A 56,920-nucleotide genomic window follows, 5' to 3' on the forward strand; every position below is an offset into this window, starting at 1 on the left:
TCCAGCCGAACCCGGAACCGACCAGCGCGCCCACGAGCCAGCCGAGCGGCGAGCCGAGTACCGAACCCAGTGGCGAGCCGACCACGAACGTCGACGAGGGCATCGAGGTCGCCGAGGGCGTCTGGGTGAAGCCCCAGCCGGGGTACCTGCGCAAGAGCCTGGACAAGTTCACCGGCGTCTACCTGCTCAAGCAGAGCGAGGCGTACTTCATGGTGAACGCGTTCAAGGCGAACCCGGACGAGACGACCACCACGGTGCTGCCGAAGCTGCTGGAGATCGAGAAGAAGGCCGTCACCTCGAGCACCTTCAAGGCGAACGAGCCGAAGGAGCTCAAGCCGGGTCCGGACGACAAGACCGACGTCAAGATCGTCACCACCCAGAGCTACGAGGCGCTGTCGACCAGCCAGAACGGCAGTATCCCGGTGATCGGGTTCGTCGGCGTGGTCGAGCGCAACGACGGCGTGATGACGATCATCCGGGTGTACGGGCGCAAGGACAAGGCAGCCAGCATCCAGAAGGACTCGACCGCGATGCTGCAGTCGGTCGTCAAGAGCCAGTGAGCGGCAAGCGCGACAAGGGCCCGGGCAATCCCTGGGTCCGCAAGACGGAGTCCGACGACGCGGAGGCGGCGGCAGCGGCTGCTGCCGCCGAGCCCAAGATACCACCGTCCCCGTGGTCCCTCGAGGTTCCGCCCAAGCCCGCCTCACCGTGGTCCGACCCCGGTACTGCGAGCGCGGGTGCTGCCGGTACGACGGGACTTGGGCCGGGTGGTCCGGAAGTAGGTGGCGCGGCCCCTGGCGTTGCTGGGCTGGCCGCGGCGCCGGGAGGAACACCTGCGCCGGGCGATACCGGAGTACAGGTTGGTTCGGGGCCTGCGCGGGAGACCAGTTCGCCGTGGGGCGAGAAGGTGGGGTCGCCGTCGTTGCGCCGGCCCGAACCGGTGAAGAAGAAGCCGGCCGTCCCGCCGCTGCTCATCCCGATCGTGGCGGGGATCGCCGTGGTGGCGCTGGTGGCGGTGGCGCTGGTGCTGCTGACCGGGGGAGACGACTCGGCGGATCCCACGCCGACGCCGACCGCCTCGGTCACCACGCCGCCGGCCTCGACGTACACGCCGCCGCCGAACGCGATCGCGGTCCAGTTCGGGGTGTCCGTGGTACCGGCCGACGGCTGGAGCGTGGTCGCGAAGGAGACCGTGGGCAAGCAGTTGGCGACGTACGCGCCGAACAGCGAGGCCCGGGCGTTCCTCTGGGTCCGGCAGAAGCAGAACGTCACCGCGAACGCCTATGTGCTCGGCATCATCGAGGGCGAGACCCAGAAGGACATCACCGCGCTGGGCGCCGTGCGGAACCTGCCGTGCCCGAAGGACGTCTTGGTGGAGTGCGTCGCGCTCTCCTACACCTCCACGGACAAGGGCATCAAGATCCAGGGCTGGGCGGAGGCCTACCGGCGCAAGGACGGCCTCGTCACCGCGCTGGACTTCCGGACCCGCTCCGACTACGCCCAGAAGGCCGAGGCCGACGTCGTCCCGATGAAGCAGTCGGTCATCGACAGCCTGTGAAGTTGGTTCCACCCCGCCTACATCCCATGACACACCGCGAGGGGCGCTCATGAGTCAGCAGTACGGACCTCCGCAGCAACCGCCTGCCCAGGGTGGTTGGGGTCCTGGCCCGATGGGGCCGCCGCAGTTCCGTCCGGCGAAGTCCAGCCGTACGCAGTGGATCGTGATGGGCGGCGCCGTGATGGCCGTACTGCTGATCGCGGTCGGTGTGGTCCTGCTCGTCACGGGCGGTGGCGACGAGAAGCAGGATCCGCCCGTAGCCGGTGACAGCGTGACGCCGGACCCGATCGGCACGCTCTACACCCCGCCGACGCCGACCAAGCCGGAGATCACCAAGGGCCGGTACGACACCGGGGTCGAGGTGGGCGGCGGCGTCTGGTTCACCCCTGCGAAGGGCTGGCAGCCTGGTACCGACAAGACCATGTCGGGCAAGTACTACCTGCTGCCGGACCCAGGCCGGCGCGGGTTCATCGATGGTTACTACTGGGTCCGCCAGACGCAGATGTACGACTCCGCCAAGTCGTTCGCCGAGCACCTGGTCGACATCGAGTCCAACTCGTTCCAGGACGTCCGGATCAGCAAGGGCAACCCGGTGAAGTGCATCAACCCGGTGCTCAAGTCCTGCTACTGGCTCAGCTACTCCGCGAACGTGAAGTCCACGAGCGGCAAGCTGGTGCCGTTCCGGGGGTTCGTGTCGGCGTACCAGGACGGGTCCGGCACGATCACCGCGTCGGACGCCGGCCTGGAGGTCAGCGTCTACAACCGTCGGGTGACGGAGCTGGTCTACATGAACCGGACCCTGGAAAAGAGCTTCTGACCAGCCCGTTCACCGTTGGCGGAAGGGCCGGGACGGGAAACTGTCGACGGCGGGCCGTACGGTGGAGGGCATGAGACAGGTCACCGATCTCCAGCGTATGGTCGCCCCCCTCGAGGTGGTGTCCGACTTCGACCCGGCCGGCGACCAGCCGGCCGCCATCGCCGAGCTCGAGCGCCGGATCAACGCGGGCGAGCAGGACGTGGTGCTGCTGGGCGCGACCGGTACCGGTAAGACGGCGACGATCGCGTGGCTCGCCGAGAAGATCCAGCGGCCGATGCTGATCCTGCAGCCGAACAAGACGCTCGCCGCCCAGTTCGCGAACGAGCTGCGGCACTTCTTCCCCGAGAACGCGGTCGAGTACTTCGTGTCGTACTACGACTACTACCAGCCCGAGGCGTACGTCCCGCAGACGGACACCTACATCGAGAAGGACTCCTCGATCAACGAGGAGGTGGAGCGGCTCCGGCACTCCGCGACCTGGTCCCTGCTGACCCGGCGCGACGTGGTCGTGGTCGCGACCGTGTCCTGCATCTACGGCCTGGGCTCCGCCGACGAGTACCTGAACCGGATGATCCACGTGAAGGTCGGCGACGAGACCGACCGCGACGGCCTGCTCCGCAAGCTGGTCGGCGTGCAGTACGCGCGGAACGACCTGGCCGGCACCCGCGGCACGTTCCGGGTCCGCGGCGACACGCTTGAGGTCTTCCCGGTGTACCAGGAGCTGGCCGTCCGGGTGGAGTTCTTCGGCGACGAGATCGAGCGGCTGATGACGCTGCACCCGCTGACCGGCGAGGTGCTGAGCGAGGAGACCGAGCTCTACATCGGCGCCGCGACGCATTACGTGACCGCGCCCGAGAAGATGGAGCGCGCGATCAACAGCATCGAGGCCGAGCTGGCCGAGCGGCTGGCCGAGCTGGAGCGCGGCGGACAGCTGCTGGAGGCACAGCGGCTGCGGATGCGGACGACGTACGACATCGAGATGATGCGCCAGATCGGCACCTGCTCCGGGATCGAGAACTACTCCCGGCACACCGACGGCCGCGAGGCCGGTACTGCGCCGCACTGTCTGCTCGACTATTTCCCCGAAGACTTCCTGCTGGTGATCGACGAGTCGCACGTCACCGTGCCGCAGATCGGCGGGATGTACGAGGGCGACATGTCCCGCAAGCGGACCCTGGTGGAGCACGGCTTCCGGCTGCCGTCGGCGATGGACAACCGGCCGCTGCGCTGGGAGGAGTTCCTGGAGCGGATCGGCCAGACGGTCTACCTGTCCGCCACCCCGGGGCAGTACGAGCAGGACAAGTCGGACGGCTTCGTCGAGCAGCTCATCCGGCCGACGGGTCTGATCGACCCCGAGGTGATCGTGAAGCCGACCAAGGGGCAGATCGACGACCTGATCCACGAGATCCGGCTCCGGGTCGAGAAGGATGAGCGGGTGCTCGTCACGACGCTGACCAAGAAGATGTCCGAGGACCTGACCGACTACCTGCTCGAGATGGGCATCCGGACCAGGTACCTGCACAGCGAGGTGGACACCCTGCGCCGGGTCGAGCTGCTCCGCGAGCTGCGGATGGGCGAGTACGACGTGCTGGTCGGCATCAACCTGCTGCGAGAAGGTCTCGACCTGCCCGAGGTGTCGCTGGTCGCGATCCTCGACGCGGACAAGGAGGGCTTCCTGCGGTCCGGGCGGTCGCTGATCCAGACGATCGGCCGTGCGGCGCGAAACGTCTCGGGTGCCGTGTTCATGTATGCGGACAAGATCACGCCGTCGATGGAGATGGCGATCGACGAGACTAACCGCCGCCGGGCGAAGCAGGTCGCCTACAACACCGAGCACGGAGTGGACCCGCAGCCGCTGCGGAAGCGGATCGCGGACATCACCGACATGCTCGCCCGCGAGGACGCCGACACGGCCGAACTGCTGGGCAGCGGGCGGACCCAGAGCCGCGGCAAGGCTCCGGTGCCGGGTGGTGGCAAGGCGAGGGCGGGGGAGAAGGCGAAGGAACTGGCCGGCGGTCTGCCGTCGTCCGACCTGGCCGATCTGATCCAGCAACTCACCGACCAGATGCACAACGCGGCCGCCGAGCTCCAGTTCGAGGTCGCCGCCCGCTACCGCGACGAGATCTCCGAACTGAAGAAGGAACTCCGCCAGATGGTCAACGCCGGCGCCAAGTAGCACCGGCTCCGATCAGCTCGGCGCCGGAGTAGCCCGGCGCCGAGCGACAACCGGCACCCGAGCCCTCACCGACCCGTCGTCGGTGGGGGCTCGCCATTTACCGCGAAGCTCAGCCGGTTGTCCGTGGTCCGTGATAGGGATCGGGGGACGGAAGGGGAGGCTGATGCTGGATCACGTGTCGGTGCAGTGTGACGACCTGGCGGCGAGCAGGGCGTTCTACGAGCGGTTGCTGGCGCCGCTGGGAGTCACGGTGGCGATGGACTTCGGGGATGTGCTCGGGCTGGCCGGGCCGGACGGGATGCCGAGGTTCTGGCTCGGGAAGGCGCAGGGCGGGGTGCAGCGAGAGATCCACATCGCCTTCTCCGCTCCCGACCGCGCAACCGTGGACCAGGTCTACGCCGTGGCGCGAGAGCTGGACGCCGAGATCCTGCACGAGCCACGCGTGTGGCCCGAGTACCACGAGACCTACTACGGCGTCTTCGTCCGCGACCCCGACGGCAACAATGTCGAAGCCGTGAACCACAGGGACGCACGGAGGGAATAGCGCATGAGGCTGACGGCGGACGAGTTGCTGGAGCACTGCCTCGGGAAACCCGGGGCGTGGCAGGACGAGCCGTGGGAGGGGGACACGGTGGCGAAGGTCGGGGACAAGATCTTCGCGTTCCTCGGCGGGGGTGAGTCCGTCGGGATCAAGTGCGGCAACAACCGCGAGGAGGCCGACGAGCTCGTCAGGAGCTATCCCGAGGACGTCACGAAGAGCGCCTACATCGGGCGCTCGGGGTGGAACAGCGTGCGCCTCGGCGGTGCGGTGCCCGACGACGAGATCCTCGAGCTGGTGGACACGTCATACGAGACGATCGTGGCGAAACTGCCGAAGTCCAGACGTCCACCGATCCCAACCTGACTACGCAGACAGGTTATTCCCGTCGCTGGACGTGATCATCCCGACAGGCGGAATCGCCGTCCCCGATTTGGAAACTCGGACACCAACCAGCCAGAATGGGTCCAGTTGAAGGGGAGTATTCCTTTCGCGGCGGTATCGTCATCACGGTCAGGGGTTCTTTCCCTCGCGCCCGGTGCCGCCGGCCAGGTTCGACTGATCGAGCCAGGCGGAAGAGACCTTCGGAGTCCACTGTCGTCTGAGCTCCGGAGGTTCCTGTGCACGTTGCCGACTATGTCTGGTACATCACCGTCGGGGTGCTGCTCGCCCTGCTGGCCTTCGATGTGTTCATCATCGGACGCCGACCGCACGAGCCCAGCACCAAGGAGTCCGCCACAGCGATCGTCTTCTACGTCTCGCTGGCGGTCATCTTCGGCCTCGGCGTGTGGGTGTTCTCCGGTGGGCAGTACGCGGGCGAGTTCTTCGCCGGCTGGCTGACGGAGTACAGCCTGAGTGTCGACAACCTCTTCATCTTCCTGATCATCATGGCCAGGTTCCAGGTGCCGAGGAAGTACCAGCAGACGGCTCTGCTGGTCGGCATCATCCTGGCGCTGTTCTTCCGCGGCATCTTCATCGCCGTCGGCGCGGCCGCGATCAACGAGTTCTCCTGGGTCTTCTACCTGTTCGGCGCGTTCCTGGTCTACACCGCCGTCCACCTGGCCCGGCAGGGTGAGAACGACGACGAGGACTACAAGGAGAACGCGGTCATCCGGTTCGCCAAGCGTCGGCTGAAGGCCACCGACGAGTACAACGGCGTCAAGCTGACCGTCGTGCAGAACGGCAAGCGACTCGTCACCCCGATGGCGATCGTGATCATCGCGCTCGGCACCACCGACCTGCTGTTCGCGCTCGACTCGATCCCGGCGATCTACGGTCTGACCCAGGAGCCCTTCCTGGTCTTCACCGCGAACGTGTTCGCCCTGATGGGTCTGCGCCAGCTGTACTTCCTGCTCGGCGACCTGCTGCGCCGGCTGGTCTACCTGTCGCTCGGCCTGTCGGTCGTGCTCGCCTTCATCGGCGTGAAGCTGGTGCTGCACGCGATGCACGAGAACGAGTTGCCGTTCATCAACGGTGGCGAGCACATCAGCTGGGCGCCGGAGATCCCGATCTGGGTCTCGCTCGGCTTCATCATCATCACGCTCGGCATCACCACGGTCCTGAGCCTGCGCAAGTCCCGCAACATGCCGCCCCGGCCCGCCGACGACGAGTCGGACGAGGGTTCTGCGGACCCGAGCCCGGCGACCGAGCAGGTCACCGACTCCCACAGGCTGGCCGCGCAGGCCGGAGGCGGCGAACTCGACGAAGCCACCCGCGCCGAGATCGAAGGCATCCAGGAACCCGAGCAATCAGACTCCAAGAAGTCCTGACCACCTGAACACCAAGCGCCCGGCCTCTCGTGGGGACCGGGCGCTTGCCTTGTCAGAGGCCGTACGCCGGGGTCAGAAGCGGGCGGCGGTTACCAGGGTTTCTCGGCGCTCGGGGGGCAGGGGTTCGTTCTCCAGGCGTTTGCCGGTTTCGGAGGCGTGCAGCATGCCTTCGGCGGAGACGAAGCCGACGTGGTGGATCTTCTTGCCCGGGCGGCCGAAGAAGTACAGGTCTCCCGGCTTGGCCTCGTCGACCGGGATCTGCTCCAGCGCGGCAGCCTGGTCGTGCGCGTCCCGCGGGATCCGCTGACCGAGCACCCGGCTCACCGCGTGGATCAGCCCTGAACAGTCCAGCCCGTGCGTCGAGGTCCCGCCCCACAGGTACTCGAGCCCGAGGAAAAACGAGCCCAACCGGATCCGGTCCTCGGCCGCCGCCGGCGACTCGACAGCACGCAGCGCCGAATCCGCCAGCCACCCCAGCCCACCGTCCGGCAGCGCCACCCGGGTGAACCCGTCGGCCTGCTCGACCGACGCGAGCACGGTCGCGAACGACAGTTCGGCCAGATGCCCCGATCCGGGCTCGGCGAACAACTCGGCGGACGGCACGGTGACGGCCACCGGCGAGGTGGCGCTGCTCGGCAGCTCACCCAGGTGACTTGACGGCACCCAGCCGGGATACCCGAGGTCGTCGGCGGAGGACGGCTGCCACGGCGCGAGGATCTCGGACCAGCCGTTCCGCTCGGAGCGGACCAGCACCGGCTCGGCGTACAGGAGTTGGGTCAGGGTTCGGCCGTGCAGGCCGAGGCGGGTTTCGGTGTCCATGGACTTGGCCCAGGCAGCCACATCGGGCTGGGCGGCGGTCGCAGGGGCATCGATGTCACGCGGCGCATCGGGTGAGGTCCACACGGTGCTGACCGGGACTTTGGCAGCAACTAGCTTCATGCGGTCAAGCCTGTCACGCCCATTCCAGCGCCCGTCGGCAGGTGGATCGTCGAGCCCTCGTAGCGGATCCCGCCCACCACCGGAGCCTCCTTCAGCCACCACGCCGCGTCCAGGTCGTTGACCGTCGTTGTCGGGTACGCCGCGACCAGGGCGGCGGCCGCTCCGACGCCGACGTGGCTCTCCATCATCGAGCCGACGATCGACCCGAGCCCGTGCTCGCGGGCCAGTTCCAGCAGGGTCCGGGCCGGGCCGAGTCCGCCGCACTTGGCGAGCTTGACGTTCACCAGATCCGCCGCGCCATGCCGGATCACCGCCACCAGGTCCCGGACGCCGTACACAGACTCGTCGGCGAGGATCGGCGTACTGACCCGGTCGGTGACCCAGGCCATGCCCTCCAGATCGGGGGCCGGCAGCGGTTGTTCGACGAGTTCGATGTCGCAGCCGGCGTCTTCGAGCGCTCGGATCGCAGCGACGGCGTCGCGGCGGTTCCAGCCCTGGTTCGCGTCCAGGCGCAGCCGCGGGCCGGGCCCGATCGCCTCGCGGATCCGGCGGACGCGCTCGAAGTCGGCCGCGGCGTTGCCCGTGCCGACCTTGACCTTGAGGACGTCGAACCCGTCGGCGACCCGAGCCACCCCGGCGGCCGCGAGGGCCTCGGGGTCCCCGGCGGACAGCGTCACGTCCGTCCGGACCACGCTGACCGTGGATCCGAGGAAGCCGTGCAGGGTCTGACCTCGACGGCGGGCGGCCAGGTCGTGCAGGGCGATGTCCACCGCGGCCTTGGCGCCGAAGTTCGCCTGGACCGCGCCCTGGACCCGGCGCAGCGCCTCGGTGAGGTCGTCCGGTCCGAGGTCGCCCAGCGCTGTCGTGAGCGGACCTTCGACGCAGGCCTGGGCTCCGGCGAGCGACTCGCCGGTCACCTTCCAGACCTGCGGGCACTCACCCCAGCCGCTGACAGAGCCGTCGCTGATCTCGACCAGCAGCGAGTCGGCATGCGTGGCCGTCCGCAAGGCGGTGACGAAGGGCGTGTGCAGCGGCGCCGAGACCAGGTGCGTGGTGATCCTCACTGGACAGCCTCCAGGTCGTGCCGGTTGTCCCAGGCTTGTGTCGCGATGGCGGCGATCAACTTCTGCGCTTCCTGGTCGGGCAGCTCCGAGGTCGTGCACACAACGAGCACGAAGGGCTCCGCGTCCGCCGGCCGGACGATGCCGCCGTCGTGCCGGATCCGCAGATCCCACCCGTTCTTGTGCTCGACCCGAGTGCCCTCCGGCACTCCGGCCGGGATCTCGCCGTTCCAGTTGTTGCCGGCCAGCAGGTCGCGCACATACTCACCCGAGGCGCCCTTGTCATTGCCCACCGCAACCAGTACCGCGGCCAGGTCCGCCGGGCTCATCAGGTTGCTGATCCTCGCCGCCTGGGCACCCGCGTCGTCGATGCCGCGGCGGATCACGCTCGCGCCCGACCCGTACTCCGCCAGTACCGCGTTCGCCGCGTCCACCCCGGTGAGCTCGAGCACCAGATCGGTCGCGAGATTGCTGGACTTGGTGATCATCTCGGTGGCGAGCCAGCCGAGTGGCACTTGCTCGCCCAGTTTCGTCCAGGTCGCGGGCGCCTCGTCCTCGGCCGGGTTCACCCCGAACCGCCCTTCGGCCGCGGACGCGAAGTCGTTGTGCACCGTCACCGGCTGGTCGAGCGCGAGCTCACCCGCCTCGACCTTGCGCATCATCGCCATCGCCACCGGCAACTTCATCGTGCTCGCCGAGTAGTGCGTCCGGTCGGCGTCATGCGTGAACGCCGCCTGGCCGTCGAGCCCGCCCAGCCAGACGCCGAAATCGCCCTGCCCGGTGACGCCGGCGAGGAGGTCTGCAATTCCCATGATCGTTACTTTTCCACACCACCCACCCGAGTGCCGCAACGCCTTCACACCTGTGGACAGTGCGCGCGGATCTTGCCGGGCCTGGCAGACTGCCGGGCGTGTCCAGAACACTCGGTCTCCTCCTCGGCTTCGCTGCCGACCGGCTGCTGGGCGACCCGCGCCGGTTCCACCCGGTGGCCGGGTTCGGCCAGGTCGCCGCACGCGCCGAGACCCGCCTGTACGACGACACCCGCGCGGCCGGTACGGCGTACACGGTGCTGCTGGTGGGGTCGGCGACAGCGGCCGGAGTGGTCGCCGAGCGGTTGACGCAGGGCAGGCCCGTCGCGCGGACGCTGCTCACGGCGGTTGCCACCTGGGCGGTGCTCGGCGGACGCAGCCTGGAGCGCGAGGCCGAGGTGATGGCCGGGTTCCTGGAGGAGAAGGACCTCCCTCAGGCGCGGGCGAGACTTGGGCACCTCTGCAGCCGCGACGCCACCGACCTGGAAGCGGACGAGCTCGCCCGGGCGACGGTGGAGTCGGTGGCCGAGAACACCTCCGACGCGACCGTGGCTCCGCTGCTGTGGGGCGGCCTGCTCGGCATCCCCGGGCTGATCGGTTACCGCGCGGCGAACACGCTGGACGCGATGGTCGGGTACAAGTCGGCGAAGTACCGGAACTTCGGCTGGGCCTCGGCTCGTTTCGACGACCTGGTCAACCTGCTGCCGGCTCGCGCGTGCGCGGTTCTCACCGGCGCGGTCTCGGGACGGCCGCAGGAGGTCTGGCGAATCTGGCAGCGCGACGCCCTGAAGCACCCGAGCCCGAACGCCGGACCGGTCGAGTCCGCCTTCGCGGGGGCGCTCGGCCTGCGCCTCGGCGGCACGAACACCTACGGCGACGAGGTGGAGGACCGCGGCACCCTGGGCGACGGAATCCCGCCGGCCGTGGCGGACATCCGCCGTACAGCCGCACTGGCTCGGCGCGTCTCGTACGCCGCCGCCGCGACCGCCGCGATCCTGGCGTTGCGTCCGAAGAAGTGGCGACACGTCTCTGCAGTTCCTCGGACGCAAGGAGAGGAACGGGTGTGCACCTGAATCAGCGGCCGTTGCGGATCGTGTTGATCCGGCATGGCGAGTCCGAGGCGAACCTGGACAAGTCGATCTTCGAGCGGGTGCCGGACCACGCGATCCCGCTCACCGAGCACGGCCGCAAGCAGTCGGCCGAAGCCGGGAAGGGACTCCGCGCGCTGTTCGCGAACGAGCCCGTCCGGGTCTACGTCTCGCCGTACAAGCGGGCCCTGCAGACGCTCGACGCGCTCGGCCTGGACGACCTGACCAGCCAGGTCCGGGAGGAACCGCGGCTGCGCGAGCAGGACTGGGCGAACTTCCAGGACACCAAGGACATCGAGGCGCAGAAAGCGCTGCGGGACCACTTCGGGCACTTCTTCTACCGGTTCACCATGGGGGAGTCCGGCGCGGATGTGTACGACCGGGTGTCGAGCTTTCTCGAGACGATGCACCGCGACTTCGAGGCCCCTGACTCGCCGCGCAACGTGCTGCTGGTGTCGCACGGGCTGACCATGCGCCTGTTCTGCATGCGCTGGTTCCACTGGTCGGTGAAGTTCTTCGAGACCCTGCGCAACCCGGGCAACGCCGAGACCCGGGTGCTGCTGCGCCAACCCGACTACCGTTACAAGCTGGACCGGCCGTTCGAGCACTGGACCGAGTACGAACCGACCCAACGGGAGCGATCCGCATGGTTGTAGAGCAGTCGCGCGAGGCGGCGCTGGAACTGCTGGCAAGCCTCGACCCGGCGCAGCGGTCGAAGATCACCGCGCCTTTTGACACCCCTGACCACCAAGCCTGGACCTACCTGCCGGGCGACCGGCCGGGACTCCAATTGGCAGAGTTGTCGGCGGTGCAGGAGGCGCTCGCGATGCGTCTGCTCGAGCTCGCGTACAGCGAGCGTGCGCTGGTCGACGCGCGCGGTGTGATGGCGGCCGAGATCATCCTGCGCGAGCTCGACGACCCGCTGTCGGTCGCGGAGATCGGCGGCTGGGCCGGCACCACGATGGGGGAGCGCTTCTTCCTCCGGATCCTCGGTGACCCGGCCGGGATGGAGCCGTGGGCCTGGCGGCTCAACGGTCATCACATCGCGCTGCACCTGACGTTCGTGGACGGCGCGATCTCCTTCACCCCGCAGTTCTTCGGCTCGAACCCTGCAATGGTGCTGTCCGGACCCCAGACCGGCCGGCGGTTCCTCGCCGCCGAACAGGACCTTGGCTTCCAGTTGCTGCACGCGCTGGAGCCCGGCCAACTGGAGCTCGCCCTCGTCTCGGCGGAGGCACCCCACGACATGCTCACCCGCCACGACCCGGTCGCCGACCCGGCGCTGCTGCACCGCGGCCTCCCGTACGGCGAGCTGAACGCCGAGCATCGGCAGATCTTCAGCCTGCTGATCGGCCAGTACATCGGACGAGCGGCCGGGCCGATCGGCCTGCAGACCTGGCAGGACATCACCCAGCAGGGCATCGAGCGCCTCACCTTCGCCTGGGCCGGCGCAACCGAACCAGGAGCCGGCCACTACTACTCGATCGCCGGCCCCACCTTCTTGGCGGAGTACGACAACACCCAGGACGACGCCAACCACATCCACTCCGTCTGGCGAGACTTCCGCAACGACTGGGGAACCGACCTCCTAGCAGCCCACTACGCAATAGGCCGCCACTAGCCCGCCGACCCACGCGGCCGCCTACGCTCGCTCCTCCGTCGCTCGCTCGATGAAGGCGAGGTGACTCGGCGGACGGGAGTCCTGTGGCTGGTTCCGTGCGGGTGGCCCGGGGTCGCGCCCCCGGTCGCTCGCTTGATGATGGCGGGCTGGCTCGGCGTACGGGCAGCCGGAGGGCAGCCTTGACGAACGTGCTGCTCGAGGGCAGCACCCGGTATGCCCTGGGAGACTGGCTCACCTGCGGATGGGTTGTGGGTTGAGGTCATCCGATGGTCTTTGGCTGATCCGTCGGACCGTGCAGACGCCTGATCGCTCATCGTGTACCGAGGGACAGGAAGTCCTCGCCGCCAGGCCGATCGAGCACGCGGCACACCCGCTCAGATCTGCGCGAACAACCCAGCACTACCTGTCGCTCCGTACACCATTCCGGAACTCTCCCCACCCGGCCACATCTTGCCGCGGGAGGCGCGCCCCGGGCACGTGATGCCGAGTTGGGTGATCCAGCGGACGGGCACCACTCAGCAACCACGCCGGTAGGGCGGGGTGCCGGGCGTTGCCAGGCGGCGCGTCAGGGGTTCGGGCGTGGTTGGTGAGTGCTGGCGGTCCGGACCACCCACCCACGAGCCATCGTGCCCGTCCAGGTGTCCGCCGGGCCGAGCACCTGTGGTGGGTCCGAACACCATCCCGGGACCTCGGACAACAACTGGGGATCTCGGACAACAAGCGGGGACTCGGACGACAGGCGGGAACCTCGGACAACAAGCGGGGACCTCGGGCAACAAGCGGACTCGGACGACAGGCGGGACCTCGGACAACAATCGGGACCTCGGACAACAGGCGGGAACCTCGGACAACAAGGGGGAACCTCGGACAAGGCAGAGCCTGTCGAGGTCCCGGTTTGGTGTCCTCACCCTCGACAGGCGGCGAATCAGGGGAGGGTCAGCGGACTCCTGATGGTTCAGGCCGTGGGGGCTCACTAGCGTTGGTTGCGGGTCGCCGAGCGGCTGACGTGGACCGAGGGGGAAGCGATCATGACCAGTGTCATCAGCTACGGCGATTCCAACCGGATCGATACGAGGTTGCGGATCTCGGCGCTGTGGATCGCGATGCTGTTCGTCTTCGCGTACGTCGATCTGTTTTCGCTCTACCGGCCGGACGTCCGGAGTGACCTCGAGGCGGAGAAGCTCGGCGGGTTCGACATCGACCAGAGGTTCCTCTTCCTCACCACGCTCTACATCGTCATCCCCAGCCTCATGGTCTACCTGACGTTGATCATGCGCCCGCGGACGAATCGCGTTGTGAACATCCTTGTTGCCGCGGTCTACGGTCTGACCGTCGTCGGCGGCGCCGTCGGCGAGTGGAACTACTACCTCCTCGGCAGCGCCGTCGAGGTGATCCTGCTGGCGCTCGTGATCCACCACGCTTGGACCTGGCCCAAGGCGACCGCCCGGCCCTGACGAAGCGATCACCCGGCCCTGCGGGCCGAGTGATCACCCCGTGCACACCGCTTGCAGAGTCAGCGGCGCTGCAGTTCGTGGTTGATCATCCACTTGGCCGTGGCGTGGCCGAGGCCGTTGCCGTCGGTCATTGCATGGCGGAAGTGCAGGCCGAGCCAGATCCTGGCGTTCATGGTTTCGGCGTCGAGTGCCCTGAGGCTGTTGTAGTGCCGGGTCGTGCCGGTCACTGACGACGTCACGACGAGATCCAGTGACCGCGCACCGAACAAGTACCCGAAGGTCTGGGTGGTCGCACCAGTGCCGCATGCGTGCCCGCTGACGTAGTCGGGGTACGCCGGAGTCTGGATCAACGGCGTCCAGGTCCGATCAGGCTTGGTGGCTCGGTTGCCATCAGTGTCGGCCAGCCGGATCGCGGTGATCGGCCGCCAGAAGGCGTAGTCGTACTTCGCGCGCCAGCAGCCGATCAGCGCATCCGCCGTAGCGCCACCGAGCAGGGCGAAGGCCCGGGCGCTCCGGACGATTCCCCAGCCGCGCTTGGTGACCTGATCCTGCATCGCCTGCTCGTACTGCAGGACTGCATTGGCACTCCAGAACAAGGCAGTCTCGGTCTGCGCGGGCGTCCGGGTGGAGCCGGTCATCGCGCCTGTCGCCTTGACCTCGGCGAAGTCCCGCGCATACGCCTTCGACTTGAGCCTGTCAGGGCCGGGAAGCCGGATCTGGTTGGGAGAGCGGAGCGCGAGTGGCCGGACGAACCCGAGCCACGGCACGACCATCGGAGCGAACGCGTCCGGTGTCGGTCGCCACACTCCCGGCGCGGGAATCGTGGTCAGGGTGATATTGGCGTTCCGGCCGTCACCCTGCCGTGCCCGGATCATCGCGGCGGCCGCGCGCTCGCCGACCTTCTTGCCGCGCTCCTTCGCGCTGCCGCCGGGGATCGCGGCGAGCGACTTCTGGTAGTCGGTCGCGAGGTTCGTCGCGGAGGTCGGGAAGTAGTACTTCAGCACCCGGTACGCCGCTGTCGCGGCCGCCGCCTCGGAGGAGGCCTTGCCGCGGACCTTGGGTTGGCGCAGATAGGGCTGGTAGCCGCCCTCGATCGCGTTCACCGCGTCGAAGACGGCGAGCGAGGTGAACCCGAAGTACAGGGCCGAGGACGGGATGGGGGTGGCGTTCTCGGTGAAGATCGTCCGTGCGGCGATCGTGTTCCAGTGCGTGATGACCGCCGGGTCGGATCGGGCGGCGCCGAGCGACTGGCTCGAGGTGGCCGTCGCGGAGGTGGTGAGTGCAGGGGTGGCGAGGCCGGCTGTGACCAGGATGACCAGGAGTTTCCAGGCCTTGGAACGCATGGCTGTCTCCTTCAGTAGTAAGCCGGTGGCTTGCCTGAAGAGACTTGTTTGCGAAGCCGGAGGGCGTCAGCAGTACAAACCTTGTCCTCCCGCCCTACACCCACCTCCCAACCAGGTCAACGCCACAACCCGCTTGAAACGCCTGCGGTGGTAGGAGGCCGCCAGGGTCCGCAGTACAGCCGGAACTGGTCAGCTAGAGTCGCCTCTGTCATCGACGGCTGTGTAGGAACCCGGTGTGAGTCCGGGACGGTCCCGCCACTGTGACCGCGCTTGCGTGGGAGTCAGGAACTGCTGCCGTCGTACCTGCCACCTGGGGCGTGGACACCCCGAGGAAGGACCGGTCGCGCGTGCCCGCGAACCTCTTGCTGCTCTCCACCGCCGATACCGATCTGCTCGCCGCGTCACAGGCGGCGGCCGGCTGGAAGGTCGCCAACCCGGCCCGGGTCGACCTGGCGGATGTCCCCACCCTGATCGACGGTGTCGAGGTCGTAGTGGTCCGCCTGCTCGGCGGTCGCCGCGCCTGGGAGGAGGGCCTCGACGCCGTCATCTCCTCGGGACTCCCGGTGGTGGTGCTCAGTGGCGAGGCCGCTCCCGACGCGGAACTGATGTCGCTGTCGACGGTGCCCACCGGCGCCGTCACGGAGGCGCTCGCCTACCTCCGCGAAGGCGGCTCCGAGAACCTCGCGAACCTGGCCGGCTTCCTGCGGGACACCCTGCTGCTGACCGGTGACGAGTTCGACCCGCCCCGGGCGTTGCCGACGTACGGGGTGCGGGCGGGGCGAGTGTTCAGCCGTGACGAGCGGCCGGTGGTCGGCATCGTCTACTACCGGGCGCACGAGATCTCCGGCAACACCGCCTTCGTCGACGCGCTGGCTGATGCTGTCGACGCCGCCGGCGCCCAGGCGCTGCCCGTGTACTGCGGGACGCTGCGCGGGCTGGATCCGTCGAGCGCCGAGAACGCCGAGTTGTTCGGCCTGCTCCGCGAATGCGACGTACTCGTCACCACGCTGCTGGCAGCGGGTGGCACGGTCGCGGCGGATGCGAGTGCGGGTGGTGACGACTCGTGGGACGCCGGTGCGCTGGCGTCGCTGGATGTCCCGCTGATCCAGGGGCTCGCGTTGACGTCGACGCGCGAGCAGTGGCTGGAGAGCGATGCCGCGATCAGTCCACTGGATGCCGCGACGCAGGTCGCCATCCCGGAGTTCGACGGGCGCCTGATCACCATCCCGTTCTCGTTCAAGGCCTACGACGCCGAGGGGATCGCCAGCTACGCACCGGACCTCGAGCGGTGCACTCGCCTGGCCGGGATCGCGGTCGCTCAGGCGAAACTGCGGCACGTCGGACCCGCCGACAAGAAGCTCGCGCTGGTGCTGTCGTCGTACCCGACCAAGCACGCGCGCATCGGCAACGCGGTCGGACTGGACACGCCGGCCTCGGCGGTCGTGCTGCTCGGGCAGTTGAAGGACGCCGGGTACGACCTCGGTGACCTGGATCTGGAGTCACTGCAGGGAGCGGACGGGGCCGACGGCCTGATCCACCGGCTGATCGCGGCCGGCGGGCACGACGTGGACTGGCTGACCGACGAGCAACTGGCGAGCGCGGTGGCGAAGATCCCGCTCTCGACGTACGCGCGCTGGTTCGGCCGGACGCCCGAAACATTGCAGGCGGCAATGATCGAGGCCTGGGGCGAGGCCCCGGGGACCATGTATGTCGACCAGTCCGGGCCGGAGCCGGCGATCGCGCTGGCGGCCCTGCGGTTCGGCAACGTGGTGCTGATGATCCAGCCGCCCCGGGGCTTCGGGGAGAACCCGGTCGCGATCTACCACGATCCGGACATGGCGCCCTCGCATCACTACCTCGCGGCGTACCGGTGGCTGGAGGCAACGGAGGCGGACGGCGGGTTCGGGGCACACGCGGTGGTGCACCTGGGCAAGCACGGGACGCTGGAATGGCTGCCGGGCAAGGGCATCGGGCTGGCGGCGGACTGCGCGCCGGACGCGGTACTGGGGAACCTGCCGCTGGTCTACCCATTCATCGTCAACGACCCGGGTGAAGGGACCCAGGCCAAGCGCCGCGGGCATGCCGTGATCATCGACCACCTGGTCCCGCCTATGGCCCGCGCCGAGACGTACGGCGACATGGCGAAGCTCGAGTACCTCCTGGACGATTACGCCACCGTCTCCGCGCTGGACCCGGACAAGGTGCCGACACTGCGGGCGCAGATCTGGACGTTGATCCAGGCAGCCCAGTTGCACCACGACCTGCACACCTCGGAGAAGCCGGAGGACGAGGAGTTCGACGAGTTCGTCCTGCACCTGGACGGCTATCTGTGCGAGATCAAGGACGTGCAGATCCGCGACGGGCTGCACATCCTCGGTGGCGGTCCGGTCGGAGAGGCCCGCGTCAACCTCGTGCTCGCAGTACTGCGCGCGCAGCAGATGTGGGGCGGCCGGTCCGGCGCGGTGCCGGGTCTGCGGGCGGCGCTGGGGGAGACCTTCGGCGTGGACGAGGCCGCGATGCTCGCCGATCCCGGCAAGGTCGTTCCGGAGTTGGCCGACCTCGCGACGCTGGCGGATCTGCCGGCCGTGAGCGGTGCCGACGGCGTCGACCTGCTGGAGGCCGTGGCGCGCAAGCTGGTCCTCGGTATGGAGACGCTGAGCTGGGACGTCGCGAAGGTCCCGGTCGTGATCACCGAGGTGCTCGGCCGGTCGTCGGCCGGCGTCGAGGCGTCGCTGACGTTCGCCTGCGATGAGGTCGTCCCGCGACTCGGTCGTACCGGCGACGAGTTGACGAACGTACTGCGGGCCCTGGACGGGCGGTTCGTCGAGGCCGGACCGTCGGGCTCGCCGACGCGTGGTCTGGTGAACGTCCTGCCGACCGGGCGGAACTTCTACGCCGTTGATCCGAAGGCGATCCCGAGCCGCAATGCGTGGGACGTCGGCGTCGCGTTGGCGGATTCACTGCTGACCCGGCACAAGACGGAGACGGGGGAGTGGCCGCGGTCCGTCGGTCTGACCATCTGGGGTACCTCCGCGATGCGCACCCAGGGCGACGACCTGGCCGAGGTGCTCTGGCTGCTCGGCTGCCGTCCGGTCTGGGACGAGGCCTCGCGCCGGGTGAAGGGCTTCGAGGTCGTTCCGCTGGACGAGCTCGGGCGGCCGCGGGTAGATGTGACGATCCGGATCTCCGGGTTCTTCCGGGACGCCTTCCCGCACGTGGTCTCGCTGCTCGACGAGGCGGTGCGTACCGTTGCCGCGCTCGACGAAGACGAGTCCGGCAACTACCTGCGCGCACACGTCCAGGCTGACGTTGCCGAGGGCAATGACCTGCGCTCGTCGACGGCGCGGGTCTTCGGCTCGAAGCCCGGCTCGTACGGCGCCGGCCTGCTGCCGCTGGTGGACGCGCGGAACTGGCGCACGGACGCCGAACTCGCCGAGGTGTACGCCGTCTGGGGCGGCTACGCGTACGGCAAGGACCTCGACGGCGCGGAGGCCCGGCCGTCGATGGAGCGCGCGTACGCCCGGATCCAGGTGGCGGCGAAGAACGCGGACACCCGCGAGCACGACATCATGGACTCCGACGACTACTTCCAGTACCACGGCGGCATGGTTGCGATGGTCCGGCACCTGACCGGGTCCAACCCGAAGGCCTACATCGGCGACTCCGCCGTACCGGCGCAGGTGAGGACCCGGACGCTGGAGGAGGAGACCAAGCGCGTCTTCCGGGCCCGGGTGGTGAACCCGCGCTGGATGTCCGCGATGCAGCGGCACGGCTACAAGGGCGCGTTCGAGATGGCCGCCACGGTCGACTACCTCTTCGGGTACGACGCGACCGCGGGGGTGGTGGACGACTGGATGTACGAGACGCTCACCACGGAGTACGTCGCCAGCCCGGAGATCGCGGAGTTCTTCCGCAAATCCAACCCCTGGGCCCGGCACGGGATCGCCGAGCGCCTGCTGGAGGCGGCGCAACGCGGCCTGTGGGTAGCGCCTTCGGAGGAAGCGCTGGAGACCCTGCGGACGGCCGTCCTGGAAACAGAAGGTGACATCGAGGATCGCGCCTGAGACAACCCGGGTGACGGGTTTCCCGGATGTGATTGGGTATCGGTATGGCGTCTGAGCGGCTGAGAGTCCTGATCACCAATGACGACGGCTTCCAGGCGGCGGGGATCCGGGCGCTCGCGCCGGCGATCGCCCGGCTCGGCCATGACGTGGTCGTTGTTGCGCCGCTGGACGACCAGAGCGGGGTCGGATCGGCCCGCGCCGGGATGGTCGGCCGGCCGATCGAGACGGTGCGCGAGGACGAGGACGGGATCACCTACATCGGCATCGCTGGGACTCCCGCGCTGGCGGTGACACTGGCGCGGGTCGGGGCGTTCGGCGACTCACCGGACGTGGTTGTCTCGGGGATCAACCGCGGCCACAACATCGGCGTACCGATCCTGCACTCGGGCACGGTCGCCGCCGCGCTCACCGGAGCGACGCAGGGGATGTCGGGGATCGCGGTCAGCATCGAGGGCGAGCGACCGGAGTACTTCGCGACGGCGGGCACGGTCGCGGCCGAGGCGCTGGGGTGGCTCGTGGAGCAGCCTGCGGGCACGGTCGTGACGATCAACGTGCCGGATCGGCCGCTGGACGAGTTGAAGGGCTTCCAGCAGGCTCGGCTGGCGCCGATCGACCGCTCGAAGATCGCCGGGACGACCGCGGAGACGGGTGATCCGATGGTCATCCTCCAGCCGCCGACCGCAGCCCCCGAGCCCGACACCGACGAGGCCCTCCTGGCCGCCGGCTATGTCACCGTCACCCGAATCCAAGGCATCAGCGAAGTCCCCGACGGCACCTCCGCCGACTACCTGACAGACCGCCTCTCCGGCAACTGATTCCAGCGCAGACCACCGACCACCGCTTCCTCGGCGGCCAACCCTGTCGCCGACCCCTCCAGCATCTGACTACGTCGCTGGTTTCCGTTTGGCTGACGGGTCCACCGGACAGGTGTGGAATGATCGCCAGGACGGCAGCGGAGGAACACCGGTGACAGTCCCGCAAGGGCTGGATTCCGGGGCGGTCCCGCCACTGTGACCGGGTCTTGGCCCGGAAGCCAGGACATCCGCGGCCGTCCGCCAGGGAGCGCCCTCCGCGATCCCGGCGTGCCAGGTGCCGAAGCGGGCGTGGACACCCGCAGGACGAAGGGATTCACCGCCGATGCGGTCAGCTCGACCCAACCACCCCACTCCCGCCCAGGGCGCCATCGCGACCCCGCCCAGGCCTCCACGGTGAGGGCGCACCCGGGTTCCCCCGCGGGCGTGACCCAGAGATCCGCCGTGTCGACGGGGTTTCCGTTCACAGCTGTGGTCGGGATGGAGGACCTGCAGCTCGCGTTGATCCTGGCGGCGGTGTCGCCGGCGATCGGTGGGGTGCTGATCCGTGGTGAGAAGGGCACCGCCAAGTCGACCGCGGTTCGCGCTCTCACCGAGATCCTGCCGCCCGTCGACGTAGTGGACGGCTGCCGCTTCTCCTGCGACCCGGCTACCCCCGACCCGACCTGCCCCGACGGCCCGCACCCCATGCCTGATGGGATCTCCCGTGCGGCGCGACTGGTGGAACTGCCTGTCGGAGCCACCGAGGACCGAGTGCTCGGCTCGTTGCATCTCGAGCGAGCGCTCTCCGAAGGTGTCACGGTCTACGAGCCCGGCCTGCTCGCTGCCGCGCACCGCGGACTCCTGTACGTCGACGAGGTCAACCTGCTGCACGACCACCTGGTCGACGTACTGCTGGATGCCGCGGCGATGGGCCAGGCGACCGTCGAGCGGGACGGGGTCTCGATCACTCACCCTGCGAGGTTCGTGCTGGTCGGCACGATGAACCCCGAGGAAGGCGAGCTCCGGCCGCAGTTGCTCGACCGGTTCGGCCTGACCGTCGACGTGGTCGCCAGCCGGGACCCCGCGGTACGGGTCGAGGTGATGCGCGCGCGGCTGACCTACGAGGCGGATCCGGCCGCGTTCGTCCGCCGGTACGACGGCGCGCAGCGCGAGCTGGCCGAGCGGATCCTGAAGGCGAAGTCGTTGCTGCCCGACGTGATCCTGACTGACTCCGCGCTCCGGCAGATCGCCGAGATCTGCGCCTCGTTCGACGTCGACGGCATGCGGGCCGACCTGGTCACAGCCCGTACGGCGGTCGCCCACGCGGCCTGGTCCGGTCGTACCGTGGTCGAGGTGGAGGACGTCCGCGCCGCGGCGAAGCTGGCGCTGCCACACCGCAAGCGCCGCAACCCCTTCGACGCACCCGGTCTGGACGACGAGCAGCTCGAAGAGGCGATCAAGGACAGCACTCCGCCCGAGCCGGATCCCGACGACGATCCCGACGGCGACGGCCCTGATGGCGGTGGCCCCGATGGTGGTGGGAGCCCGGACGACGGTCAGAACGACGGCGGTCAGGACGACAGCGGCGAGCAGCCTGAGCTCTCCGGAGAGCCGAACGAGAACGCGGAGAGCGCTCCCGGTCCGGCTCCGAGCGGCCAGGTCGCGGGGAGTTCCGAGCCCTATAAGGCTCGCCTGCTGAGCGTCCAGGCCGCAGGTGCCGGTGTCGCCGGTCGCAGATCCCGGGCGCTCACCGAGGTCGGCCGCGTCGTCGGCGACCGTGCTCGCGTCGGCCGGGAAGCCGGTCGCCCGCACCTGCTCGCGACGATCCGCTCGGCTGCACCCCACCAGCACGCCCGCGGCCGTTCCGGACCCGGCCTCGCGGTGCGGACCTCCGACGTACGGCTGGCTGTCCGCGAGGGCCGCGAAGGCAACCTGGTGTTGTTCTGCGTGGACGCGTCCGGCTCGATGGGCACGAGGAAGCGGATGGGCGAGGTCAAGACCGCGATCGTGTCCCTGCTGCTCGACGCCTACCAGCGCCGCGACACCGTCGGCCTGGTCACCTTCGCGGGTGCCGATGCCACCGTCGCCCTGCCACCGACCGGCAGCGTCGAGACCGCGGTACGGCGCTTGGAGTCCCTGCCGACAGGTGGTCGCACCCCGCTCGCCGAGGGCCTCCTGCAAGCCGCCGAGGTACTGCGGATCGCCGCGATCCGTGACCCCCGCAGACGGCCCTTGCTGGTGCTCGTCACCGACGGCCGCGCGACCTCGGGGGACCACGCGTTCGCCAAGGCGCGGCGGGCCGCCGGCTGGATCGGGCAGCGGGGGATCGCGTCGGTGGTGGTGGACTGCGAGCCACGCCGGGGAGTCCGGCTCGGCCTCGCGGCGGAACTGGCCGCCGACCTCGGCGCGGAGTACCTCGATCTCGGCGAAGTTGCCGCAGGCAACCTGGTGCGCGCCGTCACCGATCGGAGGGCCGCCTGATGCCGCAGGGACAGCCGAGCGTCGTACCGCAGGACGGGCTGACCACCCGGCAGCGCCGCAACCGGCCGCTGCTGATGGTGCACACCGGGGAGATGAAGGGGAAGTCGACCGCGGCCTTCGGGATGGCGCTGCGCGGCTGGAACCAGGGCTGGAACATCGGGGTCTTCCAGTTCGTCAAGAGCGCGAAGTGGAAGGTCGGCGAGGAGAGCGCGTTCAAGACGCTCGGGCAGGTGCACGAGTCGACCGGTCAGGGCGGGCCAGTCGAGTGGCACAAGATGGGCGAGGGCTGGAGTTGGTCGCGCAAGGCCGGCACCGAGGAGGACCACGCCGCGGACGCGCTCGAGGGCTGGCGCGAGATCCAGCGCCGGATCGCGGCCGAGGCGCACGACCTCTATGTGCTGGACGAGTTCACGTATCCGATGAAATGGGGCTGGGTCGACGTCGACGAGGTGGTCGACACGCTGACCTCGCGCCCGGGTCACCAGTACGTCGTGATCACCGGCCGGAACGCGGACCAGCGGCTGCTCGACGCCGCCGACCTGGTCACCGAGATGACGAAGGTCAAGCACCCCATGGACGCCGGCCAGAAGGGCCAGAAGGGCATCGAGTGGTGACCGACCCGACGCGGCTGCTTCCGCGGATCGTGGTTGCCGCTCCTTCCTCTGGTGCGGGGAAAACCACCGTCGCCGTCGGACTGATGGCGGCCTTGCGGCGCGCTGGTCACACGGTCGCGGGGTTCAAGGTCGGACCCGATTACATCGACCCCGGATTCCATGCCGTGGCGACCGGTCGGCCCGGGCGCAACCTCGATCCGATGCTGTCCGGTGAGGAGCGGGTCGCGCCGCTGTTCGCGCACGGTTCCGCCGGTGCGGACCTCGCGGTGGTCGAAGGTGTGATGGGCCTGTACGACGGTGCTCTGGGCACCGAGGGCTACGCGTCCACCGCGCACGTCTCGAAGTTGCTCGAAGCCCCTGTCGTGCTGGTCGTCGACGCTTCTGCCGCGGGTCGCAGTGTCGGAGCCGTTGTGCAGGGATTCGTCGCCTTCGACACCGGCGTGCGGATCGTCGGAGTGATCCTGAACAAGGTCGGCTCCGATCGGCACGAGGCCGAGGTGCGGGCCGGCGTCGCCCCGACCGGCGTACCGGTGCTGGGCGTACTGCGGCGCGACACCCGCCTGACCGTCCCGAGCCGCCACCTCGGGCTGATCCCGGCGGACGAACAGCGGGAACAGGCCGAGGCAGCAGTCGGTGCGGCTGCGGAGCTGGTCCGCCAAGGCGTCGACCTGGAGGCGTTCGTCGCGGCCGCGCGTGCTGCCGCCCCCATCGAGGTCACTGCTTGGGATCCGTCAGCCGAAGTGACCATGGCGCAAGAGGGTCGACGGCCGGTGATCGCGGTGGCCGGTGGGCAGGTGTTCTCGTTCCGGTACACCGAGACGGCCGAGCTCCTAGTCGCCGCCGGCGCCGAAGTGGTGACCTTCGACCCACTGCACGAGTCCTTGCCCGAGGCAACTTCCGCACTCTATCTCGGCGGCGGGTTCCCCGAGATGCATGCCGAGGCCCTGTCCGACAACGCAGTACTCCGTGAGCGGGTAGCCAGCGAGGTCGCCGCCGGGCTGCCGGTGGTCGCGGAGTGCGCCGGGCTCCTCTACCTCTGCCGGGAGCTCGACGGGCACCAGATGACCGGCGTCCTGCCGGCCACCGCACAGATGACGAGCAGCCTGACGCTGGGCTACCGCACGGCAGTCGCCGCGAACACCACGGCCTTCTTCGACGAAGGACGCCGGGTGCGCGGTCACGAGTTCCACCGCACGTCCGTGCAAGTCGACGATGACCACGACTGGAGCTCCGCCTGGTATCTCCCGGGCGGCAAGCAGGAAGGCCTCAGCCGCGAGCGTATCCACGCGTCGTACCTGCATCTGCACTGGACAGCGACTCCAGACGTGCCGGCGAGGTTCGTGGCCGCCGCCCGAGTTCATGCGGGGTTGGACAAGTGAGCCTGGTCGTAGGGATCGGCCTCCGCACCGGTACGTCGTACAGGGAGCTCCGAGACCTGGTGGACTCCGCACTGGCCGGGCTCGAGCCACGGGACGTCACCCAGGTGGTCACCGTGGACGGCCGCGAAGCTGAGCCGGGCCTACAGCGGCTAGTCGCGTCCCTAGGCGCCTCCCTGTTCACAGCAACAGCACTAGAGCTGTCGCAACAACCTGTGCCCACTCCCAGCGACCACGTCGACCAACTAGCCGGTACTGCGAGCGTCGCCGAGGCCGCGGTCATCCTGAGTGGCGCGGAGCTCCTAGTGCCGAAGCAGAGGTCAACGCGAGCAACAGTGGCCGTGGGGAGGCTCCCGGATGACCAGACACCGGCAGCACCGGGCTACGCGGTAGGGGATCGCGATGTCGTGCACCGGGTGCTGGCGGAGCGGCGTGACGTTCGGCGGGGCTTCCTTGACCGACCGATCGCGGACGACGTGCTCACGAGGGTGCTGGAGTCGGCACATCGCGCGCCGAGCGTGGGACTGAGCCAGCCCTGGGACTTCGTCCTGATCCGCGACATCGCGACGCGTCGGAAGGTGCACGATCTCGCTACGGCTCAGCGGGACGCATTTGCGGCGTCGCTGCCTGCCGGGCGGCGATCCGCCTTCGACGGGCTGAAGATCGAGGCGATCCTCGACACACCGCTGAACATCGCCGTCACCTGCGATGCGGGACGCGGCGGCCGGCACGTACTCGGCCGACACGCGGACCCGCGGACCACCTGGTTCTCGGTGGCGATCGCGGTCCAGAACCTGTGGCTCGCGGCGCGGGCTGAAGGTCTGGGAGTCGGCTGGGTGTCCTTCTTCGAGCCGGGAGAGGTCGGTGCGGTCCTGGATCTGCCGGGGCACGTGGAGTTGGTGGGCTACCTGTGTGTCGGGCACGTCGAGGAGTTCGCCGGTGCGCCGGAGTTGGTGAGATCGGGGTGGGCTGCTCGGCGACCACTCTCCTGGGCCGTGCACCAGGAGGCTTGGGGGAGTCGCGGCCTTCCGGGCGAGCAACCTTCAGCCGTGATCGCGGAGGACGCCGCGCGCGCCGGGTCCGCAGTACGGGCTGTTGCCGGTGAGCAGTCGGTGCATCTGGCTGTGGTTGATGGCGCGGACGGAGCGGAGTACTTGCGGCGGGCGGACGGACTCGTAGTACGGGTGGGGGCTGAGAAGCCGGCTGCTGACTTCGGGGTCTTGTGGCGGCCTGCGCGGACTGTCGACGAGGCTGTGGAGCTCGGCGTCGAGGTGGCGAGAGACCTGGCGCCGCAGGGCGTAGCCGAGATCGTTGTGGAAGTCGTAGAGCCCTCGGACATCACTGAAGGGCTCGCACGCGGGATATTCCTGGGTGGACTGGCGTGTGGAGTCTCGGTGAAGGGTTCGGATGGAGTCGGAGAGGTGTCACACTCCTCCGCATGACCGTTCCACCGCAAGGCCAAGCACCCATGTACGTGCCCGCGTTCTCGATGCTGCAGCGGATCACGATGATGGCGAACAAGTACGAGCTGATCGCCACCAACCCGGACGGTACCGACGGTCCGTTGCTCGCGTTCGCGCAGCAGAAGCGGATGGCGTTCAAGGAAGAGGTCACCTTCTACACCGACGACACGAAGTCGCGGGTGGTGTTCTCGTTCAAGGCGCGCAAGCGGCTCGACCTGAGCTCGGGGTACGACGTGTTCGACGCGAGCGGCCAGGCGATCGGCTGGTTCAAGAAGGAGTTCGGCAAGAGCCTGCTGCGATCCAGCTGGCAGCTCGCCACCGACGGCATCCAGGCGGACGGCACCGAGCGGAACCCGACCATCGCGGCCGTCCGGCGGATCTGGGAGTTCGTCCCGTTCATCGGGGAGATCCCGATTCCCTTCATCTTCCACTTCGACTTCACCGACCGCAGCTCCGGTCAGCACGTGATGTCGGTCGAGCGGAAGATCTCCCTGCGGGACCGGTACCACGTCAAAGTGTCGGATCCGCGGCTCGACTTCCGGGCCGCGGCGGCGATGACGGTGGCCCTGGACGCTCTCCAGGGCCGCTGATCACGCTGCAGAGCCGCTGAACCGGCTGCTACGTGCTGTGACGACGTCCGCGGTACTCCGCTGGTCCGGAGTACCGCGGACGTCGTAGTACAGGGTCACTCTTTTGGGTGAACGAACCCTGAGGGCCTTGGTTCGCGGTGTCGGCAGTGCGAGTCTTATAAGCATGGGTGTAGCGCAGCGCGGTCGACGGTGGTTGGTGCCGGTCACGGCAGTCGCGGTGGTTGCAGGCGTGGGGGCGCTCGGGCCGGTCGTCGCCGACGCCTCTCCGGATCTGCCCGGGATCACAGCGCAGGACCTGCTTGCGAAGGTGCAAACCGCGAAGGTGGACGGTCTGTCCGGCACGGTGACGTCGTCGACGGACCTCGGTCTGCCGGCGCTGCCCGGGATGGCACCCGAGGCCGACCAGTTCCTCGACCTGCTGACCGGTGACCACACCGCGCGTGTCGCTTTCGCCGGACCGGACAAGGCCCGGGTCTCGGTGCTCGACGACATGGCCGAGCGCGTGCTCACCACCGACGGCAAGACCGCCTGGGTCTACGACTCGTCCCGGCGCGAAGCCGCCAAGATCACCCTTCCCGCGCGCCCGGCCAAGCCGGAGGTCGCGCCGGAGAAGGAGACGTACGACCCACAGGCCGCCGCGAAGAAGTTCCTCGCCGCGATCGACCCGTCCACCAAGGTCGAGGTCAGCGGCACGGAGAGCGTGGCCGGCCGCGATGCGTACAAGCTGCGGCTGATTCCGCGGACGGACAAGACCACGGTCGGTTCGGTGACGCTTGCGGTCGACTCGAAGACCTGGATCCCGCTGCAGGTGACGGTGATGCCGCGGACCGGCAAGGACCCGGCGGTCCAGCTGGGCTTCTCGTCGGTGTCCTTCGACGTACCGGCTGCGAGCACCTTCGCGTTCACCCCGCCGAAGGGCGTGAAGGTGACGGAGAAGACCGTGCCTGCCGCGCCGGACAAGAAGGTGACGCCGCGGGCGACGCCGAAGAAGGGCACACCCACCAAGCCGGAGCGGTCCGGCCGCGACCACCCGACGGTGATCGGGCAGGGCTGGGACAGCGTGGTGATGGTGCGTGGACAGGTGCCGGCCGGGAACGGTCCGCTGGACCAGTTGCTCGCGAAGGCGCCGACGGTCCAGGGCAGCTGGGGTTCGGGCCGGGTACTGACCACCAAGATGGTCAGCGCCCTGATCACCGACGACGGTCGGGTCTTCATCGGCCTGGTCACCCCGGACACCCTCCAGGCAGCCGCCGCCAAGGCCCCCCGCTGACACCGCCGACCCACCCACGGGGGCCCCAGCCATGACACCCGACCCCACGGGCGCCGACAACCCTGCCCCGAGCAACCCCGAGCCGATGCCCGGCGCCTCGAGCGCGGGCGAGGTCGAGATGCCGGTGGTTACTCGGGGGCTGACGAAGCGGTTCCGGGGTGGGCAGGTGGCTGTGGATGCGATTGATCTGGAGGTGCCGGCGGGCAGCATCTTCGGGTTCCTCGGGCCGAACGGGTCGGGGAAGACGACGACGATCCGGATGCTGCTGGGGCTGATCACGCCGACCTCGGGATCCGTGCAGTTGCTCGGGGAGTCGATGCCGAAGGCTCAGCTGTCCGTGCTTCCGCGCGTGGGCGCGCTGGTCGAAGGACCGGCGTTCTACCCGTTCTGGACCGGGCAGGCGAATCTGCTCCGCTTCGATGCCGCCGACCGTACCGCCGATCCGCGTACCCGGAAGGCCCGCGCGGGCGAGGCGCTCGAGCGGGTCGGACTGTCGAATGCCTCGGGCAAGAAGGTCCGGGCGTACTCGCTCGGCATGCGTCAGCGCCTGGCGATCGCAGTGGCGTTGATGCAGCGCCGCGAGCTGCTGGTGCTCGACGAGCCGACCAATGGTCTGGACCCGCAGGGCACCCGTGAGGTCCGCCACCTGATCCGCGACCTGGCTGGCGACGGAACCACCATTTTCACCTCGACCCACCTGCTGGCCGAGGTCGAGCAGCTCTGCACCCACGCCGCGGTGATGAGCCGGGGCCGGATCGTGAGGCAGTCCACGATGGCCGACCTCCGCTCCGAGCTGAGACCGCGCCTGGTCGTCCGTACCCCGGATCCGCAGCAGGCCGAGAAGACTCTGGCCAGCCTCGGCCTGACCGATGTCCGCAGGCAGGAGGATGTCGTCGAAGGCGATCCCGGCGAGCTCCCGATCGACAAGCTCGCCGCGGCCCTCGTCGCCGCCGACGTCCGTATCCACGCCTTCGGGCTCCAGCACCCGAGCCTCGAAGACGCCTTCGTAGCCCTGACCGGAGAAGGCTTCGATGTCGCCGAGTGAAACCGCCACGACCGTGACCCGCGCTGTTCCGGCGCGGCCGAGTGCCGGGCGACATGCGGTGGCGTTGTTCGCTTCGGAGTTGCATCTGGTGTTCGGGCGGGCGCGGACCTGGGTGACCTTGGCTGTCCTGGCGGGAGTGCCGGTACTTGTCGGAGTGGCGATCAGGTTGTCCGGCTCCGAAGGCGGTGCCGAGGGCTTCATCGGACAGGTCGCCGGCAACGGGTTCTTCCTGATCGTCGCGAGCCTGGCGCTGTCGTTGCCGTTCTTCCTGCCGACCGCGGTGACGGTCGTGTCGGGGGAGTCGCTCGCCGGCGAGGCCAGCCTCGGCACCCTGCGGAACATGCTGACCGCACCGGCCGGACGCTCCCGCCTGCTGGCGGCGAAGATGGTCGCGCTCGGGGTGTTCTGCCTGACCGCGACGATGGTGATCTGGTTGTCCGGGTTGATCGCCGGCGTGGTGCTGTTCCCGGTGGGCGACGTCGTCCTGCTCTCCGGCACGACGGTGTCGCTGGCCGACGGCCTGTTGCGCGCCTTCGGGATCGCGATCCTGATCGCCCTGTCGCTGCTCGGGCTCGCGGGCATCGGCCTGTTCGTGTCGTCGCTGACCTCGACCCCGCTGGCCGCGATGGCGGCGACCTTCGGCGCGTTCATCGTGCTCGGTATCCTCGGTGCGATCCCGCAGATCGACGTGATCCACCCGTGGCTGCTGATGTACGGCTGGACCTCGTTCGCCGACCTGCTACGCGACCCGCCGTACTGGGACGCGATTGTGCGGAACCTCTGGATCCAGGCTGCCTATCTGGCCGTCTTCTACGCGGCCGCCTGGGCACGCCTGACCAGCCGCGACATCAACGGATAACCTCGCCGGGTGCACCCCGAACTGGTCTCCGCCCTGCGCTGTCCCGTCTGCGGCGACCCCCTCGGACTGACCGCCCGTACTGCGAGCTGCCCGCGCGGGCACTCCTACGACCTGGCGAAACAGGGCTACCTCAACCTGTTGCCCTCAGCATCAACCGGCATCGAGGGCGACTCGGCCCCGATGATCGAAGCCCGCACCACCTTCCTCTCCACCGGCCACTACACCCCGATCCTGAACGCCCTCAGGACCCATACCACCCAACGCCTGTCCGAGCTCGCGACCGGTACTGCGGGGAGCGGGGACTTGATCGTCGAGGTAGGGGCCGGCACCGGGTATTACCTGGCCGGCGTGGTGGGGGATGGGAGTGAGCGCTGGGGCCTGGCGTTGGACGTGTCGCGGTATGCGGCTCGACGCGCGGCGAAGGTTCACCCGCGCGTGGGGTCGGTGATCTGTGACGCGTGGCGGGAGATCCCGCTGCGGGACGACGCCGCGCAGGTGATTCTCAATGTGTTCGCGCCGCGCAACGCCGAGGAGATGACGCGGGTGCTGGCACCCGGCGGATCCCTGCTCGTGGTGACGCCGAACCAGGCGCACCTGGCCGAGCTGGTCGGAGTACTGGGGATGGTGCGGGTGGATGAGGAGAAGGAGCGGCGGTTGACGGAGTCGCTGGCCGGGTCGTTCGAGAAGATCGGCAGCGAGGCCGTCGAGACCGTGATGCGACTGGATCATCCAGCGGTGGAGCGGCTGGTCGCCATGACACCGAGTGCGCGGCACACGGAGCCGGGTGAGCTGACGGAGCGGATCGCAGTACTGCCTGATCCGGTGGAAGTGACTCTGTCGGTCACGCTGTCGATCTGGCGAGCTGCCTGAACGGCGCCGGCTCGAGCACGGCACTGTCAGACCTCTCGTCAAGCCCCTGCCAGGTCAGGAGGGGCTGAAGGTCAGGCGGCGGCTTCGGTCAGGGCGCGGGCGACGTCGGCCGCGTGCTCCTTGGCGGAGGAATGGGCCTCTTCCTCCGAGACCTTGGACTGGTCGATCAGCTCGGCCATCGCCGGGGTGACCGGAGCCAGGGTGAGCTCGGCGACGGCCTGGCGGACGTCCATGCCGAACATGTCGCCGAAGACGCGCTCCAGGTACGGCGTGGCGTGGTCCCAGCCCTCGCGGGGAGTGCCGGGGCCGTAGCCGCCGCCGCGGGCGAGGGTGAAGATGATCGGCTTGCCCTGGACCGGGCCGGGGCCGCTGACCAGTTCGGTGTCGGCCAGCAGCAGATCGATCCAGGTCTTCACGTGCTGGGAGAGGCCGTAGTTGTACAGCGGTACCGCGAGCAGCACGGCGTCCGCGTTCTTCAGTTCGCTCGACAGCTCGTTGGCCACGGCCACCGCCGCGGCGGCTTCCGCGCGGTCCGCGTCCGGGCCGCCGTCGAGACCCATGTTGGCCGAGATGACCGCGGGCCAGACGTCGGACGGGATCGGGTGCTTGCCCAGGTCGCGACGGACCACGACGCCGTCCGGGTGCTCCGCCTTCCAGGTGGCCTCGGCGCTGTCGGCGAGCGCGCGGCTGACGGATCCGTCGACCCGGATGCTGGCGTCGACGCGAAGGAGGGTGGTCATGTGATTCCTCTCAGGAACAATTCAGGGGCGAGGCTCATGATGAGCTTCCACGAAGATAGTCTGTCTAGCAGAACATATTCAAGCCAGATCGTATTTCCGGTGGCATAGACCACGTACGATGAGTTTCATGACCAGTTCTGTGCCCGAGCCGCGCGGCGGGGGAGCGACCGCGACTTCTGTCGAGGCTGACCTCGGTTGGGCGCTCGGCGTGGTCTTCCGCCGGTACGCCAAGGCCGCCGCGGCCGCGCTGGACGACGTCCCGGGCGGTCCCCGGGGCTACCAGGTGCTGGCGACGACGAACGCCGAAGGACCGAAGCGGCAGCTCGACCTGGCCGCGCAGTTGGGCGTCGACCGGACAGTGATGACCTACCTGCTGGACGACCTGGAGAAGACCGGCCTGGTACTGCGCCAGCCGGATCCGGCGGATCGCCGGGCGCGGCTGATCGTGCCGACCGACCAGGGCAAGGAGACTCTGTGCGACCTGGAGCGCCGGCTGTCCGCGGCGGAGCGGGACGTGCTGGGCAGCCTCGACGAGGGTGAGCGGCTGATCTTCCGGATGCTGCTCCAGCGGGTGGCGGTGAAGGCCGACGCGGTCGACCCGATCCAGAACGCCTGCGAGCTCGCCGACGAGTCCATCGACATCACCGAAACCTGATCAGCCCGGAGTCCCGGTCAGCACTCAGTGCAAGGGGACGAAGCCGGATTCGTAGGCCAGGATGACCGCCTGGGTGCGGTCCCGGGCGCCTAGTTTGGCGAGCAGGTTCGCCACATGGGTCTTGATCGTCTGCACGCCGAGGATGAGTTCAGTGGCGATCTCCGCGTTCGACAGCCCGCGCGCCATCAACCGCAGCACCTCCTGCTCGCGATCCGTCAACTGATACTTCTCCAGCCCGCTCGGCTGCTGCTCCGTCGACGCATGAGCCAGCGCCAGTGACCTGATCGCCTCCGGGAACAGCAGTGACTCGCTGCCCGCGACCGTTCGGATCGCCGCGATGATGTCGTCCGGGGGAGTCCGCTTCAGCAGGAACCCCGAGGCCCCCGCCCGCAGCGCGTCGTACACGTAGTCGTCGTTCTCGAAGGTAGTGACGACCAGCACGCGCGGCGCCGGGTCGAGCCCGTCGAGCAGCAGCCGGGTGGCCTGGATGCCGTCGACCGCGGGCATCCGGACGTCCATCAGTACGACGTCCGGCCGCGTCCGCCGCACCACCGGGAGCACCTCGGCGCCATCACCCGCCTCGCCGACCACGGACAGGTCGGGCTCCGCGTCGATGATGGCGCGCAGGCCGCTGCGGATCAGCGGCTCGTCGTCCACTACGACCACCGAAATCTGCACTGTCATCCTTTCGTCGTGACGGCGACAGGCAGGGTCACCGCGAGTCTCCATCGATCCGCGATCAGGCCCGCCTCGACGGTGCCGCGCAGTACGGCGACCCTCTCGCGGATTCCGGCCAGCCCTCGTCCGCCGCCCGAGTGGTCCGAGGTACCGCTGACCGGGTTGGTCAGCTCCAGCAGCAGGCCGGTCTTGTCGAGGTTGATCGACAGGTCGACCGTGAGTTCGTCGGCGGGCCGGCCGGCGTGCCGGATCGCGTTGGTGAGTCCTTCCTGGACGATCCGGTACGCCTCGCGGGAGACCGCCGCGGGCAACTCGTCGAGGTCGCCGGTGCGCTTGACCTCGACGGTGATCCCGCCCGCGCGGGTCGCCTCCACGAGCCGGGTCAGGTTGCCCAGGGTCGCCTGTGGCGCGGTCTGCGATCCTGGGCGGCGGTCGTCGCGGAGCAGGCCCAGCACATGGTCGAGGTCCGCGAGCGCCGCACGGGCCGAGGTCTCCATCGCGGCCAGCGCGGTCTCGGCGAAGGCCGGATCGGTCGCGAGCACGCGCCGCGCGGCGGCCGCCTGGATGGTGACGAGGCTGAGCGCGTGGCCCACGCTGTCGTGCAGCTCACGGGCGAGACGGTTGCGCTCGGCAAGTGTCGCGGTCCGTCGCTCGAGCAGTTCGATCCGCTCGGCCGGCGTCGGGCCGAGCACCCGCGGGGCGGTGTAGGCGAGCAGTGATCCGATCGCGGCGGACAGGACGAAGACGAGGGCGATCGCGACGATCGAGGCGAGCGGCATCCAGAGATCGGTCCAGCTGCCGCGGACCTGGTAGTCGATTCCCGGGACGACTTCGTGGGAGCCGGCTGAACGGAAAGGTGCCGCGAGCAACACCGCACCGACTCCGAAGACGAAGGTGCTGATCACGCCGACGAATCCACCTGCGACCAGGTGCAGGCAGAACCAGGTGGTGGTCCGGCGGCGCTGGGCCCAGGTACGCGCTGGGCCGAGCGGTTGCTCGTCGAAGCGGACACCGAGCAACGACTCGACGGCGATGCCCTCCACCTCGCGGACGGCCGGCAGCCCACCCAGTACGACGGGCGGCGCGACCACCACGACGGCGATCAGGATCCCGGTCAGAACGACGGGCAGGTCGAGCTCCTGCGCCAGGGAGACCAGCGCGCTGTCGACCAGGATGAACGCCAGCACCAGGGCAGCACCCAGCAGCAGGTAGACCCAGCGCAGGTACGTCGACCCGCGCACCAGCACGTTCGCCACCTGTTCATCCTGTCAGCCCGACGGTCCTGACCAGTTCCCTCGGCCGGGGGAGCCCCCTCCCTCTCCGGCATGACCGCCGACCCGGAGTACGGCGTACGGAGTGGTCCCGGGAGGCCGGTGCGGGTTCTCGGGAGGAGAGAGCGTTTGCATGACGGAGATCACAGAACATCGCCGGTTTACTCAAATTTGTCCTAAGGCGAACACGTTGTGTCCTCAGGAACGTCGCGATCTGCTGTCCAGGCAGGTACGGTCTGTGGTCGGGGCGGGATGCCCGTCCGGGTGCGGACAGGCATGGGGAAACGGCTCCAGGACGGGCGGCAATCGGGTTCTGAGGGGATCCGTACGGTGCGTAAAGACACTGTGAAGTCCCCGAGGGTCGATTGACCACCCTTTCATATTTGATGTTTGATCAAATATCGGACAGGAGAGGTCCAAGTATGAGGTTCAGACGTTCGGCCGTCGCCCTGGTGGCGGTTATGGCACTCGCTGGAGTCAGCGCGTGCAATGACAGCGACACGGGCAGCCAGAACGGGGACGAATCACTGACGAAGGTCAGCTACCTGACGTCGTTCAACACTTTCGGCCGCGAGGCCTATGCCTATGTCGCGAAGGAAAAGGGCTACTTCAAGGACGCCGGTTTCGACGTCACCATCAACCCGGGCAGCGGTACCGTCGACGTGCTCAAGCTCGTCGCCGGCGGCCAGGCCGACTACGGCATCGGTGACTTCACCGCGACCGTGATCACGCTGGGCAAGCAGAAGCTCCCGGTGACCACGGTCGGGATGGTCCACCAGCGGTCTCTGGCCGCGATCGTCGCGCTCGAGGGTGGCTCCATCAAGACCCCGCAGGACCTGCCGGGCAAGCGGATCGGTGACCAGCCGGGGTCGACCAACACGGTGATGTTCCCGCTGTACGCGAAGGCCGTCGGGATCCCGCCGAAGGACACCAAGTTCGTGCCCTCGCCGCCTCCGGGTCTGCCGGCGCTGCTCGCGTCCGGCCGGGTCGACGGGATCGGTCAGTTCGTCGTCGGTGTGCCGCTGGTCGAGAAGGCCGACAGCAAGAAGCGCAAGGCCGTCGTGCTGCCGTACGGCGAGAAGCTGCCGGACCTGTACGGGAACGCGATCATCACCCGGACGGATATGGCCAAGGAGCACCCGGACCAGGTGAAGAAGTTCACCGGGGCGCTGCTCAAGGGTCTGCAGGACACCATCGACGACCCGGCCGGGGCGGCCGCGATCCTGAAGAAGTACGTGCCGAACACGGACCTTCAGGTGGCGACCGAGGAACTGCAGTTGATGAAGCCGTACGTGAAGCCCGACGGCTTCAACGGCGCGCTGGGCGAGGTCAACCCGACCCGCGTCCAGAGCATCATCGACTCCCTGGTCGACGCAGAGCAGGTGACCAAGGGCTCTGTCACTCCGGCCGACGTGGTGAGCATCGACCTGGCGCCGAAGGGCTGAGCATGATCCGGCTGGACGGTGTGGGGCAGGTCTTCGAGGGACGCGGGGGCCGGGTACAGGCTCTCGACGGGATCGACCTGCACGTCCGGCAGAACGAGTTCGTCACGTTGATCGGCCGGTCCGGCTGCGGCAAGTCCACGCTGCTCCGGCTGATCGCGGGACTGCTGCCACCGACGTACGGCGGGGTCGAGGTGGCGGGGGAACCCGTCACCGGACCTCGCCGGGACGTCTCCTTCATGTTCCAGCGACCGGCGCTGCTGCCCTGGCGGTCGGTCATCTCGAACGTGATGCTGCCGGTGGAGATCTCCGGCGGCGACTCCGAACGCAGCAAGTCGCAGTACCGGGACCGCGCGCACGAACTCCTCGACCTGGTCGGGTTGAAGGGGTTCGAGCGCCGGCTCCCGCACGAGCTGTCCGGCGGGATGCAGCAGCGGGTGTCGCTGTGCCGGTCGCTGATCCGCAGCCCCAAGGTGATGCTGATGGACGAGCCGTTCTCGGCTCTCGACGCGCTCACCCGGACCGAGCTCTCCGCCGAGCTGCAGCGGATCCAGATGGAGCTCGCGACCACCATCGTCTTCGTCACCCACTCGATCGAGGAGGCCGTCGTGCTGGCCGATCGGGTCGCAGTGCTGACGCCGCGGCCCGGCCGGTTGCGCGAGATCGTCGAGATCGACATCCCGCGGCCGCGCAGCCTCGGCCAGAACGCCCACCTCGCCGACGTGGCGCAGATCAGCGGCCACCTGCACGGTCTGCTCGCCGAGCGCCCGCACGACCAGGTGGACGTCCCCGAGGCGCGGCGATGAGCAGCAGGGGATCCTGGCTCACCACCTCCCGTACGGCGGCCGTGCTACTGCCCGTCGTCGGGCTGATCGCCGCGATCGGGCTGTGGTGGGCGGCAACGGTCGTCTTCACTATCGAGCCGTTCCTGCTGCCGTCCCCGCTCGACGTCGTCGAGACCTTTCTCGAGCAGCCGGGCTACCTGTTGAAGGAGACCGGCGTCTCGCTGCTGGAGACGATGGCGGGCTTCCTGCTCGCGATCGTCGTCGGCGTCCCGATCGCCTTGCTGATCGTCCGGTCGGCGGTCCTCGAGCGGCTCGTCTACCCGCTGCTGCTGGGCGTGAACGCGATCCCGAAGATCGCGATCGCGCCGCTGCTGGTGGTCTGGATGGGCTTCGGGATGTTCCCCAAGGTCGTGATGGTGCTGCTGGTCTGCTTCTTCCCCATCGTCATCTCGACCGCGACCGGGATGAAGTCCACCCCGGTCGAGCTGGTCGAGCTGCTCCGCTCGCTGAACGCCAGCCGGTCGCAGGAGTACTTCAAGCTGCGGCTGACCTACGCGATGCCGCAGATCTTCACCGGGTTGAAGGTGGCGATCTCGCTCGCGGTGATCGGTTCGGTGATCGCCGAGTTCGTCGGCGCCCAGGCCGGCCTCGGTTATGTGATCTCGAGCTCGGGCCAGAGTGCCGACACGGCGCTGGCGTTCGCAGCCATCACGTTGCTCAGCATCATGAGCATCATCTTGTTCTACGGCCTCGTGCTGATGGAGCAGAAACTGTTGCCGTGGGCACAGGAGACCCGGTGACGACCCAGGCTTCCGGCGCGGCCTCCGACGCCGACCGCCGCGTGCTGGTCCGCCCCGCCTGGCTGGAGGCGACCGTCTCGGCCGTCTTCACCGCGCTCGGGTTCGAGCCTGCCGACGCGGCCCGGATCGCCGCCGCCCTGGTCGAGGCCGACCTGCGCGGCGTCAGCTCGCACGGCGTGATGCTGGTGCCGATGTACGTCGAACGCCTGAACGCGGGCGGGGTCACCCGGGAACACGAGCTGGACATCCTGCACGACGCGGGCGCGGCGCTCGTCGTGGATGCGCGCGGCGGGATGGGCCAGCTGTCCAGCCCACAGGCGATGGGACACGCGATCGAGCGGGCCGGCCGGTACGGGATCGGCCTGGTCTCGGTCCGGAACGCGCACCACTTCGGCGCCGCCAGCCGGTGGGCCACCCAGGCGGCCCAGGCGGGCTGCCTCGGCATCGCGATGTCGAACACCACCCCGCTGATGCCCGCGCCCGGAGGGGCCGAGCGGCTGGTCGGGAACAACCCGCTGGCGATCGCCGTACCGACCGAGGCCGGCGTGGAGATCGTGCTCGACATGGCCCTGTCGGCAGTTGCCCTGGGCAAGATCCGGCTGGCCGCGTCGGCCGGGCGGCCGATCCCGGACACCTGGGCCACTGATCCGTCCGGACTCCCGACCACGGACCCGGAGGCCGCGGTACTGGGGATGTTGCTGCCGGCGGCCGGGCACAAGGGGTTCGGGCTGGCGTTGATGATCGACGTGCTGACCGGGGTGCTCAGCGGTGGTGGCTGGGGTGATCAGGTGCGGCCGCTGTACCGCGAGCCGGACCGGCCGAACGACTGCGCGCACCTGTTCCTCGCCATCGACCCCGAATTGCTGGGTGGTGCCGAGGGATTCCGGCAGCGGTCGTCGGATCTGGCGGACCGGGTCCGGGGCAGTGCCACCGCGCCGGGGGTGAAGCGGTTGCATCTGCCGGGGGAGATCGAAGCGGAGCGCGCCGAGCACCAGCGGCGGCACGGAGTACTGATCGAGAGGTCGGGACTGGACGGACTGCTGGAGGCCGCTCGTGCGGTCGGCGCCGTCATCCCGACGGGAGGGGTGCTGGGCTGATGGCCAAGGAACAACTGACGAGTGAGGCGTTGCGGACCCCGAACGGGGTGTTCTCGCAGGCCACCACGATCGAGGCGACCGGACGGCTGGTGTTCGTGTCGGGGATGACCGCGCGGCGGCCGGACGGAACCATCGTCGGCGTCGGGGACGTGTCCGAGCAGACCCGGCAGGTGTGCGAGAACGTGCAGACCGCGGTCAAGGCGGCCGGCGGCACGCTCGACGACGTCTGCCGGGTGGACGTGTACGTCCGCAACATGGAGGACTTCGCCAAGATCCACGAGGTCCGCGCGCAGTACTTCCACGAACCGCTGCCGGCTTCGACGATGGTCGAGGTCAGCAAGCTGGCGCACCCGGACTACCTGATCGAGATCAGCGCGATCGCGGTGATCCCGTGAGTGCCGGGGTGGGTGTCCCGGTGCGCGGCGTCGAGTGGGTCTGAGATGAAGTTCGTGACCGTGGAGCACGCCGGGCGGGAGCGCGTCGGCGTACTGGACGAGGCCGACGTCATCCTGCTGGCGGCGACGGATCTGGTCTCGGTGATCGAGGCTGGACCGGCCGGGCTGGATGCCGTGCGCGACGAGTCGTCCTCGGCAACGCGGGTGCCGCTGGCCGACGTCGTACTGCGGGCGCCGCTGCGGCGGTTCCGCCGGGACGTGCTGTGCACCGGGTGGAACTACTGGGACCACTTCGAGGAGAGCAAGGGCAAGCGCGAGGGGCAGGACGTCGACCGGCCCGAGCACCCCACCTTCTTCACCAAGGGACCGGACGTGGTGATCGGCCCGTACGACGAGATCGCGTACGATCCGGCGATCTCGGCCAAGTGGGACTACGAGGCGGAGATGGCGCTGGTGATCGGCAAGGCCGGTCGCAGCATCGCGGTCGAGGACGCCCTCGACCACGTCTGGGGCTACACGCTGGCCAACGACGTCTCCCAGCGGGACTTGCAGCGGCAGCACGGCGGCCAGTGGCTGAAGGGCAAGAGCATCGACCAGACGATGCCGCTCGGCCCGTGGATCGTCACGGCCGACGAGCTCGGTGATCCGCAGGACGTGCAGTTGCAGTGCCTGCTGAACGGCGAGGTCATGCAGGACGCCTCGACCAAGCAGATGGCGTACGACGTGGCGACCCTGATCAGCGAGTTGTCCTTCGGGATGACCTTGCGGCCGGGGGATCTGCTGCTGACCGGGACGCCGGCCGGGATCGGCAACGCCCGCGAGCCGCAGGTGTTCCTGAAGGAGGGCGACGAGGTCGTCACCCGGTCGGACACGCTCGGCGAGCTGCGGAACGTGCTGGTTCGCAAGGACCTCGCATGAGCGGCCGCCTGGAGTTGCTGCCCGGCGGCGGACGCGGCGGGCGCCGTACGTTGGCCGAGACGGCCGCGGCCGAGCTGCACCAGCTGATCCTGTCGGGGGAGTTGCCGAGCGGCACACCGTTGCGGCTGGTCGAGCTGGCGAACCGGCTGGACATGAGCCAGATGCCGGTCCGGGAGGGCCTGCGGCGGCTGGAGGCGCTCGGCCTGGTCGACATCATCCCGCACCGCGGTGCGTGGGTGCGCGAGCTGTCGATCGAGGACCTGCACGACACCCACGAGACGCGGCTGGCGCTGGAGAGTCTGGCGGTCCGGGCGGCCGCGGAGCACTTCGGCGAGACGGACGAGCAGCAGGCGAAGGCTGCGCTGAGCGAGCTCCTCCTGCTCTCCCGGTCCGAGGACTCGATCGGGGCGCGGCAGGCGCACGCGGACTTCCACTTCACCCTCTACCGGGCCGGCGGCTCGCAGTGGCTGGCCCGGGCGATCGAGCCGGTCTGGCAGAACAGCGAGCGGTACCGGTTCGGCAGCCGGCAGACCGCGTTCCAGATCGAGCGGAACCGGCAGGAGCACCAGGCGATCCTCGACGCCTGCGTGGCGCGCGACCCCGACGCCGCCGAGCAGGCGCTGCGGAACCACCTGGCTGGCGCGGTACAGCGGATCACCGAGACGATGACCTCCCGACAGAAGGGGACGTCATGAAGGTGAGCTTCGACGCGACCGGCGAGGTCGTGGTGGTGACCGGCGGCGCGCACGGTATCGGCGCGGCCCTGGCCGCCGCGGTCGCCCGGCGCGGCGGTACTGCGGTCGTGTTCGACCTCTCGGTGGGCGCGAGCCTGCCCGGAGTCGAGTACGTCGAGGTGGACGTGGCGGACCGGGAGGCGGTGCTGAAGGCCGTCGGCACCGTGATCGAGCGGCACGGGCGGATCGACGGGCTGGTCGCCGGCGCGGCCGTGCAGCCCCGGTCGTCAGTGGTCGACACCGACCCGGTCGAGTGGACCCGGACGCTGAAGGTGAACCTCGACGGCGTCGTCTGGGCCTGCCAGGCGGTCGTCCCGCACATGGTGGACCGGCGCAGCGGTTCGGTGATCGTGTTCAGCTCGGGGATGGCCTCGACCGGCTTCCCTGGCGCTGCCGCCTATGCCTCGAGCAAGGCTGCTCTCGGTGCCTTCGCCCGGACCCTGGCCGCCGAGGTGGCCGAGCACCGGGTCCGGGTGAACGTGATCGCGCCGGGGGTGATCGACACCGAGCAGTTCCGCTCTGCGAACATCGGCGCGGACCTCGAGCACTGGCGCGACACCATCGGGATCGGCGATCCCGAGGACGTCGTCGGTCCGCTGCTGTTCCTGTTGTCCGACGCGGCTGCGATGACCGGCTCGCAGCTGACCCGCGAACGGGTTTTCGCCCGGCTAGAGACCTTCAAGGAGTGCTGAGTGTCGCCTGATCACCAGCTACCCGTCGCCATCGTGGGCGCCGGGCCGATCGGCCTGACGACGGCCCTCGGCCTGGCGCACTACGGCGTACCGTTCGTGCTGCTCGATGAGGACGCGACGCTCTCCTCGGACACCAAGGCCGGTACGACGCTGACCCGGACGCTGGAGATCTGGAACCGGTACGGGTGCGTCGAGGAGATCCTGGCGGCGGCGCTGCGGATCGACGAGATCGGCGACATCGACCGGGCCACGAACACGCCGCGCGCCTCGGTACAGCTGGCCGAGCTCGTGAACGACACCCAGTTCCCGTTCGTGATCAACCTGCCGCAGCAGCATATGGAGCCGATCCTGGCCGCGGCGCTGGAGCGGGCCGGTGGGTCGGTGCTGACCGAGCATCGGCTGGAGTCGTTCGAGATCGTCGACGACCACGTGGTGCTGACGGTCGAGACCCCTTTGGGCGTCCAGCAAATCGAGGCGTCGCACTTGCTGGCCTGCGACGGCGGCCGGAGCAAGGTCCGCGACGCGCTCGGTGCGACCGTGTCGGGGGAGACGCTGCCCGAGCGGTACATGCTGATCGACGTCGTGGTGGACCTGGACGTGTCCAACGCCCGCGACTACCCGTACCTGGCGTACTTCGCAGACCGATCCGAGTGGATGGTGCTGATCCGGCAGCCCGACTGCTGGCGGTTCCTCTTCCCGCTGGCGCAGGGGGCCGAGCAGCCCGGTGCCGAGGACATGCTGGTCAAGGTCAAGCAGTTCATCGGCGAGGTGGACCGGATCGAGCTGGTCGGCTCGGTCGTCTACAACGTGCACCACCGGGTGGCCGACCACTGGTCCGCCGACCGCAAGGTGTTCCTGATGGGCGACGCCGCACACCTGATCACCCCGATGTGGGCGCTCGGCCTCAACACCGGTGCCCTGGACGCGTCGAACCTCCCGTGGCGGCTTGCCTGGGTACTGCGGGGCTGGGCCGAGCCATCGCTGCTCGACGGATATGAGCAGGAGCAACGCCCGGTCGCCATCAACGGCTCCGGCGAGATGGCCGAGGCGGCCCGCAAGTACATGTCGCACCAGCGGGGTGCGGTGACGGCTGCGGGCAGCGACTGGGCGACCGCCTACACCCGCACGCTGCTCGGAGTACGGCTGGACGTGGACGGTGAAGGGGACTGGTCGATGGTGATGACCAGCGCCGAGCCGCCTGCCGTCCGGGCGGGTGACCGGGCTCCTGACCTGGCGCTGCACGGTCCGCTGGGCCGGGAGACGATCCACGGGCTCTGCCGCGAGTCGTTCGCCGCGCTCTACTTCACCGACGTGCGGCGGCGGCCGGAGATCCCTGTGAACGACTCCCCGGCGCTGAAGCACTACGCGATCTCCCGCTGGGACGCTCCGCTGGACTCAGGTCTGCGCGACCGCTCGCTGTTCGACCCGGGCAGTATCGCGACCAGCCGGTACGGCGTACCGGCCGAGACCGTAGTACTGGTGCGTCCTGACGGGCACATCGCGGCGGTGGCCCCGATGGGTCCGGGTGTGGCGGAAGAGCTCTACACCGGGATCACCGGCCGGCCGGTACCTCGGGAGGTGGACTGATGAGTGTCTTCGACGAGCGCATGCGCGAGGTGCTGCTGCAGACGGACGACTTGGAGTGGGCCGAGAAGTCGCTGGCCGGGCTGTCCCACAAGATGCTGTGGCGGGACGAGGAGACCGAGGCGTCGATCGCGCTGGTTCGCTTCGAGAAGGGCTCCGGGATCCCGTCGGCCCACCAGCACGCGTCGAACCAGTTCATGTTCTGCCTGTCCGGGCGGTACGTGTACCTGCCGACCGGGACCACCCTGACCAAGGGCAGCTTCTACTGGAACCCCAAGGGCGTGGCGCACGGACCGACGCTGGCAGAGGAGACCTCTGTTCTGCTGGAGATCTACGACGGGCCGCACTACCCGGAGCGGCCGTCCTTCTACGACAACGACGAGGACGCTCGCTGACATGGCCGGCTGGGACGTCCATACCCACCTGATACCGCCGACGGTGCTCGCGGCGGCGCATCAGGGTGCCTTCGGACTGGCTGTCGAAGGCGGCTCGCTGGTGGTCGACGGGCGCGACCGACTGCCGCTGCAGCGCCTGGCGAATCCGGCCGCGCTGCTGAAGTGGATCGACGAGCAGCAATTGGACGGTGCAGTGGTGTCCGTGCCGCCTGCGCTGTTCCGCTACGACCAGGGCGTCGAGTGGGCCTCTCTGGTGAACCAGGGACTCCGCGAGCTCGCCACTCCGCGGCTGCGCGTGCTCGGCCAGCTCCCGCTGCTCGACCGCGCGGCTCCGGACGTCGCCTCGGCTCTGGCCGACGAGGGCGTCTTCAGCGGCTTCGCCCTCGGTACTGCGGGCTTCACCGCGCTGGACCACGTCTGGCGGGAGTTGGACCGCCTCGAGGCGTTCACTCTGATCCACCCGAGCCACAGCCACGACAGCCGGCTCGAGGCGTTCTACTTGTCGAACCTGCTGGGCAATCCCTACGAGACAGGGCTTGCCGCGGCCGAACTGGTCTTCGCCGACGTCCCCGGGAGGTTCCCGGGCATCCGGTTCTGCCTCTGCCACGGTGGCGGCGTGACGGCGGCTCTGGCCGGGCGCTGGCAGCGCGGGATCGACACTGCACGACCAGGGATCGAACCACCGTCGCTGTCCGTGGCAGAAGCCTTGCGGCAGTTCTACGTGGACGACCTGGTGCACGACACCGCAGTACAGGCGTTGCTGGGGGCGACGTTCGGATCCGATCGGGTGCTGGCCGGGAGTGACTGGCCGTTCCCGATGGGCAGCGAACGAATCGATCAAGGCCGGGCGGCCGCTCGGGCGAAGGTGTCCGAACGGATCACCCGGCCGCTGAAGAAGGGGGCCGTTTCAGCGTGAGAAGGCCTTTTCCGCAGGACGTAGTTGTGATCAGATATCAAATCCAGGTGGGGGATATGCGCACGAGTGGAGTGGGCGGATGAGCGGGCGGAGAGCCACTGCGCTGCGCTGTTACGGCCCCGGCGAGCAGTTGAAGGCCGAAGAGGTCGAACTGCCGGTGGGGGCCGGCGAGACGCTGGTCGAGATGCGGTACGCCTCGGTGACCCAGCTGGACCGTACGGTGCTCGCGGGCAAGCTGGCACAGCAACAGCTGCAGCCGCCGTTCACGCCCGGGTCGGAAGGCTCCGGCGTAGTGCTCAGCTCGGAGGTGTTCCCAGTCGGCACCAGGGTGGTGATCCGCGGCGGGGGAGTCGGGGTCTCCCGGCCTGGCACCTGGGGCGAGCTGGCCGTCGTACCGGATGCTTCCGTGCATCCGCTGCCCGACGGCATGGAGCTGGCGGCCGCTGTGGCGATGCTCGCGCCCGCCCTGACCGCCCACACCGCGGTACGGCGGGTCGGGCAGATCGTCGAGGCCGAGACCGTCGTGGTCACCGGGATCACCGGGCTGGTCGGCCGGCTGTGCGCGGCAGTGGCGCGCTCGGCCGGGGCGATGAAGGTGATCGGCCTGGCACGTGCGGGGGAGTCGGTGGACTCGATCGCAGGATTGGTCGACCAGATCGTCCGGGTGGACGAGCTGGGCCAGGTCGGTCGCGAGCTGCCGTGGTGCAACGCGGCGATCGACACCGTGGGCGGTCCCGTCACCAGCGGCGTGATGAGCCACATCACCCCGGGCGGACGGCTCGTTGCCCTCGGCTACACGGCCGGCGAGTTCGCCACCCTCGACCTGCACCAGCTGATCGGCCGCGACCTGCGGGTGCTGCCGGTGAACATGCAGCGCACCACGATCGAGCCGGGAACCGTCGCGCAGGTGCTGGCCGACATCACCCCGGCGCAGATCCGGCCGGACATCGAGGTGGTACCGGCCCTGCACGCCGAGGACGCCCTGGACCTGCTCGTCAGCGGTCCGGCCGACCGGCGGGTGCTGCTGGACGTCAGCAGGTTCACGTGACGGGACGTCGGGTGACGCGGCTTCGGGCACCGGGGCTTCGGGTGACGCGGTGCTTGGCAATCTGTTGTCGGAGTGCCGCAGATCGCCGACTGCCCGCTACGGTTACCTCGCAGACACCGGACTGCCGCGGCCGCTCCAGTACGTGCGCACTGTGAGGGAGAGAGGTAACCCACACCCCATGACCCGACGACTCGAGCTCACGCCCGGGGGACCGAGCGGCCGGCGCACGCTGGCGGAGGAAGCCGCCGCCGAACTGCACGAGCTCATCCTGTCCGGCGAGCTCCCGAGCGGTACCGCGCTGCGGCTGGAGGAGCTCGCCAAGCGGCTGGACATGAGCCAGATGCCGATCCGCGAAGGACTCCGCCGGATGCAGGCGCTCGGGCTGGTAGAGATCGTGCCGCACAAGGGCGCCTGGGTACGCGAGCTGTCGATGGAAGACCTGCGCGACACCCACGAGACCCGGCTCGCACTGGAGACCCTCGCGGTCCGGGCCGCCGCGACCCGCTTCAGCGACGCCGACGCAACCCTGGCCCGGGCCGCCCTGGCCGAACACGTCCGGCTGTCCAAGGTGGGCGACATCATCGCCTCCCGCCAGGCGCACACGGAGTTCCACTTCGCGATCTACCGGGCCGGCGGCTCCCGCTGGCTCCCGCGCGCCATCGAGCCCGTCTGGCAGAACAGCGAGCGCTACCGCTTCGGCTCCCGCCAGACCAAGGCCCGCATCGAGCAAACCCGCCGCGAACACCAGGCGATCCTCGACGCCTGCCTGGCCCACGACGAACCAGGCGCCGAGGCAGCCCTCCGAGAACACCTCGAAGGTGCCATGCAACGCATCACCGAAACCATGGCCCGCCGCTACACCAAGAACTAACCCTTCGCCCCGTACGCCGCTCGGCAAGAGCCCGAGGCGCGGGTGGCAGGTGGTCTTGGCGCGGGTGGTGTCGGTGCGGATGGTGCTGCTGATCTCGCCCGGGTCTGTCGCTGTATTTGCGGGTTGGTGGTTGCTCGGCATGAGTGCGGATGGTTGCGCCTGGCATTAGTGCGGGTCGTCCCGCTGGGCATAGGCCGGGGTGGTTCCGCGGGCTCCGCTGCGTGATGGTGCTAGTCGGGCTGGTGTGCGTCAAGAGCGCTTCGCGTCCCTTCGGGATCGGAACAAGTTCCGACTCTTGACCCACCCCATCTCGACCAGGGAAGGACGCAGCTACGCGGATCCCGCGGAGGGGTCTGAGCCGGGTCGGCGTGGTGTTCTCGGGGGTGGGTTGTACCGAGTGACAGGTAGTACCGGGCGGATCGCGGAGGCTCCAGGCGTGGGGTGCCCGCCGCGGTGGCGGGTGCGGCGACTACTACCTGTCGGTCAGTACGCCAGCCGCCCCGAGGGAGGGTTTCACCCCTGTTGGTGGGGTTTGCGGCGATTCGGGGGTTGGTGCTGACGGGTTGTTCGACCACTGGCAGGTTGTTCGCTGGCTGGCGGGTTGTTCGGTGGCGTGTGGTTCGTTTCGGGGTCCGCTGGATGGTTGTTCGACCACTGGCGGCAAGTAAGGCGCCAGTGGCCGAACAACCTGTCATCGGGAGGCCGGTCGCCGGGGTGGGGGCTGACGGCGTGCGGTGGTGGGGACCTCGGACACCTTCTGGGGTGTGACAGCCGGATGGTGGTGCGGTTGTGTCCGAGGCCTCACCTTGTGCACCAGTTGAGCGTCCGGATTGCCGGGATCTGCTCAAGCGGTGCACCAGGTGCCGGTTTCGGGGGGCTGCTGCCCTCTGGGCAAAGAGCTCCCCAAAGGTCCAGGCAAGCCAACTCCCCGAGCGTTTGGGTCAGGAGCTCCCCGGTCCTTGTCGCCACACCTCTCAGCGGCTCCGGGATAGCTGCGTCCTTCCCTGGTCGGGGTGGGGTGGGTCAAGAGTCGGAACTTGTTCCGATCCCGAAGGGACGCGAAGCGCTCTTGACGCACACCGGCCCGACTAGCACCATCACGCAGCCCGGGGACGCAACCACCCGAACCCGTGCCGGCGGAATCCACCCGAACCCGTGCCGGCGGAATCCACCCGCGCCTGCGCCGGCGGGATCCGCTCGAACCTTCACCGGCAGAACCCACCTCGGCCAGCACTGGCGGACCCACCCAGCCAGCATCGGCGGAGCCGCCTGGAACCTGCGTCGGCGGGACTGCCTTGAGCCTGGGGCAGCGGGGCCAGCCGGGCTCGGCGTACCGGCGTACCGCTAGTCGGCGAGGCGGGCGGGGAAGCCGCCGGTGGCTACTGGGCCCCAGCGTTCGGGGGTGATGCGGATGAGGCACTTGCCTTGCTTGACCATTGCCTCGCGGTACTCGTCCCAGTCGGGGTGTTCGCCGGAGATCGAGCGGAAGTAGTCGACCAGGGGCTCGACCGCGTCGGGGAGTTCGATCACCTCGCCGGCTCCGTCGACCTGTACCCACGGGCCGTTCCAGTCGTCGGACAGGACGACCACGCTGGTCTGCGCGTCCCGCCTCACGTTGGTGCTCTTGGCCCGCTCCGGGTACGACGAGATGACGATCCGGCCCTGCTCGTCGACACCGCCCGACACCGGGGAGGCCTGCGGCGTACCGTCGGCCCGGCGGGTGATCAGCAGCATGTGGTGGCGCGGCCGGACGAACTCCAGCAGCGCGTCCGTGTCGACCTGGGTGTTGGTGGCAATCGTTCTCGGCATGCTCCTACTCTCGCAGGTCCATCCGCCTCAGAGAACGGGTGTCTCGTGCACGCTCGACCAGCGCACGCCGTACCGGGCGGACGGATCCGGGACCAGCACGGCGGTCACGCGCCGCAGCGCACTGAGCTTCGCGCCGTCGATCGCGACCAGGCTGAACGCCGGCACGTGCGCCGCGCTGAAGGTGTCCAGCAAGGCGGGTTCGGCCTCGCTCCCAAGCCAGCGGGCGAGATCCTCGTGATGCTGAACCACCTCGGCGAAGAGCGGGTCGGTCATGCGTGCTGGTCCTTTCGCCGGAGCACTTGATCGATCGTGACCAGGTGCTCTTGTTTGTTGCCGGGGGCCACGTGCGGGCGGGCAACCTGCGGGCGGGAGTCTGCTCAGTGGAGGCGTAGGCCGGCGATGAGGAGTCCGACCATGCGGCGGGCGTCGTAGCGGGAGTTCTTGTCTGCGCCGATACAGAGATTGCCGACGCCGCGCATCAGTTCGAAGGCCTCCACGTCGGCGCGAATCTCGCCGGCCTTGGCTGCGGCGTCGAGCAGTTCGGCGCACACGGGGACGAGGCGGTCGAGGAAGTAGGCATGCAGAGTCTGGAAGGCGGCATTGTCGGACTGCAGCGCCTCGGCGAGGCCGTGCTTGGTGACCAGGAAGTCGACGAAGAGGTTGATCCAACTCGCCAGGGCGGCGTGCGGTGTGCTGCTGCTCGCCAGCAGGGCCGGACCGGCCTCGGCGCAGGCCTCGACCTGGTGCCGGTAGACGGCGACGATGAGATCGGCTCGCGTCGGGAAGTGGCGGTAGATCGTGCCGACGCCTACGCCGGCCTTGGCGGCGATGTCGCGGACCGGCACATCGACGCCGGATCTGACGAACGCCGCGGCGGCGGCGTCCAGCAGTGTCTGCTCGTTCCGCCGGGCATCGGCCCGCTTCCGCGGGGCTGACGACTTTGACCCGCTGTCGACCACTGGCGCAGCTCCCTCCACCACTTGGCAAACGGAACAACGTTCCGTATGTTGGTTAGCGGAACACTGCTCCGCTTGTTCAGGATGCCAGAACAGGGGAGCCGAGACCAATCCCACCCTTCGAGGAGGAACAGTCATGCAGTACCGCACCTTGGGTCGCACCGGTGTGCAGGTCAGCACCCTCGTGCTCGGCGCGATGAACTTCGGCAGCATCGGACGCACCACCCAGGACGAGGCCACCGCCCTGGTCGACGCCGCCCTGGAAGGCGGGATCAATCTCATCGACACCGCCGACATGTACAGCCAGGGCGAGTCGGAGGAGATGGTCGGCAAGGCCATCTCCGGCCGTCGCGACGACATCGTGCTGGCTACGAAGGCGAACCTGCCGATGGGCGACGAGCGCAACCACCGAGGCAGCTCTCGCCGCTGGCTGGTCACCGCGCTGGACGACAGCCTGCGCCGGCTGGGTGTCGACCATGTCGATCTCTACCAGATCCACCGGTGGGACCCGGCCACCAGCGACGAGGAGACGCTGTCGGCGCTGACCGACCTGCAGCGCGCGGGAAAGATTCGCTACTTCGGTTCCTCGACGTTCCCCGCGTACCGCATCGTGCAGGCCGAATGGGCCGCCCGGGAGAACCACCTGAGTCGTTATGTCACCGAACAGCCCAGCTACTCGATCCTGCAGCGCGGGATCGAGACCCACGTCCTGCCTGTCACCGAGCAGTACGGGCTCGGCGTGCTGGCGTGGAGCCCGTTGGCCTCGGGCTGGCTGTCGGGCGCGATCCGCGATGGCCAGGAAATCGCCACCAGCCGATCGAAAGTCCTGCCGGAACGCTTCGACCTCGCCATCCCGGCCAACAGGGCCAGGCTCGATGCCGTCGAGCAACTGTCCAAGGTCGCCGACCAGGCGGGCCTGACCATGATCCAGCTCGCGCTCGGATTCGTCACCGCGCACCCGGCCGTGACGAGCGCGATCATCGGACCCCGCACGCTGGACCACTTGCACTCCCAGCTCGCCGCGGCGGACACCGTGCTCTCCGCCGACGTACTCGACGCGATCGACTCGATCGTCGCTCCCGGCCTCGACCTCGCCGCGGACGAGAAGTTCGACACGCCACCCGCCCTGCTCGACGCGTCCCTGCGCCGTCGCTGATCAATCATCTTTGAAGGGACACGACCCATGCCGCAAACACCCCGGACTCGTTTCGGGATCATGACCGCCCCGATGCAAGTCGACTACCACGACGTACTGCGGGTCTGGCGCGAGGCGGACACCATTCCGGAGATCGAGCATGCGTGGCTGTTCGATCACCTCATGCCGATCGGCGGCGACCCGGGCGGACCGACGTACGAGGGCTGGACACTGCTCTCCGCGCTTGCCGCACAGACCGAACGGCTGCGCCTCGGCGTACTCGTGACCAGCAACCGCTTCCGGCCGCCCGCGATGCTGGCCAAGATCGCCGCGACCGTCGACATCGTCTCCGGCGGACGGCTCGACTTCGGCATCGGCGCGGGCTCACGACCCAGCCACCCGCTGGCCCGGCGCGAGTACGAAGCACACGGCCTGCCCTTCCACGACTCCGCTCACGCCGTGGGAAGCCTCGCCGAAGGGTGCACGGTGATCCGGCGGTTGTGGACCGAGACTGAGCCGTTCGACTTCGATGGCACCTTCCACCACCTCACCGGAGCGTTCGGCAACCCCAAGCCCGTCCAGCGCCCTCACCCCCCGATCCTCATCGGCGGACGCTCGGCCGCCGTACTGCGCGTAGTCGCCGAGCACGCCGACGCGTGGAACATCCCCGGTGGCGACATCGAAGACGTCATCAGTCGCAGCGCCCTGCTGGATCGGTACTGTGCCGAGATCGGTCGCGACCCCGCCTCGATCACTCGCTCGATCCACCTGCAGATCTCCTACGATCAGCCCAGCATCACCCGGGAAGCGATCGACGCCGGCTTCCAGCACATCGTCCTCGGACTGCCGACGCCGTACCCCGTGGGCGTCGCACAATGGGTCACCGACGAGCTCATCATCAAGTCGGCCTAGTTCGGGCCGGAAGAATTGACATGAGTCGAACAGGTGTTCGAACATGGGTGGGTGACGGGGACTTCTGCGACTGAGCTGCCCGCGCGTCCGGCTGAGCGGGACCGGGCGAGCGCGGGGGGTGCTGGGCGCGGTCGGGTGACTGCGCTGGATCAGGCACGGACGTTGCTGGCCCGGGCCAAGGAGCAGAAGGCGGCCCGGCTCCGGGAGGTCGAGCTCGAGGCGGAGGAGACCTCGACCTCAGCTTCAGGTTCAGGCCTCGTTCCAGGCTCGGGTCCTGCTTCGTTCGTGGCGCGGACCGTGCCGGCGCCGCGCACCACCGAGACGCGGGTGCAGCAGGCGCTGGACACGGCGAGCGTCGATCGTGCGCTGCCCACGCTGCCGGCCGTCTCCGACCTCTTGTCCGGTGCCGTACTGCGTGGCGGTTCGGTGTACTCCGTGCGCGGATCCACGGCGCTGGTGATGGCGATGATGGCCGGGCCGTCCGCCGAGGGGGCGTGGTGCGGGGTGGTCGGGATGCCCTCGTTCGGCGCGGAGGCGGCCCAGGGTCTCGGGGTCGATCTCGAGCGGCTGGTGCTCGTGCCCGACCCGGAGCGTGACTGGCTCAGTGTGGTCGCGGCGCTGGTCGACGCGCTGACCGTGGTGGTGGTCCGGCCGCCGGGCGAGGTGACACCGGGAGAGGCGTCCCGGCTGTCGGCCCGGCTGCGAACGCGTGGCGCGATGCTGATCGCGGTCGGCTCCTGGCCGGGTAGCGAGGCCCGGCTGGAAGTGCAGGGCAACAGCTGGACCGGTCTGGGCTCGGGCGAGGGGTTGCTCACCGGCCGGCGGGCGACCGTCGCGGTGACGGGCCGGGGCGCCGCGGTCCGCCCGAAACAGCACCAACTCTGGCTGCCCGCGGTCGACGGGGCGATCCGGTCGGTGGAGCCGGCCGAGACCGCGCGGTCTGGTGAGTCCGAGTGGTTCGGCTCGGGCCTGGGTGCTTCCGCGCGACCAGGTGCTGCCGTGTATTCGGGTGGCGCCGGGGAGCCGGTCGAGGAGGCCGCGCAGTGGGAGGCGGTGGGCTGATGAGCGGGAGTCTCACCCGGACGATGGTGGTCTGGATCCCCGACTGGCCGGTGACCGCGGCAGCCACGGCGGCTGGGCATCCCCCGGACGCGCCGGTCGCAGTACTGGCCAAGGGGCGGGTGCTGGCCAGCTCGGCGGCTGCTCGGGCAGAGGGGGTGCGTCGCGGTCTGCGGGCTCGGGATGCTCAGTCGCGCTGCCCGGAGCTGGTGGTGCTGAAGTACGACCCGGTGATCGACGCCCGCGCCTTCGATCCGGTGATCGGCTGTCTGGAGGCGCTCACGCCGGGCATCCAGGTGATCCGGCCGGGGATGTGTGCGCTGAAGGCGCGGGGGCCGAGCCGGTTCTACGGGAGTGAGCCGGCGGCCGCGGAGAAGCTGCTCGACCGGCTGGAGACGTTCGACGTACCGGGCGGGCGGGTCGGGATCGCCGACGGGCCGTTCGCCGCCGAGCAGGCCGCTCGGGCGAGCTCGGCCGTCACCCGGGTGGCGGTGATTCCCGGCGGCGGCTCGGCGGAGTTCCTGGCGCCGTTGACGGTCGACGCACTCGAGCAACCAACCCTCACCGATCTGCTCCGGCGGCTCGGCCTCCGCTCGCTCGGCGCCTTCGCCGCGCTGCCGCCGACCGAGGTGCTGACCCGGTTCGGCCCGGACGGCGCGTTCGCGCACCGGCTGGCCCGCGGGGAGGACGACCGCCCGGTGGTCGCCCGGAAGGCACCACCCGAGCTGGCCCGGAAGCTCGACTTCGAGCCCCCGGTGGACCGGGTCGACCAGGTCGCGTTCGCGGTCCGCGCGGTCGCCGACGAACTGGTCGGCCAGCTGACCACGCTGGGCCTGGTCTGCACCACACTGCGGGTCGAGGTCGGCACCGAGTCCGGCCGGGTGCACGAGCGGGAGTGGTTGCATCCACGCTGGTTCAGCCCGGCCGATCTGGTGGACCGGGTCCGCTGGCAGTTGCAGGGCAGCGGCACAGCCACCAGCGAGCTGACGTCGCCGGTGGTCCGGATCCGGTTGATCCCGGAGCAGGTCGACCCGGTCGGCGCCCACGTCGACGGACTCTGGGGAGGTGGCCCCGACGAGCGGATCCACCGGGCCCTGTCCCGGGTGCAGAGCATGCTCGGCCACGGCGGCGTCGCCTCGGTGGTGATCGGCGGCGGCCGAGGGTTCCTGGAGCGCCAGACCCTGGTCCCGTGGGGCGACCGCCCGGTCCCGGCCAACCCGCCGGACATGCCCTGGCCCGGCGTGATCTCCGGTACTGCGAACCGCTGGCCGACCCCCGCGCCCAGCACGGTCTACCCGACGCCCCAACCTGCGATGGTCCTCGCCGCGGACGGCCGCCAGGTCACCGTGAGTGCCCGGGGTGTGCTGTCCGGCGAGCCAGCCGCCTTCCGCTTCGAGCCCGCCCCACAGGTTGCCGACAGCAACAAGCTCCATCCGGTCACCGCCTGGGCCGGTCCCTGGCCGGTGGAGGAGCGCTGGTGGGACGAGGAGGCCGAGAACCGCCTGGCCCGCTTCCAACTGGTCGGCGCCGACGGCCGGGCCTGGCTCTTCGCCGTCCGCAACACCCACTGGTGGGCCGAGGCCAGCTATGACTGAACACCCCGCACACCTGAGGGCACACCACCGGGCCTCCTGCCGGCTGCGGTTGGTCGACCGCCCTGGCCGGCGGTCGGTTGCTGGGCGGCGTGGTCTGCTGACTAAGCGAGGGTGGGGCTGATGGGGTGGGACAACCCGCCGATCCCCTGGTCGGAGCTCGAGCGGAAGTTGTCGGGGCGATCCCGCCCGCCTGCGCTCGCCGACGAACTGTTCGAGGCCGATGGGGGCGATGGACCCGCCTGGTCGCGGCACCGGCCGCCGTACGATCCGGATCCGGTCGACAAACCGCGGCGGCCGGACGGGCCGGTGGTGCCGTATGCCGAGCTGCACTGCCACTCGTACTACAGCTTCCTCGACGGTGCCTCCGCGCCCGAACACCTGGTGGAGGAGGCCGTCCGCCTCGGGTTGCACGCGCTCGCGCTGACCGACCACGACGGCTTCTACGGCGTGGTCCGGATGGCCGAGGCAGCGGAGGAGTACGAGGACCTCCACACCGTGTTCGGCGCCGAGCTCTCGCTGGAGCTGACCAAACCCCAGAACGGCATGGCCGACCCCGAGGGCAGTCACCTGCTGGTGCTGGCCGAGCGGCAACAGGGATACCACCGGCTCGCGGGCGCGATCACCGAGGCACAACTCCGCGGCCAGGAGAAGGGCCGCCCGGTCTACGACCTCGAAGAGCTCGCCTCCATCGGCGAGGACAGCTGGCTGATCATGACCGGCTGCCGCAAAGGCCTGGTACGCCGGGCGCTCGAGCTCGGTGGTCAGGCGACCGGCCCGGCCGACGCCGCCCGGGAGCTCGGCCGGTTGACCGCGTTGTTCGGCAAGGACCGGGTTGTCGTCGAGCTGATCGATCACGGCCTGCCGACGGACACCACCCGGAACGCAGTACTGGCTCGGCTGGCGGCAGATGCAGGACTCCCGGTGGTTGCCACGAACAACGTTCACTACGCGCAACCCCGACGGCACAAGCTGGCCGCCGCGATCGCCGCTGTACGGGCCCGGCGCAGCCTGGACCTGATGGACGGCTGGCTGCCACCCGCGGGCACCGCCCACCTCAGATCGGGCGAGGAGATGCTCGCCAGGTTCCACCGGTACGACGGGGCTGTCGCGCGCACGGTGGAACTCGCGAACCAGCTGGCGTTCAGCCTGCGCGCGGCCAAGCCGAACCTGCCCCACCAGGAGGTGCCGCCCTCGTTCACCCCGATGACCTGGCTGGAGAAGCTCTGCCTCGACGGGGTGAAGAAGCGCTATGCGAACAAGCCGGCGTTGCGTTCCGAGGCCGAGGCCAGGGTCAAGCGGGAACTGAAGGTGATCAAGGACCTCAAGTTCCCCGGGTACTTCCTGATCGTGCGTGACATCGTCATGTTCGCCAAGCGCAAGGGCATCCTCTATCAGGGCCGGGGCTCGGCGGCGAACTCCGTCGTCTGCTACGCGCTGGAGATCACCGCGGTCGACCCGGTGCAGTACGACCTGCCGTTCGAGCGGTTCCTGTCCGCGGCCCGGGACGAGGAACCCGACATCGACGTGGACTTCGACTCCGACCGCCGCGAGGAGGTGATCCAGTGGGTCTACAGCAAGTACGGCCGCCGCAACGCCGCCCAGGTGGCGAACGTGATCACCTACCGCCCGAAGCTCGCAGTACGGGACATGGCCAAGGCGCTCGGGTTCAGCACCGGGCAGCAGGACGCGTGGTCCAAGCAAGTGGATGCCTGGGGCGCGGTCCGCAGCAGCGCCGACCATGACATCCCGCCGCCGGTGGTGAAGCTGGCCGAGGAGTTGCTGAAGTTCCCGCGGCACCTCGGCATCCACTCGGGCGGCATGGTGCTCACCGACATCCCGGTCGGGCACGTGGTGCCGATCGAGCACGCCCGGATGGAGAACCGGACCGTGCTGCAGTGGGACAAGGACGACTGCGCCTGGATGGGGCTGGTGAAGTTCGACCTGCTCGGCCTCGGCATGCTCGCCGCGCTGCAGTACGCGATGGACCTGGTCCGCGAGCATCTCGGTGAGGACTGGAACCTGGACACGATCCCGAAGGAGGAGCCGGGCGTCTACGACCAGCTCGGCAAGGCTGACTCGGTCGGCGTGTTCCAGGTGGAGAGCCGGGCCCAGATGGGCACGCTGCCACGGTTGCGGCCGCGCAGTTTCTACGACCTGGCGATCGAGGTGGCGCTGATCCGGCCCGGGCCGATCCAGGGTGGCGCGGTGCATCCGTTCATCCGCCGGAAGCTGGGGGAGGAGCCGGTCACCTACCTGCACCCCGCGCTGGAGCCGGTGCTGAAGCGGACCCTGGGCGTGCCGTTGTTCCAGGAGCAGTTGATGCAGATCGCGATGAAGGTCGGCGGCTGTACCGGCGAGGACGCGGACCTGCTCCGCCGCGCGATGGGCTCCAAACGCGGCGTCGAGAAGATCTCGTCCCTGAAGACCAAGCTGTACGACGGGATGGCGGCGAACGGGATCACCGGCGACACGGCGGACCTGATCTACGAGAAGATCGAGGCGTTCGCGAACTTCGGTTTCGCCGAGTCCCACTCGATCAGCTTCGCCCTGCTCGTCTACGCCAGCACCTGGCTCCGCCTGCACTACCCGGCCGCCTTCCTCGCAGCCCTCCTCCGAGCCCAGCCGATGGGCTTCTACTCCCCGCAGTCACTGGTAGCCGACGCCCGCCGCCACGGCGTCCAGGTCCACCGCCCCGACCTCCAGACCTCCGGCATCCACGCCACCCTCGAACCGGCAGATCCTGTCGCGGATGCCGGAGGTCTGGAGGTCGGCGGCCAGGTGGTTGCTACTGGCAACGATGGGTGTTTGCGGGTGGAGCAGCCGCCGGTGGGGGAGTTCGATCCGGAGCAGCCGTTCGACTCGGATCTGCATCGGCGGGACGGGCGGTTGGTGGTGCGGCTGGGGCTGGCCGGGGTGAAGTCGGTCGGGCTGCCCGCGGCGACCACCATCGTGGAGGAGCGGGAGAAGAACGGCCCGTACGCGGACATGTCCGACCTGGTCCGCCGGACGGGACTGACCGCAGTACAGGTGGAGGCTCTGGCGACAGCGGGGGCCTTCGACTCGTTCGGGTTGTCCCGGCGGCAAGCGCTGTGGAACGCGGGTCGCGCTGCCGAGGAGCGGCCGGGGCACCTGTCTGGCGTGAGCAGTTCGGGGCCGCCGCCGATGCTGCCGGGGATGACCGGGATGGAGACGACGATGGCCGACCTGTGGGCAACCGGAATCTCGCCGGACGACCACCCGATCCGGCACGTCCGGGCCGCCTTGGCCGAGCGCGGCATCCTCCGCGCGAACCAGTTGTCCACCGCCGAGGACGGCACCCGCGTCCTGGTCGGGGGAGTCGTGACGCACCGCCAGCGCCCCGCGACCGCGGCCGGCGTCACCTTCCTCAACCTCGAAGACGAGACCGGCATGATCAACGTCATCTGCTCGTCCGGCGTCTGGAACCGCTACCGCCGCATCGCCCGCGAGTCCAGCGCCATGATCATCCGCGGCCGCCTGGAACGCTCCTCCGGCGTCACCAACCTCGTCGCCGACAAACTCGAACGCCTCCCCCTGGCCGCCAAAACCACCTCCCGAGACTTCCGCTGAACCACGAGCGCGCGAAGGTGACCTCGGTCAGTGGGCACTCCTGGCGGACGAACTCCAGCCACTCCACCGGTCCCGCCGCGCGTACCCGCTCACCGCCTCATACTCACCGTCGGCCTGAAGCCGGACAACTCGATTTCCCGCTGGCTCCTCAAGCCGACCGGGCGGGTAGGGAACGGGTGGTGGGGGTGCTTGGGGGTGTCTAGATTCGGGGGATGCATCGGAGTCGAGTGAGTACGTTCTTGATCG

52 protein-coding genes and 2 riboswitches (2 of these 54 only partly in view) are annotated in these 56,920 nt (G+C 69.2%); of the genes, 42 read left to right on the plus strand and 10 right to left on the minus strand.

All coding sequences use genetic code 11. The features are described 5' to 3' along the window. The 7 genes from ACFPJ1_RS41290 to ACFPJ1_RS41320 all read left to right on the plus strand — a co-directional run. Positions 1-560: the 3' portion of a PT domain-containing protein gene (locus tag ACFPJ1_RS41290; protein ID WP_380111860.1), read on the plus strand. The gene continues 523 nt to the left of window position 1, outside the view; only the last 560 of its 1,083 coding nucleotides appear in the window; its start codon lies beyond the left edge, outside the window; its stop codon occupies positions 558-560. Then, entirely contained in the window at positions 557-1,558 is a 1,002-nt protein-coding gene (locus ACFPJ1_RS41295; RefSeq protein ID WP_380111861.1) for a hypothetical protein, read from the plus strand. The genes ACFPJ1_RS41290 and ACFPJ1_RS41295 overlap by 4 nt, the downstream gene beginning before the upstream one ends. A gap of 49 nt (positions 1,559-1,607) precedes the next feature. After that, a complete protein-coding gene (locus ACFPJ1_RS41300) occupies positions 1,608-2,375 on the plus strand; it encodes a hypothetical protein (protein ID WP_380111862.1) in 768 nt (255 codons plus the stop codon). A gap of 70 nt (positions 2,376-2,445) precedes the next feature. Continuing rightward, the gene (uvrB, locus tag ACFPJ1_RS41305) at positions 2,446-4,551 is read left to right on the plus strand and encodes an excinuclease ABC subunit UvrB (RefSeq protein WP_380111863.1); all 2,106 of its coding nucleotides are present in this window, start codon (positions 2,446-2,448) and stop codon (positions 4,549-4,551) included. Positions 4,552-4,714: 163 nt separating this feature from the next. After that, on the plus strand, positions 4,715-5,095 hold the full coding sequence (locus ACFPJ1_RS41310) for a VOC family protein (protein ID WP_380111864.1): 381 nt from the start codon (positions 4,715-4,717) through the stop codon (positions 5,093-5,095). A gap of 3 nt (positions 5,096-5,098) precedes the next feature. After that, a complete protein-coding gene (locus tag ACFPJ1_RS41315) occupies positions 5,099-5,455 on the plus strand; it encodes an MmcQ/YjbR family DNA-binding protein (RefSeq protein WP_380111865.1) in 357 nt (118 codons plus the stop codon). Between the two features lie 254 nt (positions 5,456-5,709). After that, positions 5,710-6,858: a TerC family protein gene (locus tag ACFPJ1_RS41320; RefSeq protein ID WP_380111866.1), complete on the plus strand. Its 1,149-nt coding sequence runs from the start codon at positions 5,710-5,712 to the stop codon at positions 6,856-6,858. 72 nt (positions 6,859-6,930) lie between these two features. Here the strand turns inward: ACFPJ1_RS41320 and ACFPJ1_RS41325 are convergent, their stop codons facing one another. Genes ACFPJ1_RS41325 through ACFPJ1_RS41335 form a run of 3 tightly spaced genes read right to left on the minus strand, consistent with a single transcriptional unit; the run spans position 6,931 to position 9,670 of the window. Then, positions 6,931-7,797 carry a C40 family peptidase gene (locus ACFPJ1_RS41325; RefSeq protein WP_380111867.1) on the minus strand — a complete coding sequence of 289 codons (867 nt, stop codon included), beginning with the start codon at positions 7,795-7,797 and terminating at the stop codon, positions 6,931-6,933. Continuing rightward, entirely contained in the window at positions 7,794-8,861 is a 1,068-nt protein-coding gene (locus tag ACFPJ1_RS41330) for a mandelate racemase/muconate lactonizing enzyme family protein (RefSeq protein ID WP_380111868.1), read from the minus strand. The genes ACFPJ1_RS41325 and ACFPJ1_RS41330 overlap by 4 nt, the downstream gene beginning before the upstream one ends. After that, positions 8,858-9,670: a serine hydrolase gene (locus tag ACFPJ1_RS41335; protein ID WP_380111869.1), complete on the minus strand. Its 813-nt coding sequence runs from the start codon at positions 9,668-9,670 to the stop codon at positions 8,858-8,860. Before ACFPJ1_RS41335 ends, ACFPJ1_RS41330 begins: the two co-directional genes overlap by 4 nt. Positions 9,671-9,768: 98 nt before the next feature. On the opposite strand from ACFPJ1_RS41335, the gene ACFPJ1_RS41340 reads away from it, so the two are divergent. The 4 genes from ACFPJ1_RS41340 (at position 9,769) to ACFPJ1_RS41355 (ending at position 13,830) form a co-directional block, all read left to right on the plus strand. Then, positions 9,769-10,740, plus strand: coding sequence for a cobalamin biosynthesis protein (locus tag ACFPJ1_RS41340; protein ID WP_380111870.1), 972 nt, complete (start codon positions 9,769-9,771; stop codon positions 10,738-10,740). After that, positions 10,731-11,411 carry a histidine phosphatase family protein gene (locus ACFPJ1_RS41345; RefSeq protein WP_380111871.1) on the plus strand — a complete coding sequence of 227 codons (681 nt, stop codon included), beginning with the start codon at positions 10,731-10,733 and terminating at the stop codon, positions 11,409-11,411. The genes ACFPJ1_RS41340 and ACFPJ1_RS41345 overlap by 10 nt, the downstream gene beginning before the upstream one ends. Further along, positions 11,402-12,376 carry a DUF3500 domain-containing protein gene (locus ACFPJ1_RS41350; protein WP_380111872.1) on the plus strand — a complete coding sequence of 325 codons (975 nt, stop codon included), beginning with the start codon at positions 11,402-11,404 and terminating at the stop codon, positions 12,374-12,376. The genes ACFPJ1_RS41345 and ACFPJ1_RS41350 overlap by 10 nt, the downstream gene beginning before the upstream one ends. A 1,028-nt stretch (positions 12,377-13,404) precedes the next feature. Then, entirely contained in the window at positions 13,405-13,830 is a 426-nt protein-coding gene (locus ACFPJ1_RS41355; RefSeq protein WP_380111873.1) for a DUF6326 family protein, read from the plus strand. Between the two features lie 59 nt (positions 13,831-13,889). Here ACFPJ1_RS41355 and ACFPJ1_RS41360 read toward each other — a convergent pair whose 3' ends face one another. Beyond that, positions 13,890-15,173 carry a vanadium-dependent haloperoxidase gene (locus ACFPJ1_RS41360; protein ID WP_380111874.1) on the minus strand — a complete coding sequence of 428 codons (1,284 nt, stop codon included), beginning with the start codon at positions 15,171-15,173 and terminating at the stop codon, positions 13,890-13,892. Between the two features lie 179 nt (positions 15,174-15,352). After that, positions 15,353-15,483: riboswitch (cobalamin riboswitch) on the plus strand. Positions 15,484-15,520: 37 nt separating this feature from the next. On the opposite strand from ACFPJ1_RS41360, the gene cobN reads away from it, so the two are divergent. The 11 genes from cobN (at position 15,521) to ACFPJ1_RS41415 (ending at position 30,599) form a co-directional block, all read left to right on the plus strand. Next, positions 15,521-19,237, plus strand: coding sequence for a cobaltochelatase subunit CobN (cobN, locus tag ACFPJ1_RS41365; protein ID WP_380111875.1), 3,717 nt, complete (start codon positions 15,521-15,523; stop codon positions 19,235-19,237). Between the two features lie 44 nt (positions 19,238-19,281). After that, positions 19,282-20,052, plus strand: a complete 771-nt coding sequence (gene surE, locus ACFPJ1_RS41370; RefSeq protein WP_380111876.1) for a 5'/3'-nucleotidase SurE — start codon at positions 19,282-19,284, stop codon at positions 20,050-20,052. A gap of 79 nt (positions 20,053-20,131) precedes the next feature. Then, positions 20,132-20,304: riboswitch (cobalamin riboswitch) on the plus strand. A gap of 189 nt (positions 20,305-20,493) precedes the next feature. Then, positions 20,494-22,512 carry a putative cobaltochelatase gene (locus tag ACFPJ1_RS41375; RefSeq protein WP_380111877.1) on the plus strand — a complete coding sequence of 673 codons (2,019 nt, stop codon included), beginning with the start codon at positions 20,494-20,496 and terminating at the stop codon, positions 22,510-22,512. Then, entirely contained in the window at positions 22,512-23,126 is a 615-nt protein-coding gene (cobO, locus tag ACFPJ1_RS41380; RefSeq protein ID WP_380111878.1) for a cob(I)yrinic acid a,c-diamide adenosyltransferase, read from the plus strand. Before ACFPJ1_RS41375 ends, cobO begins: the two co-directional genes overlap by 1 nt. Further along, positions 23,123-24,505: a cobyrinate a,c-diamide synthase gene (locus ACFPJ1_RS41385; protein ID WP_380111879.1), complete on the plus strand. Its 1,383-nt coding sequence runs from the start codon at positions 23,123-23,125 to the stop codon at positions 24,503-24,505. The genes cobO and ACFPJ1_RS41385 overlap by 4 nt, the downstream gene beginning before the upstream one ends. Continuing rightward, on the plus strand, positions 24,502-25,944 hold the full coding sequence (gene bluB / locus ACFPJ1_RS41390; RefSeq protein ID WP_380111881.1) for a 5,6-dimethylbenzimidazole synthase: 1,443 nt from the start codon (positions 24,502-24,504) through the stop codon (positions 25,942-25,944). The genes ACFPJ1_RS41385 and bluB overlap by 4 nt, the downstream gene beginning before the upstream one ends. Then, the gene (locus tag ACFPJ1_RS41395; protein WP_380111882.1) at positions 25,941-26,555 is read left to right on the plus strand and encodes an LURP-one-related family protein; all 615 of its coding nucleotides are present in this window, start codon (positions 25,941-25,943) and stop codon (positions 26,553-26,555) included. The genes bluB and ACFPJ1_RS41395 overlap by 4 nt, the downstream gene beginning before the upstream one ends. 163 nt (positions 26,556-26,718) lie before the next feature. After that, complete coding sequence (locus ACFPJ1_RS41400; RefSeq protein WP_380111884.1) at positions 26,719-27,825, plus strand: LolA family protein; 1,107 nt, start codon at positions 26,719-26,721, stop codon at positions 27,823-27,825. Between the two features lie 31 nt (positions 27,826-27,856). Further along, positions 27,857-28,870: an ABC transporter ATP-binding protein gene (locus ACFPJ1_RS41405; protein ID WP_380111885.1), complete on the plus strand. Its 1,014-nt coding sequence runs from the start codon at positions 27,857-27,859 to the stop codon at positions 28,868-28,870. Beyond that, positions 28,857-29,729 (plus strand): ABC transporter permease, encoded by an 873-nt coding sequence (locus ACFPJ1_RS41410; RefSeq protein WP_380111886.1) that lies wholly within the window; start codon positions 28,857-28,859, stop codon positions 29,727-29,729. Before ACFPJ1_RS41405 ends, ACFPJ1_RS41410 begins: the two co-directional genes overlap by 14 nt. A 9-nt stretch (positions 29,730-29,738) precedes the next feature. After that, a complete protein-coding gene (locus ACFPJ1_RS41415; protein ID WP_380111887.1) occupies positions 29,739-30,599 on the plus strand; it encodes a putative RNA methyltransferase in 861 nt (286 codons plus the stop codon). 71 nt (positions 30,600-30,670) lie between these two features. Here ACFPJ1_RS41415 and ACFPJ1_RS41420 read toward each other — a convergent pair whose 3' ends face one another. Beyond that, positions 30,671-31,339, minus strand: coding sequence for an FMN-dependent NADH-azoreductase (locus tag ACFPJ1_RS41420; RefSeq protein ID WP_380111888.1), 669 nt, complete (start codon positions 31,337-31,339; stop codon positions 30,671-30,673). Between the two features lie 127 nt (positions 31,340-31,466). Between ACFPJ1_RS41420 and ACFPJ1_RS41425 the strand changes: the two genes are divergently transcribed. Then, complete coding sequence (locus ACFPJ1_RS41425; RefSeq protein ID WP_380111889.1) at positions 31,467-31,994, plus strand: MarR family winged helix-turn-helix transcriptional regulator; 528 nt, start codon at positions 31,467-31,469, stop codon at positions 31,992-31,994. 24 nt (positions 31,995-32,018) lie between these two features. Here the strand turns inward: ACFPJ1_RS41425 and ACFPJ1_RS41430 are convergent, their stop codons facing one another. Further along, entirely contained in the window at positions 32,019-32,678 is a 660-nt protein-coding gene (locus tag ACFPJ1_RS41430) for a response regulator transcription factor (RefSeq protein ID WP_380111890.1), read from the minus strand. Continuing rightward, positions 32,675-33,928, minus strand: coding sequence for a sensor histidine kinase (locus ACFPJ1_RS41435; RefSeq protein ID WP_380111891.1), 1,254 nt, complete (start codon positions 33,926-33,928; stop codon positions 32,675-32,677). The genes ACFPJ1_RS41430 and ACFPJ1_RS41435 overlap by 4 nt, the downstream gene beginning before the upstream one ends. A gap of 437 nt (positions 33,929-34,365) precedes the next feature. Between ACFPJ1_RS41435 and ACFPJ1_RS41440 the strand changes: the two genes are divergently transcribed. From ACFPJ1_RS41440 to ACFPJ1_RS41500, 13 genes are all read left to right on the plus strand, one after another. Beyond that, positions 34,366-35,388 carry an ABC transporter substrate-binding protein gene (locus ACFPJ1_RS41440; protein ID WP_380111892.1) on the plus strand — a complete coding sequence of 341 codons (1,023 nt, stop codon included), beginning with the start codon at positions 34,366-34,368 and terminating at the stop codon, positions 35,386-35,388. Between the two features lie 2 nt (positions 35,389-35,390). Next, positions 35,391-36,191, plus strand: coding sequence for an ABC transporter ATP-binding protein (locus tag ACFPJ1_RS41445; RefSeq protein WP_132188256.1), 801 nt, complete (start codon positions 35,391-35,393; stop codon positions 36,189-36,191). Beyond that, positions 36,188-36,970, plus strand: coding sequence for an ABC transporter permease (locus ACFPJ1_RS41450; protein WP_380111893.1), 783 nt, complete (start codon positions 36,188-36,190; stop codon positions 36,968-36,970). The genes ACFPJ1_RS41445 and ACFPJ1_RS41450 overlap by 4 nt, the downstream gene beginning before the upstream one ends. Next, positions 36,967-38,067, plus strand: a complete 1,101-nt coding sequence (locus ACFPJ1_RS41455; RefSeq protein WP_380111894.1) for an Ldh family oxidoreductase — start codon at positions 36,967-36,969, stop codon at positions 38,065-38,067. The genes ACFPJ1_RS41450 and ACFPJ1_RS41455 overlap by 4 nt, the downstream gene beginning before the upstream one ends. After that, entirely contained in the window at positions 38,067-38,462 is a 396-nt protein-coding gene (locus tag ACFPJ1_RS41460; RefSeq protein WP_380111895.1) for a RidA family protein, read from the plus strand. The genes ACFPJ1_RS41455 and ACFPJ1_RS41460 overlap by 1 nt, the downstream gene beginning before the upstream one ends. Positions 38,463-38,507: 45 nt before the next feature. Further along, positions 38,508-39,380: a fumarylacetoacetate hydrolase family protein gene (locus tag ACFPJ1_RS41465; RefSeq protein ID WP_380111896.1), complete on the plus strand. Its 873-nt coding sequence runs from the start codon at positions 38,508-38,510 to the stop codon at positions 39,378-39,380. Continuing rightward, the gene (locus ACFPJ1_RS41470; RefSeq protein WP_380111897.1) at positions 39,377-40,075 is read left to right on the plus strand and encodes a GntR family transcriptional regulator; all 699 of its coding nucleotides are present in this window, start codon (positions 39,377-39,379) and stop codon (positions 40,073-40,075) included. Before ACFPJ1_RS41465 ends, ACFPJ1_RS41470 begins: the two co-directional genes overlap by 4 nt. Continuing rightward, complete coding sequence (locus tag ACFPJ1_RS41475; RefSeq protein ID WP_380111899.1) at positions 40,072-40,806, plus strand: SDR family NAD(P)-dependent oxidoreductase; 735 nt, start codon at positions 40,072-40,074, stop codon at positions 40,804-40,806. The genes ACFPJ1_RS41470 and ACFPJ1_RS41475 overlap by 4 nt, the downstream gene beginning before the upstream one ends. Beyond that, positions 40,807-42,393 (plus strand): FAD-dependent monooxygenase, encoded by a 1,587-nt coding sequence (locus ACFPJ1_RS41480; protein WP_380111900.1) that lies wholly within the window; start codon positions 40,807-40,809, stop codon positions 42,391-42,393. Beyond that, a complete protein-coding gene (locus ACFPJ1_RS41485; protein ID WP_380111901.1) occupies positions 42,393-42,785 on the plus strand; it encodes a cupin domain-containing protein in 393 nt (130 codons plus the stop codon). The genes ACFPJ1_RS41480 and ACFPJ1_RS41485 overlap by 1 nt, the downstream gene beginning before the upstream one ends. 1 nt (position 42,786) lies before the next feature. Next, positions 42,787-43,701 carry an amidohydrolase family protein gene (locus tag ACFPJ1_RS41490; protein WP_380111902.1) on the plus strand — a complete coding sequence of 305 codons (915 nt, stop codon included), beginning with the start codon at positions 42,787-42,789 and terminating at the stop codon, positions 43,699-43,701. Positions 43,702-43,780: 79 nt separating this feature from the next. Further along, positions 43,781-44,749, plus strand: a complete 969-nt coding sequence (locus ACFPJ1_RS41495; protein WP_380111903.1) for a quinone oxidoreductase family protein — start codon at positions 43,781-43,783, stop codon at positions 44,747-44,749. Between the two features lie 178 nt (positions 44,750-44,927). Continuing rightward, entirely contained in the window at positions 44,928-45,620 is a 693-nt protein-coding gene (locus ACFPJ1_RS41500; RefSeq protein WP_380111904.1) for a GntR family transcriptional regulator, read from the plus strand. A 1,344-nt stretch (positions 45,621-46,964) separates the two neighbouring features. On the opposite strand, the gene ACFPJ1_RS41505 is transcribed toward ACFPJ1_RS41500, so the two are convergent. The 3 genes from ACFPJ1_RS41505 to ACFPJ1_RS41515 form a co-directional block, all read right to left on the minus strand. Then, a complete protein-coding gene (locus tag ACFPJ1_RS41505) occupies positions 46,965-47,429 on the minus strand; it encodes a PPOX class F420-dependent oxidoreductase (protein ID WP_380111906.1) in 465 nt (154 codons plus the stop codon). Between the two features lie 27 nt (positions 47,430-47,456). Further along, the gene (locus ACFPJ1_RS41510; protein ID WP_380111907.1) at positions 47,457-47,702 is read right to left on the minus strand and encodes a hypothetical protein; all 246 of its coding nucleotides are present in this window, start codon (positions 47,700-47,702) and stop codon (positions 47,457-47,459) included. A 104-nt stretch (positions 47,703-47,806) separates the two neighbouring features. After that, on the minus strand, positions 47,807-48,388 hold the full coding sequence (locus tag ACFPJ1_RS41515) for a TetR/AcrR family transcriptional regulator (RefSeq protein WP_380111908.1): 582 nt from the start codon (positions 48,386-48,388) through the stop codon (positions 47,807-47,809). Positions 48,389-48,521: 133 nt separating this feature from the next. On the opposite strand from ACFPJ1_RS41515, the gene ACFPJ1_RS41520 reads away from it, so the two are divergent. The 6 genes from ACFPJ1_RS41520 to ACFPJ1_RS41545 all read left to right on the plus strand — a co-directional run. After that, positions 48,522-49,541 carry an aldo/keto reductase gene (locus ACFPJ1_RS41520; RefSeq protein WP_380111910.1) on the plus strand — a complete coding sequence of 340 codons (1,020 nt, stop codon included), beginning with the start codon at positions 48,522-48,524 and terminating at the stop codon, positions 49,539-49,541. Between the two features lie 60 nt (positions 49,542-49,601). Next, the gene (locus ACFPJ1_RS41525) at positions 49,602-50,432 is read left to right on the plus strand and encodes an LLM class flavin-dependent oxidoreductase (protein ID WP_380111911.1); all 831 of its coding nucleotides are present in this window, start codon (positions 49,602-49,604) and stop codon (positions 50,430-50,432) included. A 135-nt stretch (positions 50,433-50,567) separates the two neighbouring features. Further along, positions 50,568-51,494, plus strand: a complete 927-nt coding sequence (locus ACFPJ1_RS41530; protein WP_380111912.1) for a hypothetical protein — start codon at positions 50,568-50,570, stop codon at positions 51,492-51,494. Next, entirely contained in the window at positions 51,494-53,086 is a 1,593-nt protein-coding gene (locus ACFPJ1_RS41535; RefSeq protein WP_380111913.1) for a DNA polymerase Y family protein, read from the plus strand. The genes ACFPJ1_RS41530 and ACFPJ1_RS41535 overlap by 1 nt, the downstream gene beginning before the upstream one ends. 120 nt (positions 53,087-53,206) lie before the next feature. Continuing rightward, positions 53,207-56,674, plus strand: a complete 3,468-nt coding sequence (locus ACFPJ1_RS41540) for an error-prone DNA polymerase (RefSeq protein WP_380111914.1) — start codon at positions 53,207-53,209, stop codon at positions 56,672-56,674. A gap of 227 nt (positions 56,675-56,901) precedes the next feature. Next, positions 56,902-56,920, plus strand: the start of a protein-coding gene (locus tag ACFPJ1_RS41545; RefSeq protein ID WP_380111915.1) for a VOC family protein. 347 nt of this gene lie beyond the right edge of the window; the window shows 19 of its 366 coding nt (coding positions 1-19); the start codon lies at positions 56,902-56,904; the stop codon falls past the right edge of the window.

Origin of the sequence: Kribbella qitaiheensis, from assembly GCF_042657745.1 — a bacterium.
In the GTDB taxonomy this organism is placed as follows: Bacteria; Actinomycetota; Actinomycetes; order Propionibacteriales; family Kribbellaceae; genus Kribbella; species Kribbella qitaiheensis.

Bases quoted from the DNA above. Each gene is read 5' to 3' on its own strand.
- ACFPJ1_RS41300 (WP_380111862.1), top strand. From the start codon at position 1,608: ATGAGTCAGCAGTACGGACCTCCGCAGCAACCGCCTGCCCAGGGTGGT.
- uvrB (WP_380111863.1), top strand. From the start codon at position 2,446: ATGAGACAGGTCACCGATCTCCAGCGTATGGTCGCCCCCCTCGAGGTG.
- ACFPJ1_RS41310 (WP_380111864.1), top strand. From the start codon at position 4,715: ATGCTGGATCACGTGTCGGTGCAGTGTGACGACCTGGCGGCGAGCAGG.
- ACFPJ1_RS41315 (WP_380111865.1), top strand. From the start codon at position 5,099: ATGAGGCTGACGGCGGACGAGTTGCTGGAGCACTGCCTCGGGAAACCC.
- ACFPJ1_RS41325 (WP_380111867.1), bottom strand. From the start codon at position 7,797: ATGAAGCTAGTTGCTGCCAAAGTCCCGGTCAGCACCGTGTGGACCTCA.
- ACFPJ1_RS41335 (WP_380111869.1), bottom strand. From the start codon at position 9,670: ATGGGAATTGCAGACCTCCTCGCCGGCGTCACCGGGCAGGGCGATTTC.
- ACFPJ1_RS41350 (WP_380111872.1), top strand. From the start codon at position 11,402: ATGGTTGTAGAGCAGTCGCGCGAGGCGGCGCTGGAACTGCTGGCAAGC.
- ACFPJ1_RS41355 (WP_380111873.1), top strand. From the start codon at position 13,405: ATGACCAGTGTCATCAGCTACGGCGATTCCAACCGGATCGATACGAGG.
- ACFPJ1_RS41360 (WP_380111874.1), bottom strand. From the start codon at position 15,173: ATGCGTTCCAAGGCCTGGAAACTCCTGGTCATCCTGGTCACAGCCGGC.
- surE (WP_380111876.1), top strand. From the start codon at position 19,282: ATGGCGTCTGAGCGGCTGAGAGTCCTGATCACCAATGACGACGGCTTC.
- cobO (WP_380111878.1), top strand. From the start codon at position 22,512: ATGCCGCAGGGACAGCCGAGCGTCGTACCGCAGGACGGGCTGACCACC.
- ACFPJ1_RS41395 (WP_380111882.1), top strand. From the start codon at position 25,941: ATGACCGTTCCACCGCAAGGCCAAGCACCCATGTACGTGCCCGCGTTC.
- ACFPJ1_RS41400 (WP_380111884.1), top strand. From the start codon at position 26,719: ATGGGTGTAGCGCAGCGCGGTCGACGGTGGTTGGTGCCGGTCACGGCA.
- ACFPJ1_RS41405 (WP_380111885.1), top strand. From the start codon at position 27,857: ATGACACCCGACCCCACGGGCGCCGACAACCCTGCCCCGAGCAACCCC.
- ACFPJ1_RS41410 (WP_380111886.1), top strand. From the start codon at position 28,857: ATGTCGCCGAGTGAAACCGCCACGACCGTGACCCGCGCTGTTCCGGCG.
- ACFPJ1_RS41420 (WP_380111888.1), bottom strand. From the start codon at position 31,339: ATGACCACCCTCCTTCGCGTCGACGCCAGCATCCGGGTCGACGGATCC.
- ACFPJ1_RS41425 (WP_380111889.1), top strand. From the start codon at position 31,467: ATGACCAGTTCTGTGCCCGAGCCGCGCGGCGGGGGAGCGACCGCGACT.
- ACFPJ1_RS41430 (WP_380111890.1), bottom strand. From the start codon at position 32,678: ATGACAGTGCAGATTTCGGTGGTCGTAGTGGACGACGAGCCGCTGATC.
- ACFPJ1_RS41440 (WP_380111892.1), top strand. From the start codon at position 34,366: ATGAGGTTCAGACGTTCGGCCGTCGCCCTGGTGGCGGTTATGGCACTC.
- ACFPJ1_RS41445 (WP_132188256.1), top strand. From the start codon at position 35,391: ATGATCCGGCTGGACGGTGTGGGGCAGGTCTTCGAGGGACGCGGGGGC.
- ACFPJ1_RS41450 (WP_380111893.1), top strand. From the start codon at position 36,188: ATGAGCAGCAGGGGATCCTGGCTCACCACCTCCCGTACGGCGGCCGTG.
- ACFPJ1_RS41460 (WP_380111895.1), top strand. From the start codon at position 38,067: ATGGCCAAGGAACAACTGACGAGTGAGGCGTTGCGGACCCCGAACGGG.
- ACFPJ1_RS41465 (WP_380111896.1), top strand. From the start codon at position 38,508: ATGAAGTTCGTGACCGTGGAGCACGCCGGGCGGGAGCGCGTCGGCGTA.
- ACFPJ1_RS41470 (WP_380111897.1), top strand. From the start codon at position 39,377: ATGAGCGGCCGCCTGGAGTTGCTGCCCGGCGGCGGACGCGGCGGGCGC.
- ACFPJ1_RS41475 (WP_380111899.1), top strand. From the start codon at position 40,072: ATGAAGGTGAGCTTCGACGCGACCGGCGAGGTCGTGGTGGTGACCGGC.
- ACFPJ1_RS41485 (WP_380111901.1), top strand. From the start codon at position 42,393: ATGAGTGTCTTCGACGAGCGCATGCGCGAGGTGCTGCTGCAGACGGAC.
- ACFPJ1_RS41490 (WP_380111902.1), top strand. From the start codon at position 42,787: ATGGCCGGCTGGGACGTCCATACCCACCTGATACCGCCGACGGTGCTC.
- ACFPJ1_RS41495 (WP_380111903.1), top strand. From the start codon at position 43,781: ATGAGCGGGCGGAGAGCCACTGCGCTGCGCTGTTACGGCCCCGGCGAG.
- ACFPJ1_RS41500 (WP_380111904.1), top strand. From the start codon at position 44,928: ATGACCCGACGACTCGAGCTCACGCCCGGGGGACCGAGCGGCCGGCGC.
- ACFPJ1_RS41505 (WP_380111906.1), bottom strand. From the start codon at position 47,429: ATGCCGAGAACGATTGCCACCAACACCCAGGTCGACACGGACGCGCTG.
- ACFPJ1_RS41510 (WP_380111907.1), bottom strand. From the start codon at position 47,702: ATGACCGACCCGCTCTTCGCCGAGGTGGTTCAGCATCACGAGGATCTC.
- ACFPJ1_RS41520 (WP_380111910.1), top strand. From the start codon at position 48,522: ATGCAGTACCGCACCTTGGGTCGCACCGGTGTGCAGGTCAGCACCCTC.
- ACFPJ1_RS41525 (WP_380111911.1), top strand. From the start codon at position 49,602: ATGACCGCCCCGATGCAAGTCGACTACCACGACGTACTGCGGGTCTGG.
- ACFPJ1_RS41535 (WP_380111913.1), top strand. From the start codon at position 51,494: ATGAGCGGGAGTCTCACCCGGACGATGGTGGTCTGGATCCCCGACTGG.
- ACFPJ1_RS41540 (WP_380111914.1), top strand. From the start codon at position 53,207: ATGGGGTGGGACAACCCGCCGATCCCCTGGTCGGAGCTCGAGCGGAAG.